General features: G+C 64.7%; 53 protein-coding genes and 1 pseudogene (1 of these 54 running past the window's edge). 28 read left to right on the top strand and 26 right to left on the bottom strand.

What is annotated here, in order from left to right:
* Positions 1-719, top strand: partial view of a class II fumarate hydratase gene (gene fumC / locus FNA46_RS17140; RefSeq protein WP_143126429.1) — the 3' portion only. It extends 670 nt beyond the left edge of the window; the window shows 719 of its 1389 coding nt (coding positions 671-1389); its start codon lies off the left edge, out of view; its stop codon occupies positions 717-719.
* Positions 720-960: 241 nt separating this feature from the next.
* On the top strand, positions 961-2034 hold the full coding sequence (locus tag FNA46_RS17135; protein ID WP_143126428.1) for a GGDEF domain-containing protein: 1074 nt from the start codon (positions 961-963) through the stop codon (positions 2032-2034).
* A gap of 4 nt (positions 2035-2038) precedes the next feature.
* Here the strand turns inward: FNA46_RS17135 and FNA46_RS17130 are convergent, their stop codons facing one another.
* From FNA46_RS17130 to FNA46_RS26110, 4 genes are all read right to left on the bottom strand, one after another.
* Positions 2039-2647, bottom strand: coding sequence for a pyridoxamine 5'-phosphate oxidase family protein (locus tag FNA46_RS17130; protein WP_143126427.1), 609 nt, complete (start codon positions 2645-2647; stop codon positions 2039-2041).
* Between the two features lie 112 nt (positions 2648-2759).
* On the bottom strand, positions 2760-4040 hold the full coding sequence (locus FNA46_RS17125; RefSeq protein WP_143126426.1) for a low temperature requirement protein A: 1281 nt from the start codon (positions 4038-4040) through the stop codon (positions 2760-2762).
* Positions 4041-4045: 5 nt separating this feature from the next.
* On the bottom strand, positions 4046-4432 hold the full coding sequence (locus FNA46_RS17120; protein ID WP_143126425.1) for a gamma-butyrobetaine hydroxylase family protein: 387 nt from the start codon (positions 4430-4432) through the stop codon (positions 4046-4048).
* Positions 4433-4531: 99 nt separating this feature from the next.
* A complete protein-coding gene (locus tag FNA46_RS26110; protein WP_185969892.1) occupies positions 4532-4675 on the bottom strand; it encodes a hypothetical protein in 144 nt (47 codons plus the stop codon).
* 246 nt (positions 4676-4921) lie between these two features.
* Here FNA46_RS26110 and moaA point away from each other — a divergent pair, with 246 nt between their 5' ends.
* The 3 genes from moaA to FNA46_RS17105 all read left to right on the top strand — a co-directional run bounded on the left by moaA (position 4922) and on the right by FNA46_RS17105 (position 8052).
* Complete coding sequence (gene moaA, locus FNA46_RS17115) at positions 4922-5908, top strand: GTP 3',8-cyclase MoaA (RefSeq protein ID WP_143126435.1); 987 nt, start codon at positions 4922-4924, stop codon at positions 5906-5908.
* Between the two features lie 272 nt (positions 5909-6180).
* Positions 6181-7476 carry an MFS transporter gene (gene tcuC, locus FNA46_RS17110; protein ID WP_246103152.1) on the top strand — a complete coding sequence of 432 codons (1296 nt, stop codon included), beginning with the start codon at positions 6181-6183 and terminating at the stop codon, positions 7474-7476.
* A 174-nt stretch (positions 7477-7650) separates the two neighbouring features.
* Positions 7651-8052: a hypothetical protein gene (locus FNA46_RS17105; protein WP_143126423.1), complete on the top strand. Its 402-nt coding sequence runs from the start codon at positions 7651-7653 to the stop codon at positions 8050-8052.
* Positions 8053-8063: 11 nt separating this feature from the next.
* Here the strand turns inward: FNA46_RS17105 and FNA46_RS17100 are convergent, their stop codons facing one another.
* Positions 8064-8720 (bottom strand): hypothetical protein, encoded by a 657-nt coding sequence (locus FNA46_RS17100; protein ID WP_143126422.1) that lies wholly within the window; start codon positions 8718-8720, stop codon positions 8064-8066.
* Positions 8717-11251 (bottom strand): methyl-accepting chemotaxis protein, encoded by a 2535-nt coding sequence (locus FNA46_RS17095; protein WP_143126421.1) that lies wholly within the window; start codon positions 11249-11251, stop codon positions 8717-8719. The genes FNA46_RS17100 and FNA46_RS17095 overlap by 4 nt, the downstream gene beginning before the upstream one ends.
* A 239-nt stretch (positions 11252-11490) precedes the next feature.
* On the opposite strand from FNA46_RS17095, the gene FNA46_RS17090 reads away from it, so the two are divergent.
* From FNA46_RS17090 to FNA46_RS17075, 4 genes are all read left to right on the top strand, one after another.
* Positions 11491-12396 (top strand): DMT family transporter, encoded by a 906-nt coding sequence (locus tag FNA46_RS17090; RefSeq protein WP_143126420.1) that lies wholly within the window; start codon positions 11491-11493, stop codon positions 12394-12396.
* A gap of 48 nt (positions 12397-12444) precedes the next feature.
* Positions 12445-13098, top strand: coding sequence for a molybdenum cofactor guanylyltransferase MobA (gene mobA / locus FNA46_RS17085; RefSeq protein WP_246103151.1), 654 nt, complete (start codon positions 12445-12447; stop codon positions 13096-13098).
* Positions 13095-13619: a molybdopterin-guanine dinucleotide biosynthesis protein B gene (gene mobB / locus FNA46_RS17080; RefSeq protein WP_143126419.1), complete on the top strand. Its 525-nt coding sequence runs from the start codon at positions 13095-13097 to the stop codon at positions 13617-13619. Before mobA ends, mobB begins: the two co-directional genes overlap by 4 nt.
* Positions 13620-13689: 70 nt before the next feature.
* Complete coding sequence (locus tag FNA46_RS17075) at positions 13690-14451, top strand: hypothetical protein (RefSeq protein WP_143126418.1); 762 nt, start codon at positions 13690-13692, stop codon at positions 14449-14451.
* Positions 14452-14553: 102 nt separating this feature from the next.
* Here FNA46_RS17075 and FNA46_RS26565 read toward each other — a convergent pair whose 3' ends face one another.
* Entirely contained in the window at positions 14554-16935 is a 2382-nt protein-coding gene (locus tag FNA46_RS26565) for an OmpA family protein (protein ID WP_143126417.1), read from the bottom strand.
* Between the two features lie 298 nt (positions 16936-17233).
* Between FNA46_RS26565 and FNA46_RS17065 the strand changes: the two genes are divergently transcribed.
* Positions 17234-17500 carry an usg protein gene (locus FNA46_RS17065; protein ID WP_143126433.1) on the top strand — a complete coding sequence of 89 codons (267 nt, stop codon included), beginning with the start codon at positions 17234-17236 and terminating at the stop codon, positions 17498-17500.
* Positions 17501-17601: 101 nt separating this feature from the next.
* Entirely contained in the window at positions 17602-18417 is an 816-nt protein-coding gene (locus FNA46_RS17060) for a class I SAM-dependent methyltransferase (RefSeq protein ID WP_143126416.1), read from the top strand.
* A gap of 51 nt (positions 18418-18468) precedes the next feature.
* Here FNA46_RS17060 and FNA46_RS17055 read toward each other — a convergent pair whose 3' ends face one another.
* Positions 18469-18663, bottom strand: a complete 195-nt coding sequence (locus FNA46_RS17055; RefSeq protein ID WP_143126415.1) for a hypothetical protein — start codon at positions 18661-18663, stop codon at positions 18469-18471.
* Positions 18664-18842: 179 nt separating this feature from the next.
* Between FNA46_RS17055 and FNA46_RS17050 the strand changes: the two genes are divergently transcribed.
* The 4 genes from FNA46_RS17050 (at position 18843) to FNA46_RS17035 (ending at position 22909) form a co-directional block, all read left to right on the top strand.
* Positions 18843-19397 (top strand): DinB family protein, encoded by a 555-nt coding sequence (locus FNA46_RS17050; protein ID WP_143126414.1) that lies wholly within the window; start codon positions 18843-18845, stop codon positions 19395-19397.
* A gap of 3 nt (positions 19398-19400) precedes the next feature.
* The gene (locus FNA46_RS17045; protein WP_143126413.1) at positions 19401-19811 is read left to right on the top strand and encodes a CopD family protein; all 411 of its coding nucleotides are present in this window, start codon (positions 19401-19403) and stop codon (positions 19809-19811) included.
* 98 nt (positions 19812-19909) lie between these two features.
* Positions 19910-20779 carry an NAD(P)-dependent oxidoreductase gene (locus tag FNA46_RS17040; protein ID WP_143126412.1) on the top strand — a complete coding sequence of 290 codons (870 nt, stop codon included), beginning with the start codon at positions 19910-19912 and terminating at the stop codon, positions 20777-20779.
* Positions 20780-21016: 237 nt separating this feature from the next.
* Complete coding sequence (locus FNA46_RS17035) at positions 21017-22909, top strand: methyl-accepting chemotaxis protein (protein WP_246103150.1); 1893 nt, start codon at positions 21017-21019, stop codon at positions 22907-22909.
* A 131-nt stretch (positions 22910-23040) separates the two neighbouring features.
* On the opposite strand, the gene FNA46_RS17030 is transcribed toward FNA46_RS17035, so the two are convergent.
* From FNA46_RS17030 to FNA46_RS17020, 3 genes are all read right to left on the bottom strand, one after another.
* Positions 23041-23529, bottom strand: a complete 489-nt coding sequence (locus FNA46_RS17030; RefSeq protein ID WP_143126410.1) for an Lrp/AsnC family transcriptional regulator — start codon at positions 23527-23529, stop codon at positions 23041-23043.
* Positions 23530-23595: 66 nt separating this feature from the next.
* On the bottom strand, positions 23596-24249 hold the full coding sequence (locus FNA46_RS17025) for a uracil-DNA glycosylase family protein (RefSeq protein ID WP_425468774.1): 654 nt from the start codon (positions 24247-24249) through the stop codon (positions 23596-23598).
* Complete coding sequence (locus tag FNA46_RS17020) at positions 24234-24836, bottom strand: thermonuclease family protein (protein WP_143126409.1); 603 nt, start codon at positions 24834-24836, stop codon at positions 24234-24236. The genes FNA46_RS17025 and FNA46_RS17020 overlap by 16 nt, the downstream gene beginning before the upstream one ends.
* Positions 24837-24953: 117 nt before the next feature.
* On the opposite strand from FNA46_RS17020, the gene FNA46_RS17015 reads away from it, so the two are divergent.
* Together FNA46_RS17015 and FNA46_RS17010 are read left to right on the top strand one after the other, a co-directional pair.
* Positions 24954-26489, top strand: a complete 1536-nt coding sequence (locus tag FNA46_RS17015) for a sensor histidine kinase (protein WP_143126408.1) — start codon at positions 24954-24956, stop codon at positions 26487-26489.
* Positions 26490-26531: 42 nt separating this feature from the next.
* Complete coding sequence (locus FNA46_RS17010; protein ID WP_143126407.1) at positions 26532-26741, top strand: hypothetical protein; 210 nt, start codon at positions 26532-26534, stop codon at positions 26739-26741.
* Between the two features lie 257 nt (positions 26742-26998).
* Here the strand turns inward: FNA46_RS17010 and cobT are convergent, their stop codons facing one another.
* Positions 26999-28036, bottom strand: a complete 1038-nt coding sequence (gene cobT / locus FNA46_RS17005; RefSeq protein ID WP_143126406.1) for a nicotinate-nucleotide--dimethylbenzimidazole phosphoribosyltransferase — start codon at positions 28034-28036, stop codon at positions 26999-27001.
* 99 nt (positions 28037-28135) lie between these two features.
* On the opposite strand from cobT, the gene cobS reads away from it, so the two are divergent.
* Genes cobS through FNA46_RS16990 form a run of 3 tightly spaced genes read left to right on the top strand, consistent with a single transcriptional unit; the run spans position 28136 to position 29862 of the window.
* Positions 28136-28921, top strand: coding sequence for an adenosylcobinamide-GDP ribazoletransferase (gene cobS / locus FNA46_RS17000; protein WP_143126431.1), 786 nt, complete (start codon positions 28136-28138; stop codon positions 28919-28921).
* An 18-nt stretch (positions 28922-28939) separates the two neighbouring features.
* Positions 28940-29170, top strand: coding sequence for a DUF1289 domain-containing protein (locus tag FNA46_RS16995; RefSeq protein WP_143126405.1), 231 nt, complete (start codon positions 28940-28942; stop codon positions 29168-29170).
* Positions 29164-29862, top strand: a complete 699-nt coding sequence (locus FNA46_RS16990; protein ID WP_143126404.1) for a retropepsin-like aspartic protease family protein — start codon at positions 29164-29166, stop codon at positions 29860-29862. Before FNA46_RS16995 ends, FNA46_RS16990 begins: the two co-directional genes overlap by 7 nt.
* Before the next feature lie 23 nt (positions 29863-29885).
* Here FNA46_RS16990 and FNA46_RS16985 read toward each other — a convergent pair whose 3' ends face one another.
* The 5 genes from FNA46_RS16985 to FNA46_RS16965 form a co-directional block, all read right to left on the bottom strand.
* Positions 29886-30647, bottom strand: coding sequence for an ABC transporter permease (locus FNA46_RS16985; protein ID WP_143126403.1), 762 nt, complete (start codon positions 30645-30647; stop codon positions 29886-29888).
* A complete protein-coding gene (locus tag FNA46_RS16980) occupies positions 30644-31570 on the bottom strand; it encodes an ABC transporter ATP-binding protein (protein WP_143126402.1) in 927 nt (308 codons plus the stop codon). Before FNA46_RS16980 ends, FNA46_RS16985 begins: the two co-directional genes overlap by 4 nt.
* 120 nt (positions 31571-31690) lie before the next feature.
* A complete protein-coding gene (locus FNA46_RS16975; RefSeq protein WP_143126401.1) occupies positions 31691-32743 on the bottom strand; it encodes a D-alanine--D-alanine ligase family protein in 1053 nt (350 codons plus the stop codon).
* Between the two features lie 128 nt (positions 32744-32871).
* A complete protein-coding gene (locus FNA46_RS16970; RefSeq protein WP_143126400.1) occupies positions 32872-34215 on the bottom strand; it encodes an extensin-like domain-containing protein in 1344 nt (447 codons plus the stop codon).
* 482 nt (positions 34216-34697) lie between these two features.
* The gene (locus FNA46_RS16965; RefSeq protein ID WP_143126399.1) at positions 34698-36542 is read right to left on the bottom strand and encodes a methyl-accepting chemotaxis protein; all 1845 of its coding nucleotides are present in this window, start codon (positions 36540-36542) and stop codon (positions 34698-34700) included.
* A gap of 182 nt (positions 36543-36724) precedes the next feature.
* Here FNA46_RS16965 and FNA46_RS16960 point away from each other — a divergent pair, with 182 nt between their 5' ends.
* The 3 genes from FNA46_RS16960 to FNA46_RS26560 all read left to right on the top strand — a co-directional run bounded on the left by FNA46_RS16960 (position 36725) and on the right by FNA46_RS26560 (position 40056).
* Positions 36725-37111 (top strand): acyl-CoA thioesterase, encoded by a 387-nt coding sequence (locus FNA46_RS16960; protein ID WP_143126398.1) that lies wholly within the window; start codon positions 36725-36727, stop codon positions 37109-37111.
* A gap of 185 nt (positions 37112-37296) precedes the next feature.
* Positions 37297-39927 (top strand): heavy metal translocating P-type ATPase, encoded by a 2631-nt coding sequence (locus tag FNA46_RS16955; RefSeq protein WP_143126397.1) that lies wholly within the window; start codon positions 37297-37299, stop codon positions 39925-39927.
* Positions 39928-39933: 6 nt separating this feature from the next.
* Positions 39934-40056, top strand: a complete 123-nt coding sequence (locus tag FNA46_RS26560; protein ID WP_280177854.1) for a hypothetical protein — start codon at positions 39934-39936, stop codon at positions 40054-40056.
* Between the two features lie 45 nt (positions 40057-40101).
* On the opposite strand, the gene FNA46_RS16950 is transcribed toward FNA46_RS26560, so the two are convergent.
* The 3 genes from FNA46_RS16950 to FNA46_RS16940 all read right to left on the bottom strand — a co-directional run bounded on the left by FNA46_RS16950 (position 40102) and on the right by FNA46_RS16940 (position 43662).
* Entirely contained in the window at positions 40102-41292 is a 1191-nt protein-coding gene (locus FNA46_RS16950) for a DUF1501 domain-containing protein (RefSeq protein ID WP_425468773.1), read from the bottom strand.
* A gap of 2 nt (positions 41293-41294) precedes the next feature.
* Positions 41295-42731, bottom strand: a complete 1437-nt coding sequence (locus tag FNA46_RS16945; RefSeq protein ID WP_185969890.1) for a DUF1800 domain-containing protein — start codon at positions 42729-42731, stop codon at positions 41295-41297.
* Positions 42732-42972: 241 nt separating this feature from the next.
* Positions 42973-43662 carry a sulfotransferase family protein gene (locus FNA46_RS16940; RefSeq protein WP_143126394.1) on the bottom strand — a complete coding sequence of 230 codons (690 nt, stop codon included), beginning with the start codon at positions 43660-43662 and terminating at the stop codon, positions 42973-42975.
* Here FNA46_RS16940 and FNA46_RS16935 point away from each other — a divergent pair.
* Positions 43661-44080: a hypothetical protein gene (locus FNA46_RS16935; RefSeq protein WP_143126393.1), complete on the top strand. Its 420-nt coding sequence runs from the start codon at positions 43661-43663 to the stop codon at positions 44078-44080. The two genes, FNA46_RS16940 and FNA46_RS16935, sit on opposite strands and share 2 nt — an antisense overlap.
* A 12-nt stretch (positions 44081-44092) precedes the next feature.
* On the opposite strand, the gene FNA46_RS16930 is transcribed toward FNA46_RS16935, so the two are convergent.
* Together FNA46_RS16930 and FNA46_RS16925 are read right to left on the bottom strand one after the other, a co-directional pair.
* Positions 44093-44698: a class I SAM-dependent methyltransferase gene (locus tag FNA46_RS16930; protein ID WP_143126392.1), complete on the bottom strand. Its 606-nt coding sequence runs from the start codon at positions 44696-44698 to the stop codon at positions 44093-44095.
* Between the two features lie 161 nt (positions 44699-44859).
* Complete coding sequence (locus FNA46_RS16925) at positions 44860-45465, bottom strand: class I SAM-dependent methyltransferase (RefSeq protein WP_143126391.1); 606 nt, start codon at positions 45463-45465, stop codon at positions 44860-44862.
* 160 nt (positions 45466-45625) lie between these two features.
* On the opposite strand from FNA46_RS16925, the gene uvrB reads away from it, so the two are divergent.
* From uvrB to FNA46_RS16905, 4 genes and pseudogenes are all read left to right on the top strand, one after another.
* On the top strand, positions 45626-48733 hold the full coding sequence (uvrB, locus tag FNA46_RS16920) for an excinuclease ABC subunit UvrB (protein ID WP_143126390.1): 3108 nt from the start codon (positions 45626-45628) through the stop codon (positions 48731-48733).
* A 514-nt stretch (positions 48734-49247) separates the two neighbouring features.
* Positions 49248-49307 (top strand): annotated as a pseudogene (locus tag FNA46_RS26650) (hypothetical protein); the annotation flags it as partial.
* 2 nt (positions 49308-49309) lie between these two features.
* Positions 49310-50185, top strand: coding sequence for a GmrSD restriction endonuclease domain-containing protein (locus FNA46_RS16910; RefSeq protein ID WP_143126388.1), 876 nt, complete (start codon positions 49310-49312; stop codon positions 50183-50185).
* Positions 50182-50679, top strand: coding sequence for a hypothetical protein (locus FNA46_RS16905; RefSeq protein WP_143126387.1), 498 nt, complete (start codon positions 50182-50184; stop codon positions 50677-50679). Before FNA46_RS16910 ends, FNA46_RS16905 begins: the two co-directional genes overlap by 4 nt.
* 1796 nt (positions 50680-52475) lie before the next feature.
* Here FNA46_RS16905 and dusA read toward each other — a convergent pair.
* The 4 genes from dusA to FNA46_RS16880 form a co-directional block, all read right to left on the bottom strand.
* Positions 52476-53504, bottom strand: coding sequence for a tRNA dihydrouridine(20/20a) synthase DusA (gene dusA, locus FNA46_RS16895; RefSeq protein WP_246103153.1), 1029 nt, complete (start codon positions 53502-53504; stop codon positions 52476-52478).
* Between the two features lie 487 nt (positions 53505-53991).
* Positions 53992-55248, bottom strand: a complete 1257-nt coding sequence (locus FNA46_RS16890) for a Zn-dependent hydrolase (protein WP_143126385.1) — start codon at positions 55246-55248, stop codon at positions 53992-53994.
* Positions 55245-56078 (bottom strand): BtpA/SgcQ family protein, encoded by an 834-nt coding sequence (locus tag FNA46_RS16885; RefSeq protein ID WP_143126384.1) that lies wholly within the window; start codon positions 56076-56078, stop codon positions 55245-55247. Before FNA46_RS16885 ends, FNA46_RS16890 begins: the two co-directional genes overlap by 4 nt.
* 5 nt (positions 56079-56083) lie before the next feature.
* Positions 56084-56882: PfkB family carbohydrate kinase (locus FNA46_RS16880; RefSeq protein WP_143126383.1), on the bottom strand; the 799-nt coding region annotated here is incomplete at its 5' end.

Here is a 56882-nt window from a genome sequence, read left to right as displayed (position 1 = left end):
TGGCCCAGGGCGGCACCGCCGTCGGGACCGGCCTTAACGCTCCGGTCGGCTTTGCCGAAAAGGTCGCCGAAGAGATCGCCAAGATCACCGGCCTGCCCTTCGTCACCGCGCCGAACAAGTTCGAGGCGCTCGCCGCCCATGACGCGATGGTCTTTGCCCATGGCGCGATCAATGCCGCCGCGGCAGCCCTCTTCAAGATCGCCAACGACATCCGCTTCCTCGGTTCCGGCCCGCGCGCCGGTCTTGGCGAACTGGCGCTCCCGGAAAACGAGCCCGGTTCCTCGATCATGCCGGGCAAGGTCAACCCGACCCAGTCGGAAGCCATGACCCAGGTCTGCGCCCACATCTTCGGCAACCATGCCGCCATCACCTTTGCCGGCAGCCAGGGCCATTTCGAGCTCAACGTCTACAATCCGATGATGGCCTACAACTTCCTGCAGTCGGTGCAGCTGCTCGGCGATGCCGCCGTCTCGTTCACCGACAATTGCGTGGTCGGCATCGAGGCCCGCGAGGACAATATCAAGCGCGGCGTGGAAAACTCGCTGATGCTGGTGACGGCGCTGAACTCCAGGCTCGGCTATGACGCCTGCGCCAAGATCGCCAAGACCGCGCACAAGAACGGCACGACGCTGCGCGAAGAGGCCGTCGGCGGCGGCTACCTGACGAACGAAGAGTTCGACCAGTATGTCCGCCCGGAAAACATGATCGGCCCGAAGTAAGCCGCAGCACGCCATCTTCTGCCGGGCGGCCCTGTCCTGCCCGGCAGAACCCTGTCGCGCCCACCGCCGCGATATTGCTGAGCAAGAACCTCAACCCCTGCTGGCAACACCCTGATACCAAAAAGCTTTGAGATCGCGTGCGGCATGGGTCGCAGCGCGGTTATATTCAGTTTTAATGGTTTTCACATCAATTGCCGCTAATCATCGTGCCGGAACCAGCCAGCAGCTCCGGAGTGGCAGAATGACGTCGGCCGTGGCGCACAAGGCGCAAGCCTCCGATATCGCGACGCAGATCATGCACGCCATGCGCAGCATGGGCGTGGCCGCCATTCCGCGCAATTACCAGCTGTTCTATGAGGCCTACATCGGCACCAATCCGGCGCTCACCCGCGAGCTTTCGCTGTTCGCCCTGCGTGCGCCGCGGCAGGAGGAACTGGATGCGCTGGCAGCAAGCCATCTCGGTCACAATGGGGCAGCGCTGGTGGAGCGCGCCCAAAGCCGGCTTCAAGGCGAGCTTGATGCGCTGCTGACCCTGCTTCGGCAGGAGCATGCCTCTCTCGAAACCTACAACCGGCTGCTCGGCGAAACCGCGAGCCGCATCAGCGCCAAGAGCACGCTGTCGGTCGATCTCCTGCGCAACGTCATCGACATTCTGGCCGCCGCCACCGACGAAACGCTGGCGAACGGCGAGAAGACGGCCGAGGGCGTTGCCCACCATTCCCAGGAAATGGAGGAGGTCCGCCGGGAACTCGACGAATACAAGCGCATCGCCAACACGGATTCGCTGACGCGGCTTGCAAACCGTCGCGCTTTCGATGAGCGGCTGGCTGCCATCTATGACGAGCCCATGCAACTGCCCGTCACGGCGCTGGTGCTCGCCGACATCGACAACTTCAAGCGCATCAACGATACGCATGGCCATCCGGTCGGCGACAAGATCCTCGCATCCGTCGGCGCGATCATCCGCTCCAGCCTTGCCAGGGATATGTTCGTCGCACGCACCGGTGGCGAGGAATTCGCCGTCATCCTCGAGCACAAGACGCCCGAGGAGGTGATGGCGATCTGCGAACGCATCCGCCGCGCACTGGAAAGCCGTCCATTCCGCAACTCACGCACCGGTGTCGATTACGGACCGGTTACCGCCTCGATCGGCTTTGCCATGGGCTCGCAGGCCGCCGATCCCGGCGAACTTTACGTGCGTTCGGACATCGCCCTTTACTGCGCCAAGCACGGTGGCAAGAACCGCACGGTGCTGTTCGAGGACGGCATGCGCAAGGAATATTCCGGCAAGGGCTGGCTGATCTACCAGCAGTGAAGGCTCACCACATCGTTGCCGCGGCGCGGGCGGCCCATTCGCGGTCGTAGGTTTCCTGGTCGAAATCCGCCTTGGCGGCCTTCAGCATGGCGCCGGGCGTCGGCAGGCTCTGCGGATCGAGGAAGCGCTCGGGGTTCCAGAGTTCCGCCCGCATCACCGCACGCGCGCACTGGAAATAGACCTCGTCGATCGTGGTCACGATCACCGTGCGGGGATGCTTGCCATCCATCTCGAAACTGGCAAGCAGCGCCGGCTCGATCGAGACGACAGCACGACCGTTGATGCGCATCACGCTGCTCGAACCCGGAATGAGGAACATCAGCGCCACGCGCGGATCACGCACGATGTTCATCAGCGAATCGACGCGGTTGTTGCCGCGCCAGTCCGGCAGAAGCACCGTGCGTTCGTCCGCGATGCGCACCACACCGCCGAGATCGCCACGCGGCGAGCAGTCCAGCCCTTCCGGACCGACGGTTGCCAGCGCCACGAAGGGCGAGGCCTCGATCATCTGCCGGTATTCCTCCGTCAGCCGCGGCGTGACCTTGGCAAGGGAGGCTTCCGAGCAGCCGCTGTAGATCTCGCGCAACTGTTCCGGGCTGGTGATGATCGACATGAGGTCCTCCTGCTGGCCGATGGATGCACTGACGGGCGGCACACTACGCCATTGCGCGCCCGCATCAAGCGGCGCAGGCCCGATTAGTCACCCCCGGGGCCCGCCAGCAAAGTCACTCGCCGCGGACGTCGCCCGGATCGTCGGAAACCGCAGGAATGCGCTCGAGCTGCCGGTATTCGCGCACGGCCACACCCAGCAGCACCAGCAGCGCGCCGAGCGCCGTCCAATGCGTTTTCAGCAGCGGCGCAATCGCCATCAGCACCGCCGCCGCGGCGATCCCCGCCACATGCGAGGCCGGAAAGCGGCCCGTGGTCATGCGCTTGACCCAGAGATTGCCCGCGAGAAAGACGAAAGGGCCGCCGAGGATGACCGCAGCACGGCCGAGATCGCCCGCCTCGCCCGGATGGGCCAGCAGATGCTCGGCCGCCACCGCCGAAAGAATGATGCCCGCCACAACGGGCATGTGGCCATAGGTAAACACATGCAGCGCCACCTCGCCCGGCTGGTCTGCCTCCTCGATTTCGCGACTCGCCTTTGCCTGCCCGAAGTGAAAGTAGATCCACCACATCAGCACCGTCACCGAGAAGGCCCCGATGAAGGTGGCCACCAGCATCGGGGAAAGGTCCTCGTCGGCGAAGCTGCGGCCGATCGCCAGAATGCTCTCGCCAAGACAGATCATCACGAAGAGCGCACAGCGCTCGGCCATGTGTTCGCCGGAAATATCCCAGTCACCGGCATGCGAGCGACCAAGACCGGGCACGAAGAAGCGCAGTTCAGGCGCCGCATATTCGAGGACGAGCGCCAGCGCCCACAGCAACAGGCGCATCTCCTCGCCGCACATCGCTCCTCCGATCCAGAAGAGAGCGGAGAGACAAAACCACAGGAAGACGCGCAGGAAATTCCGGCGCAGGGCCGGGCGCACCTGACGGAACGCATAGATCGCAAACAGGGAGCGCCCGACCTGCATGGCGGCATAGGCGCCGGCAAACATCAGCCCCTTTTCCGCAAAGGCTTCCGGGATGGCAGACGCCATCAACAGACCGAAGAACATCAGGGCGAACAGCAGCACCCGCACGGGTGTGCGCTGCGGATCCAGCGTGTTCATCACCCAGGCGGTATGGTTCCAAACCCACCAGAGGGCGAGTGCCACAAGGCCGCCCTCGAAAAGCCCGACAGGGGTCAGGTCACTGACGATGGCATGCGACAGCTGGATCAGGGCAAAGACGAAGACAAGGTCGAAAAAGAGTTCAGGGAAGCCAACCTCGCGATCACCCTGCGGCTCGTCCCGCAGCCAGTCGTCACCGGTATCGGGCGGAGCATCGTCACGTCCTCTCCCACGCCCTCTCCTATGTATGCCAGCGCCGTGACCTGTCGCTGCGGGGCGCTCTGTCATGCGGGCTAACGCGCCATGGCGGGCGTGTCGCGATTCAGCCCCTTGGCTGCAAGCTCCGCCTCATAGGCGGCAAACAGCGTGGCGCCGTCCTCGCCGAGTTCGCGCAGATAGCGCCAGGTGTAGATGCCGCTGTCATGTCCGTCGTCGAAGGCGATGCGCACCGCATAATTACCGGCCGCCACCACGTTGCGGATCGCCACCTGCCGCTTGCCGGGCACGGTCACCTTCTGGCCGGGGCCATGGCCCTGCACCTCGGCCGAAGGGGAGAGAACGCGCAGCATTTCGGCGGGCAGCGCAAAGCGCGCGCCGTCATCGAAGGCAACCGTCAGGGTGCGCCTGTCCTGCGAGACGCGCAGTTCCGTGGGCCAGGCATGATCGGGTGTGCTGTTCATGGTCGTCATCCGTTTCCTGCAAGATGGATTGTCGCGCTGTCTTGGCAAGGGGCGCCAGGCGGCGTCTTGTCCTGCCATAGCAGCCGGGCGTCCCGCTTGCTATCGCTGAAGCCCCCAGCGCGCGTAAAGCGCATGCAGGGCCGCAGGCGACTCCACCCGCATCTTCGGCACCGTGATCTGCTGGAACAGCTCTACATAGCGCGCCCGGTTCTTCGGCGTCGCCACCAGGATGTGGCGGATCATGTCCCATTTGACGCTGTCGCGGCCGCCCTCCAGTCCGCCCTTGCGGTCACGCTCGAACAGGCAGCGGCAGAAATAGTGAGCCGGTGGTCCTATCCCTCTTTTGTGACAGGACCATTCACCCGGACCAGAGTTTGGACTTGACGCCGCGCGCCTGCCAACCCAGATTCCGCGGATGGAGGACATCGCTTGAACAGTCTGGTCAATCCACCTGCCGCTTCCCACCCGCTGACGGCCGACAGCCGTGCGATGATCGATCCCTTCGGTCGCGCGGTCACCTATCTGCGTGTCTCCGTGACCGACCGCTGCGATTTCCGCTGCACCTACTGCATGGCGGAAAACATGACCTTCCTGCCGAAGAAGGACTTGCTGACGCTCGAAGAGCTGGACCGGCTCTGTTCGACCTTCATCGCCAAGGGGGTGCGCAAGCTCCGGCTGACGGGCGGCGAACCGCTGGTGCGCAAGAACATCATGTTCCTCGTGCGCGCGCTCGGGCGCCACATCGAGGCGGGCCGGCTGGACGAATTGACGCTGACCACAAACGGCTCGCAACTCGCCCGCCATGCGGCCGAGCTTTACGAATGCGGCGTGCGCCGCATCAACGTCTCGCTCGACACGCTCGATGCCGAAAAATTCCGCGCCATTACCCGCTGGGGCGATCTTTCCAAGGTGATGGAGGGCATCGAGGCCGCGCAGAAGGCGGGGCTGAAGATCAAGCTCAACGCGGTTGCGCTGAAGGGCTTCAACGATCACGAAATCCCGGAAATGCTGCGCTTCGCCCACGGGCGCGGCATGGACCTCACCGTGATCGAGACCATGCCGATGGGCGAGATCGACGAGGACCGCACCGATCAGTACATGCCGCTTTCCGAACTGCGTGGGCGTCTGGAGGAAACGTTTTCGCTGGAGGACATCGCCTACAAGACAGGCGGTCCGGCCCGGTACGTGACGGTGAAGGAAACCGGCGGCCGCCTCGGCTTCATCACGCCGATGACCCACAATTTCTGCGAAAGCTGCAACCGCGTGCGCCTCACCTGCACCGGCACGCTCTATATGTGCCTTGGCCAGAACGATGCGGCGGATCTGCGCACGGCACTGCGTGCATCGCAGGATGACGCCTATCTCTCGGCCGCCATCGACGAGGCGATTACCCGCAAGCCGAAGGGCCACGACTTCATCATCGACCGCAACAACCGCCCCGCGGTTGCCCGCCACATGAGCGTCACCGGAGGCTGATCTTGGATCAGTCGCCCCCCTTCGCCATGCTTTCCCAATCATCACACTTTTTGACCGATTTTCGCCGCCTTTCGGTCGCAGTCCTGTTCTTCTGACGATTCCATTGCAGCCGTTGCACGGACCTTAGCCCTGCGGTCCATCGGGCGCCGCTGTTTCGGCATCGCCAGCACATCTGTTATCGCGAAGGTATGTCCACCTGCCCCGTGCGGCGCTCCAGCCGGTTTCCCAAACCGGCAGCCCCATCGGCATTCCTCACTGCAAGGAGAACGGTCGTGAAGGAAACACGCACCGAAACCATCAAGACCGTGCTGCGCGTCACAAGCGGCAACTTCCTCGAAATGTTCGATTTCTTCCTGTTCGGCATCTATGCCTCGCATATTGCCGCGACATTTTTCCCCAACGACAATCCCTTCGTCTCGCTGATGGCGACCTTTCTCAGCTTTGCGGCGGGCTTCGTCATGCGCCCGATCGGCGCCCTGACGCTCGGCCCCTATATCGACCGCATCGGCCGCCGCAAGGGCCTGATCGTCACGCTGGCGATCATGGCGATGGGCACGGTGCTGATCGCCTTCGTGCCGGGCTATGCGACGATCGGCATCGCCGCCCCGCTGCTGGTGCTGATCGGCCGGCTGCTGCAGGGCTTTTCCGCCGGCGTGGAACTCGGCGGCGTCTCGGTCTATCTCTCTGAAATGGCGACACCCGGCAACAAGGGCTTCTATGTCAGCTGGCAATCGGCCAGCCAGCAGGTGGCGATCGTGGTGGCCGCGCTTCTCGGCTTCATCATCAACAACACGCTGATGCCGGCGCAGATTTCGAACTGGGGATGGCGCATTCCCTTCTTCATCGGCTGCATGATCATTCCCTTCATCTTCATCATCCGCCGCTCGCTGCAGGAAACCAAAGAGTTTTCCGAGCGCAAGCACCAGCCGTCGACGGCGGAAATCTTCCGCACGCTGTTCGGCAACTGGCAGGTCGTGCTCGGCGGTGTCGGCATGGTGATGATGACCACCGTCTCCTTCTACCTGATCACCGTCTACACGCCCTCGTTCGGCAAGACGGTGCTGCATTTGACCGAATCACAGGCGCTGCTCGCCACCATGGCGGTCGGCATTTCCAACTTCATCTGGCTGCCGATCGCCGGTGCCGCCTCAGACCGGATCGGCCGCAAGGCGATCCTCATCACCTTCACGCTGCTCGCCGTGCTGACCGCCTATCCGGCACTCGCCTGGCTCGCCTCCGACATCACCTTTGCGCATATGGTCATCGTCGAGCTGTGGCTCTCCTTCATCTATGCCTGGTACAATGGCGCGATGGTGGTCGGCCTTACCGAGGTGGTGCCGGTGACGGTGCGCACGGCAGGCTTCTCGCTCGCCTACAGCCTCGCCACCACGCTCGGCGGTTCGTCGCTGGCCATTTCCACCTGGGCGATCGAAGTCACGGGCGACAAGGCCGCCCCCGGCTACTGGATGAGCTTTGCCGCCGTCTGCGGTCTCGCCGCGACGCTCTTCCTCTATCGCCGCAACGGCGCCGGCACGGCCGCGAGTGCTGCCGCCGCCGCGCGCCGGTAAACACCCGAAGAGCGGGCGCAGCCCCATGCTTGCGTCCCGTCCTGCAACAACGGCCCGCCCTCTTCAGCGAGAGCGGGCCGTTTGCGTTCCGGCTGGCGGTTGGCCGGTTCATCCGCTACACCGTCTCGCATGACGCAAACCACGCTCACGGAAAGAAGGTCCGAGACGGCCCAAATGCCGCTTGCCGGGCGCAGCTGTGGCACCTGCACGCTCTGCTGCGATCTGCCGGAGATCGCGGCGCTGGACAAGCCGGCGAACCGGCTCTGTCGCCACGGCATCGCGGAAAAGGGCTGCAGCATCTATGAACGCCGTCCGGCGCTCTGCCGCGATTTCCTCTGTCTCTGGCGCACCGACCCGTCACTCGGTCCCGAATGGAAGCCGGACAAGGCCGGGCTGATGATCTACCGGCAGGGACCGCAGACAACCGTTCTCGTCCGTCCGGACCAGCCGGACGCCGCCGCCCGCGAACCCTATGCCAGCGGGTTGCGGCTGCTTGCCGGGCAGGCGGAGGCCGCTGGCGGCTATCTCATCATCTATGTCGGTGAAAAGGTCAGGCGACTGCGCCCGATCGATTGACGCGGCGGGCGTCACGCCGGCGGCGATGCATCCGCATACTCGTCTCCCGGCGAAAGCTGGTAGAGGCGAACCAGCGCTGCCCAGAACGCATCGTCCACAGCCGGCGCACCTTGAGGCTTGCCGAAGCCCGGAAAATGATCGCCGAGCCCCAGCGCATGGCCGAACTCGTGAACCACCTGGTCGAAGGTCGCCCGGTGACCGGCAGGCGAATCGATGCGAACGCATAGCGGTCTCCGGAAGCGCCCCTGCTCGTCGACCGTGTCATCATCCCAACCGGTTTCATCCCCGAGACCGCTGACATTGCCAATACAGATTTCATGAGGTTCCGCAGGATTTCCAGCCGCGGTTCCGAGGCTGACAACGAGGCCGGCCCGTGGGATAACAGCCCGGCCCGGACCTCGGACGAGGTTAAACACGGGTCGTTCAAGAACCTTATCTATAAGTGCAACAGCCGCCTCGGCTCGCCGATCATTGGTGAGAAAGACGGGGATCGGTCCTGCGTCAAGCGCCCAGCGCTTCACCCTGCCCGGCAGAAACGATTTCAGATTCGAGTGCTGGGGAGAACCATTGCTTCGCGACAGGATGGCGTCGATTCCTTCTGGAAAGCGCTTGTCGCGCAGCCACCGTTCTGCCGACCGGAATGCGACCGTGGCGGAAAATTCGCTCATGCCGCCCATCCCTTGCGCATCGAGGCAGCTCCCGGCTCATTGGTCCGGAAATGCTCGATCTTCTCCGCCAGTGCCTCGACGCGACCGCGCAGGCCGTGGATTTCGGCAGTGTTTTCTTCCACCATCGCGGCATTGCGCTGGGTGATCATCTCCACCTCGCCGAGCGCCTGCGACACCTCGCCGATGCCGATCGACTGCTCGCCGGTGGCGGCCGAAATGTCGGCCACCAGTGTCTGGACGGTCGCGATATGGGCGATGATCTCGGTCAGCGCCCGGCCTGTCTGTTCCACCAGATGCACGCCGTTACCCACCTGCTCGGCACTGACGGAAATCAGCCCCTTGATCTCCCGGGCAGCGTTGGCGCAGCGCTGTGCAAGTTCGCGCACCTCCTGCGCCACCACCGCAAAGCCACGGCCCGCCTCGCCGGCACGCGCCGCTTCCACCCCGGCATTCAGCGCCAGAAGGTTGGTCTGGAAGGCGATTTCATCGATCACGCCGATGATGGTGGAAATCTTTTCCGAGGAGCGGCTGATCTCGTCCATCGCCGCGATCGCGCTCGTCACCACCTGACCGGATTGCGTGGCGAAGGCTTCCGTCTGGTTGACGGACTGGGCGGTACGCTGCGCGCTGCCGGCGGTGGACTTGACGAGATCGCTGAGTTGCCGCAGCGCCCGCGTCGACTGCTCCAGAGCAGACGCCTGCTGCTCGGTGCGGCGCGCCAGATCATCGGCCGATGCCGACAGATTGCCGGTTCCGCTGTTGATGTCGTCGGCCACGGCCCGCACATCGGCGAGCGTGGCACGCAAGGTCCGCACCGCCTGGTTATAGGTGCGCGCCATGTCCACGAAGTCTTCCGGCAGGGCCTCGCTCATCTCCTGTTCGAGATCGCCCCCCGCCAGGCGGTGCAGGACCTCGGAGAGCGCCGAGAGCGCCTGGCGCTGCTCGTTGCTGATGCGCGCCCGCTCGGCAGCACGCCGCTCGGCCTCCAGCCCGGAGGCTTCGCGCGCGGCCGATGCCTCCTGCTCGAGCCGGATGTTTTCAAGCGCTGCATCGCGGAACACGCTGACCGAGCGGACCATGTCGCCGATCTCGTCACCGCGCTCGCGCCCCTCGATCTTCACCTCCAGATCGCCATTGGCGAGCCGGGTCATGATCTCCGTCACCCGGCGCAGCGGACCGCGCAACGTTTCCACCAGCATCAGCGCACCGATGATCGCCAGCACCGTGCCGATCACGGTCGCCGCCAGCGACAGGTTGGCCGAGAGGGCGCTGTCCTGCTTGCCCGCTTCCTGCGCCTCCGCCACGAAGCTCTTCAGCCCCTGCATGCCGGCGGCGAGCGTCTGCTCGGTGGCCGTCCGGGCAGCCTTCCACTGGCCGGCAAGGTCGAGCAATTGCTGGGCATGGCCGGTCAGCCTGTCGAGGATTGGCAGAAGCTGCGGTGCAAAATTCTTCATCGCCTCCTTCTTCTGGCCGAGATCGGAGACACGGCCGCCTGCCGCCTTTAGCGCGGCGATATCGGACAGCACGTCCTTGCGTGCCGCCTCGGTCAGCGTCACGCGAAGGCGCTCCACATGCAGTTGCAAGAGATCGTTGAGCCGAAGGGCCTCGGCAATCTCCGTCACCAGCGCACGGTTGACCTGCAGATCGCCCTCAAGGTTGGCGAAGCGGTCTGCGGCATTGGAGGTGCTCTTCTCCATCTCGGTGCGGTAGACATCGCGCACCGGCAGGAGTGCCGCCACCGCCTGGCGAATGGCCTCCGCCTTGTCGGCGGGGGCAAGATCGCCCTTCACAAGCCGGTCGAGGTCGAGCGCCTGTGCCTTCAGCGCTTCCAGCATGCGCTCCACCTTGGAGGTGCCGCGACCCGCCACCTTGTCGAATTCCTTGATCAGCGCGGAGAGATAGGTGCCAGCGGCACGGGCAAGGGTGGCATCATTGTCGGCATTGCGGATCGAATCGGCCAGGTTGTCGATGCGGTTGGCCATGCTTTTCAACACAAAGGCATCAAAAAGTGCGCCCTTGGCGAACTTCTCCTTGCTCTCACCCTCCTTGCGCACGCCTTCGAACTGGGCGCTGACGCCGCCGGCCAGTGCACGGATTTCATCGATGCTCGCCTGCATGGCCTGTTCGGTGCCGGTGATGCGCTGCTCCAGCGCCCAGAGCGCGGCGGTGCGCTCGGCAAGCGCCGGCGCCGTCTGCTGCACGACGGCAAGCCGCGTGCGATCGTCCGCGTCGGCCACGAGTTTCTCGAGGCGGTTGACGCCTCCATCCTGCCGGGCGATTGCCTCCTGCAGCGCCTTCAGCGTGCTGGCTTCGGGCGCTGCGAGAAAACCAAGGAGGGCTGCCTGCAATCGTTCGAAATCATCGATGTTTTCAATGGTCGCGCGGGTCACGGTCATGTGGCCGTTCAGCATGCGCGCAGTGTAGAAGCCCGCGAGCCCCACGCCGGCAATCAGCAGCACCAGCGGCACGACGAAGAGCAGAACCTTGGTGACAATCCGGCGGCTCTGGAGAAGACGATCCAGGAACGACATTGCACCTCTCCGTGCACGGCGAAGCGACAGCCGGTCATCGGCGTGCAGCGCTGGTCATCCCTCCTCATGCGGGCCTGTCGGAAATTGGCCCCGAAAGCTTGCACATCCGTTAACGTTTCCGCACCCTGTGCCGGATTCGACAAAAAGACGAGTTGCGGTCGCATTTGTGCACACGGCAAGGGTGGCAGGCTGCCCCCGTGTGCTTTAAGCCTTGGGAAAAGCAGTCTAGGGAATCGGAAATGCCATTGTCGCAGAATGCGCGCGGCGCCGTGATGATGACGCTCGCCATGGGTGTCTTCACCACCAATGATGCCTTCGTGAAGCTCGTCACGCCGGAGATGAATGTCGGGCAGATCATGTTCTTGCGCGGACTGATGACGACGGCCATGCTGCTGCTGCTCGCCCGTCAGGCCGGCCTGCTCCGCGACATCAGGCAGATGCTGCATCGGAAGGTCATCCTGCGCTCCACCTTCGAGATCGGCGCGGCGATCACCTATATCTCGGCGCTTGCCCATATCGACCTCGCGGTCGCCGCGACCATTCTTCTGTCGCTGCCGCTTGCCGTCACCTTCGGCGCCTGGCTGATCTTCAAGGAGCCGGTCGGCTGGCGGCGCTGGTCGGCGATCATGGTCGGCTTTGTCGGTGTGCTGGTGGTGCTGAGGCCGAGCCCGGAGGATTTTGTGCCCGCTTCCCTGCTCGCCGTCGTCGCGGTGTTCTTCACGGCCGGGCGCGACCTCACCACCCGCCGTCTGCCACCGGCGCTGCCGACGCTCCTCGTCTCGCTGTTTGCCGCCCTCACCAACACCGTGTTCGGCGCGGCCCTCATCCTGCCGTTCGGTGGCTGGAGCCCGGTCAGCGGCACGGCGCTGATGCATCTGACGGCAGCGGCTGTGCTGCTGATGGCAGGCTACCAGACCATCGTCATCGCCATGCGCTCCGGCGAGATCTCGGTGGTTGCGCCCTTCCGCTATACGAGCCTGATCTTTTCGCTGAGCCTCGGCTTCTATTTCTTCGGCGAGCAGCCGGATGCCTATATGGCGATCGGCGCCAGCCTGATCGTCGCCTCCGGCCTCTATGCCTTCTATCGTGAAAAGCGACGGGCCAGCCCGCTGGCCTGCGCAACCGAACCGCGCGTGCCGCATTGACGTCAACGCGGCCGCCAGAGGTGCCGCCCAACGGAAGGATGTGCGACTTTGAACGGTGACGACCCCCTCAATCCTCCGGGCGTGATCCTGGCCGGCGGCCGTTCGCGCCGCATGGGGCAAAACAAGGCAGATGTCCTCCTCGGCCCAAAGACCCTGCTGGCGCATGTGGTGGACCGCATCCGTCCGCAGGTCTCCACGCTTGCGCTCAATGTGGCAGAAGATGCCTTCGGGGACATCAAGGACGACGGCCGGGGCACTGCCCTGCCCCGCGTGCCCGATACGCTGCCCGGCCGGCGCGGGCCGCTCGCCGGCATTCTCGCCGCCATGCGCCACACCGCGGCCAGCCATCCGCATGTGACGCATGTGCTGACGGTGCCGGTCGACAGCCCCTTCCTCCCAGGCGATCTGATGGCGCGCTTCGCGGAGGTCGCGACCACCAGCGAGGCGATCGCCATCGCCTCCTCGGACGGCAACCTTCATCCGGTCTGCGGCCTGTGGCCCGTCTCGCTCGCCGACACGCTGCAAACATTTCTCGAAGGTCCCGACGAACCGCGGGTCAAGGGCTTTCTCGAGGGCCAGAAGACGTCCGTCGTCGACTTCGAGCTCAGTGTTACCGCACTTGGTCCGCTCGATCCCTTCCTCAACGTCAACACGCCGGACGATCTCGAGACCGCCCGGCGGTTTCTGGAAACACATCCATGACGAACAGCAGACCCAAGGTCTTCGGCATTGCCGGCTGGAAGAATTCCGGCAAGACCGGGCTTGCCGTGCGACTGGTGAGCGAACTCACCGCCCGCGGCTTCACCGTCTCCACCATCAAGCATGCCCACCACGATTTCGACATCGACAAGGTCGGCGCCGACAGCTATCGCCACCGGCAGGCAGGCGCGCATGAGGTCGCGCTCGTCTCCGGCACCCGCTTTGCCATCATGCACGAACTGCGCGGCGCGCCCGAACCGAGCTTCGAGGAGATCCTGTCCCGCCTTGCCCCCTGCGATCTCGTGCTGATCGAGGGCTACAAGCGCGAGCCGGTGCCGAAGATCGAGGCCCGCCGGCTGGAGGCGGCCAAACGCGAGCCGCTGGCCCCGACCGACCCGCACATCGCCGCGATTGCCGCCGACCATCCCGTGGAGGAGACCCACCTTCCGGTCTTCGACCTCGACGACACCGGCGCGATCGCCGATTTCGTTCTGACGGTGACGGGACTGCAGCAGGGACAATAACCTTGCTGAAAGTGCCCTGAACGAGAAGGCAAGGATTGCCGTCCGTCGCGCCTGATGGCATGACGGAGACATGTCGCTCGCCAACCGTCTTTCGTCATGTCTTTCCGCTACCCGGCAGTTCTGCTGGCGGCTATACCAGCGTGCAACAGGCGCTCAGCAGAAGACATTCTTCCTGCACGTCGGCACCCACAAGACAGGCACGACGTCAATCCAGCATTTTCTTTACGACCACAGGGAAGACCTTGACCGGCAAGGCATCTATATTCCCAAAGCTGGCCGCCCGCCCGAATACGCCGGCCATCACCTGTTGCCCTGGCAGATGCTGCGGGACAAGCGCATCGATCCGAGCCTGGACCCGATCAGCGACCTGGTCGCGGAACTGCGCGACGTCCTGCATCCCGTTGTCGTCGTGTCCTCCGAAGACCTCGAATTTGTGGCGACGAGACCCGACCAGCTGCGAGAGTTCTGCAACAGGGTCCGGGCGCTCGGCTACCGCATCGAAATCATCCTCTACCTGCGTGAACGGACGAGTTACATCCAGGCCATCTATCGCGAGCAGACCCGTCAGGGCGCCCGATATCCGCTGGACTGGTACACGCAGCAGGCCGAGGAGACGAATGTCATCAGGATGTCGGAGATCAAGTGCTTCGACCTCGACTATCCCCGCCTGATCCGCAACCTCTCCCGGGCCGCCAAATGTCGCGTGCGCGTCATGCACTACGAGGCAGAGGCGAACGGCATGGGCCTGCTTCCCTCGTTCCTGACCATTCTGGGGGCCGACGAGGCATTCATCGACAAAGGCAGGACGGCACTGCGCTATAATGTCAGCTGATCCCGCGGGTTCGGTCCAATCATGGCATCGGCGCCCATGCCATGGAAAACGGCCGCCGGATCGCTCCGGCGGCCGCCTTGTTCGCTGTCTATATGGAACCGCTTAGCGGTTCTGCGCCACCGGCTTCACCAGCGGGGTGATGCGGCGGATGGTCACGCGGCGGTTTTCCTGCGAGGGACCGTCGGTCAGCACCTTCAGATAGCGCTCGCCATAGCCCTGGGTCGCGAGGTTTTCCGGCGGAATGCCGTAAACATCCGTCAGCACGTTGGCGACTGATTCCGCGCGGCGGTCGGAGAGGACGAGATTGCTCTCGTCCGAGCCGACGGCGTCGGTGTGACCTTCGATCAGGAAGGTCTCGCTCGGATTGCGCTTCAGGATTTCCAGGATGGCATCGGCCACCCGCCTGAGGGTTTTCGCCTGGCTCATGGGCACTTCGGCGCTGCCGGTGGCAAAGGTGATCGTATCGAGGTCGATGCGCGGCACCTTGTCACGGATACGGGCCGAATAGCGCACTTCATCGAGCGAATAGACGCGCTCGACGCGTTCCACCGGCGGCTGTTCCAGGAAGCGGTAGTAGTCGCGATCCGGCTGCGTCGAGGTGTCGATGATGTACTGGTCGACGGGCACCGTCAGCCGCATCGGCGGCAGGTCGCGGCCCGGATCGTACCAGCCACCATTGCCGGGACGGTCCTCCGGCAGGTCCGGGGCATAGTAGAGCACGTCTTCGCGGCCGTCACGGTCGATGCGCGAGCGCTGCAGGATGTTGCCGTACCGGTCGCGGATCGTCACGATCTGCACGCCGCCGTCCCGCTCGATGATCTGGCGCACGCGGCCACCGCGCAACTGCTCATAGCGGGGTTCATAACCCTGCTCGTAGAAGCGCTCGCTGTCGTCGTGGCGCACGAAGGTGCGGTTGTCGATCTGGAAGATGACGCGATTGTCCTCCACCGGGCGCCGGTCCTCGAAGCCGCGCGGGATGTCGTAGCGCGGCGGCGCCTGCATCACCTGACCGCGCTCGGCCGTAACAGGCTCGATGCGAATCGGCGGCATGGGCCGGCCGGGGGCACCGGCCTGGGCGTCCGCGTCGGATTTCGGCGGCGGCGGGGGCGGTGCATCCGGCGCAGCAACCGGACGCGGGCCGGCGCCCGGACCACGCGCATCGGGACGCGGCGGCGCACCGGGCGGAAGCGGTGCCGGTGCCTCCTTGGCACTGTCCAGCACCGCCGCACCGTTCTGCACCGGCAGGACGATCGGCTGGTTGCTGGAGGCCGGATTTTCGGCAATGCGACGGGCGCGCTCGATTTCTTCCGGCGTCATTGGCGGCGCAACGCCCGGCGCCGGACGCGCCTGTTCGTTGCCAGGCGCGACTGGGCGACCGGCCTGCCCGGGCGGCAGCGGCACGGGTTCGGCGCCCGGTGCCTGCGGTGCGCCGGGGGCTCCCGGCGGAACCGGCGGCTTGCCGGGAGTGCCCGGTTGCGGCGGCGCGGACGGATTGACACCCGGCTGCTGTGCGGGCACGGGCTTGCCACCCGGCAGCGGCGCCGGGCTCGGCACGGCTGCCCCACCCTGCGGCTTCGGCGGCGCCTCACCCGCCGGTGGAACCGGCGGCTTTACCGGCACACCGGGTTCGGTCGGCTGCGGGCGTGCGGCATCCTTCGGTGGCTCGACCGGACGCGGTGCGGCAGGCGCCGGCGCTTCGGGCGACGGACGCGGCTTGCCGTCTGCCGGCGCGTCCGCGCCGGGTTGCGGACGGCGGTTCGGTTTCTGGCCGTCCGGGGCAGCGGCGGAGGATTCGGCCGGCGCGGCAGGCCGCTCGGCACCCGCAGGCTCCTGCGGACGCGGACGCGGTGCCTCTCCCGCAGCGGGCTGTGGCTCGCGCTGCGGCTTCAGAGATTCGGCGGGCGCCGCCGGCACGCGGGCCGGACGTTCTGCGGCCGGCGGCTCGGCGGCCGGAGGTTTCGGGGCGACGGGCTTGGGCGCGGGCGCCGGCTCGCGCTGCGGTGCCGGTTCGCGGGTGGGCGGGGCCTCGCGCGGCGGGGCGGCTTCGCGGGCAGGCGCGGGTTCGCGCTGCGGTGCCGGTTCGCGCTGTGGTGCGGGTTCACGGGCCGGAGGCGGGCGCACGGGCTCCGGTTCGCGCTGCGGCGCGGGCTCGCGCGCCGGGGCCGGTTCACGGGCGGGCGGCGCCTCGCGTGGCGGTGCAGCTTCGCGTGGCGGTGCGGCTTCATGTGCGGGGGGATGCTGTCCTTCGTGAGCAGGCGGCTCCTGCCCGCCACCGGCTTGCGGCTTGTGTGGCGGCTTGATGAGCGGCGCGCTGCCATCCTGCGGTGCGGCGCCATTGTCCTGCACGCGGATCACATCCTGCGCGATGCCGGCCGGTGCCATCGGCGCCATGCTGATCGGCATGGCGTGCGCCTGCGGCACCAGGAGGCTCATCGACATCAACGGCATTGCCACGCTGGCAAGGTATCCGGTTCGCTTGGCCATGTTTTCTCCCTGGCGTTTGCTTCGCCCAGATCCGGCGGCCCGTCGGGCACCGTCAAGGGCGCGCGATAACGGAGCTGGGGCCGTTCTGGTTCCACGGCAAAAGAAGCAGAGCCAGATGAACCGAAGCTGAATTCCTCTGGCAGCAGAAGTTCATATTGAGTGCTAAGACTTTGAAAACAAGAGATAAAAACTCTTCGTGAAGACGTGCCGTTAAGCCTCGGTTAAGCCGGCAGTGCTGCAATTGGCAGTCCCGGCGCAACGACGCCGGCGGGGTCAACTCCGAGGGAAACGAACGATGATGACACCTGACATGGACATGATGCTGAAAGGCTATGGCCTCACCACCGCGCAGATCCTCTATCGCTTGCCCGATCATCCGGCGCTGCTTCAGACCTATATCTGGCAGCATTACGATCTCGCACCGGATTTTCCGGAAATGCGCGGTTTTCTGAAATTCTGGCAGGAAAAGCTCGACGGCCCGCTGCATTCGGTACGCTACGTGCACCGCAAGATGATCGCCGCCAGCGAATGGCGGGCGCTGAAGGGCGAATTCATCCTGCATTGACGTGGGCCATCGCCCGCCGACATCGGCTTCTCCTTGCCAAGCCCTCCCCGTGGCCTTAAAGCCGCGGGGAGACCCACCGGCACGGATGAAACGAGGCGGCCATGACGAAGATCGATGAAGAAGCCCTGGCAGAAGCCTACAACCGGGCGCTCGCCCATGAGAAGGCCGGCGAGATCGACGCCGCCGTCGCCGCCTATCACGAGGTGCTGGCCATCGATCCCGAGGATCACGGCGGCGCATCGGTTCGCATTGCTGCCCTTGGTCGCGGGGAAGCCCCGACGCGCGCACCGGATGCCTATGTGGAAACCCTGTTCGACCAGCATGCGGAGGATTTCGAGGAAATCCTTGTCGAGCAGCTCGGCTATGCCGTGCCGCTGATGGTGCTGCAGCGCCTGCAGGAACTCGATCTCGGACCGTTCAAGCGCATGCTCGATCTCGGCTGCGGCACGGGCCTGACAGGCGGCGCCATGCGCGACATCGTGGAAGACATCACCGGCATCGACATCTCCGAAAACATGGTCGAGATCGCCCATGAGAAGGATCTCTACGACACGCTCTACGTCGCCGAGATCGAGGACTTTCTCGAGGACAATGACGACGATGCTTTCGACATCGTGACCGCGACGGATGTGCTGCCCTATCTCGGTGCTCTCGAACCGCTGTTCTTCGGGGCAGCCGAAAACATGGTGCCCGGCGGCATTCTCGTCTTTTCCTCCGAAACCCTGCCGGACGCGGTGATGGCCGGCCGCCCCTACATGGTCGGCCCGCACCAGCGCTTTGCCCATTCGGAAGCCTATGTGCGCGAGCGGTTGAATGCCACGGGCTTTGATCTCGTCGATATCACCGAGATCAACGTGCGCATGCAGGATGGCGAACCGACGCCAGGCCATCTGGTCGTTGCCCGCCTGCGCGGCTGAACGAGAGCCTGCTGGCAGCCGGCGGCGTCAGAGATGACCGCCGGCCGTGCCTCAGCCGGAAAGAAGCGCCAGCAGCGCGTCTACCACCGTGGCGCCACCGATCGGCGCGACCAGCAGAAAAAACAGGTTGAAGCAGATCAGCCAGACCAGCAGCTTCTGCTGGCTGGCGGAGAGCGAGGGCCGCGGCGGATTTTCCGGCGGCGGGTCCGGCTCGCGCCGGTAATAGCCTTGCAGGTCGAGGAACATCGTCGTCCCGATCCTTTCGCGCAGTGACACATGCACGATGCTACGTCAGGCCGCCCGACTGGACCAGATGAAATCGCGCCGTATCAACGCCCTGCCCGGCAATTCCCGCAAGACCGGACGCATGGCTGGTCAGATGCCGACCCTTACACTAGATTTCGTCCGACCGGACGGGAGTCGCCATGTCGCCGCAACGCTATTTCCTCGCCCAGGCCTACAACAATGCCTGGGCCAATCACCGCCTGCTGACCGCATGCCGCAAGCTTTCGGCCGACGATCTCGCCGCCAGCCGCACGAGCTTCTTTCCCTCGATCATTCATACGCTGAACCACATTCTGACGGTGGACTGGTTCTATGTGAGCGCGCTGGAAGGCCGGCCGATGGGATATGCGGCTTTCGACACGGAAATTCCCTTTCAGGATTTTTCCGATCTGGAGCGCGAACAGCGCGCCATCGATCGTCGGCTGATCGATCACTGTCGCCAGATCCAGACGGACGAGTTGTCACGCATCGTCGTCATTCCGCGCGCCCATAGCGAGCAGCGGGAAAGGACTGACCGCCTGCTGCTGCATCTTTTCCAGCACCAGATCCACCATCGCGGCCAGGTGCATGCCATGCTGTCGGGCACGCCCGTCGCGCCGCCGCAACTCGATGAATTTTTCTCCGTCGGCGAAGAGGCGCTGCGGCGTGCCGATTTTGCCGAACTTGGCTTTTCCGAAACACAGATCTGGGGCTGATCAATGCTGTATTTCATCATCAAGGGGCTGCACGTCGCCTCCGACATCATCTGGGTGGGCGGCATGCTCATCAATGCCTTCGTGATCGCCATGGTGCCGCCGCCGATCCGTGGTGGCGTAATCACCGCGCTGCGCCGCTACGACCGGCTGGTGACGACGACGGCGCTGGCCGGCGTCTGGCTGTTCGGCCTCATCCTCGCCTTTGGCTATATCGGCTTTTCCGGCGGCTGGCTGCACCTGAAGCTTTTGATCGTCGGGATGCTCTCGGCGCTGCACGGCATGCAGAGCGCCTGGCTGCGCCGCATGGAGGCCAATCCCCTGCTCGATCCGCCGGCCTTCGTGTCGAAGGGCATGCCGATCGTGCTCGTCTCCACCGTCGTCGTGGTACTGCTTGCCGAAGTCAAGCCGTTCTGACCGTCGGCATGAACGGCATCGGGACGAAACGGACGGTTCCCAAGCGGGCCAAAAGGCAATAGACCGTCCGTCAGAAATCGCTGGAGGTTGTTTGCGAAATGGCGAAGGTTGCGTTTATCGGTCTCGGGGTCATGGGTTTTCCGATGGCCGGGCATCTGAAGACGAAGGGCGGTCACGAGGTCACGGTCTACAACCGCACGGTCGCGAAGGCCGAAAGCTGGGTGCAGAAATTTGGCGGCACCCATGGCACGACGCCGGCGGAAGCGGCCCGCGATGCGGACTTCGTCTTCACCTGCGTTGGCAACGACGATGACCTGCGCTCCGTGACGATCGGCGCCGATGGCGTGTTTGCCGGCATGAAGCCCGGCGCGATCCTCATCGACAACACCACCGCCTCTGCCGAAGTGGCCCGCGAGCTTGATGCCGCCGCACGGGAAAAATCCTGCGCCTTCATCGATGCTCCCGTCTCGGGCGGGCAGGCCGGCGCCGAAAACGGCGTGCTGACCGTGATGTGCGGCGGCGACGAGGAGACTTTTGCAAAGGCGCGGCCGGTGATCGATGCCTATGCCCGCATGGTCGGGCTGATGGGGCCTGTCGGATCCGGCCAGCTCACCAAGATGATGAACCAGATCTGCATCGCCGGCGTCGTGCAGGGCCTGGCGGAAGCGATTCATTTTGGCAAGAAAGCCGGCCTCGACATTGAAAAGGTTGTCGATGTCATTTCCAAGGGTGCCGCCGGCTCCTGGCAGATGGAGAACCGCCACAAGACCATGAACGAGGGGCGCTACGAGTTCGGCTTCGCCGTCGACTGGATGCGCAAGGACCTCGACATCGTGCTGACCGAGGCCAAGCGCAACGGCTCCACGCTGCCGCTGACCGCCCTCGTCGACCAGTTCTACGCCGAGGTGCAAAAGCTCGGCGGCCATCGCTGGGACACGTCCTCGCTGCTTGCGCGGCTGGAGAAGTAGCAGGGCACCCATGCGCCGGAGGACCGTCCTCCGGCGCCCCTTCCTCTGCCGCACCTTCCATCCGCGGGATGCGCTGATCGCCCGAGCTGCGCGCGTTCAGAGCAGCGATACAGGCCAAATATTATAACATCCTGAAATTCAAATTTAATGCTTTGGGCCTAGCTTCTGGCTGTTTAACCAGGTCCCTGAGCGCATCGCGTATGCCCAATGCTTCAAGGCCCGAACGTGGAGGCACCCTTGAAGTTGCTCGAAAATGCCCGGATCATCTCAAAGATTGCAGTGGTCATTGCTGCACTCATCGTCGTCAGTCTTATCATTTCGGTGGTGAGCTACCGTTCCAGTTCCATCCAGTCCGCAAATGCGTACATGACCGACCACACCTATGAGGTAATGTCGAAGGTCAATGGCGCGCTCGCCGCGATGATCGACCAGGAAACCGGCATGCGCGGCTTCCTGCTCGCAGGCGACAGGAAGTTTCTCGAACCCCAGATCGCCGGCGCTGCCGCATTTTCTGAAAACCTCGCAGCCGCCCAGAAGCTGACTGCCGACAATCCGGCCCAGCAGACGCGCCTCAAGGAGATGGCTGCCCTCGCGGAAACCTGGACGTCAAAGGTCGTTACCGCCGAAACCAAACTCATGAGCGACCCGGCCACCCATGATCAGGCACGCCAGATCGAAATTTCCGGGGCCGGCAAGGCGTCGATGGATGCGATCCGCGGCAAGGTCAAGGAATTGCTGGATGCGGAGACGAGTCTGTTGGCCGTGCGCAAGACGGCTGCCATCGAGGCCGGCGAACTGGCACGCACCACGGCGACCATGGGCGGCATCGGCATGATTGCCATCTCCGGTTTCGGCCTGTTGATGCTGAATGGTGCCCTGGTCAGGCCGCTGACCCGTATCAACGCCTCCATGCTCACACTGGCGCGCGGCCAGAACGACATCACCATTCCGGGCCGTGGCCGCAAGGATGAAATCGGCGAGATGGCCGAGGCGGTCGAAACCTTCCGGCAGACTGCCGTCAACAAGCTGGAAAGCGACCGCCAGGCGGCCGAAGCGCGGACAACCTCCGAGGCCGATCGGGCGCGCAACGCGGAAATGACGCGTCAGCGGGCAAGCGAGATGGAACAGGCCACGCAGGGCCTCGCCGAGGGGCTGCGCCAGCTCTCCGACGGCAATCTGGCCTTCCAGCTGGCAACCCCGTTTGCCTCAGACTTCGAAGGTCTCCGCCGCGACTTCAACGCCGCCGTGGCACGGCTCGGCGACACGCTCAGTCAGGTTGCCGTTTCGGCCGGCGCCATCGATTCCGGATCTCGCGAGATGAGCGACAGCGCCAACGACCTGTCGCGCCGCACCGAACAGCAGGCCGCGTCGCTGGAGGAGACCGCTGCAGCGCTCGACCAGATCACGGCCAACGTCTCCAGTTCCTCGAAGCGCACCGAAGAAGCGCGTTCGGTTGCCATCGAAGCCAACCGTTCGGCGCACCAGTCGGGCCAGGTCGTGGCGAATGCCGTGGATGCCATGCAGCGCATCGAGCAGTCGTCCAACCAGATCTCCAACATCATCGGCGTGATCGACGAGATCGCCTTCCAGACGAATCTTCTGGCGCTGAACGCCGGCGTGGAAGCCGCACGCGCCGGGGAAGCCGGCAAGGGCTTTGCGGTCGTCGCGCAGGAAGTACGTGAACTCGCCCAGCGCTCGGCCCAGGCAGCCAAGGAGATCAAGGATCTCATCCGCACCTCCGCCACCGAGGTCGACAACGGCGTGCGCCTCGTCACCGAAACGGGCACGGCGCTGAAGGTGATCGAAGGGCATGTCGTGGCCATCAACACACAGCTGGATGCAATCGCCACGTCGGCCAGGGAACAGTCCGTCGGCCTCTCCGAGGTCAACACGGCGGTCAACCAGATGGACCAGGTGACCCAGCAGAACGCGGCCATGGTGGAAGAGGCAACAGCCGCCAGCTCGCATCTTGCCGGCGAGGCAGACAAGCTGCGCGTTCTCATCGCAAGCTTCCAGCTGCCCGGCCGAGGCCAGACCATGCCGGCCGCCGGCCAGTATTCCCACGCCTCGCCTGCCCGCCAGATGGTCAATTCGCTCGCACGCGCCGTCGGCCAGCGGGCGCGGGCCTGATCACGCCATAGACAGATGCGAACAGAAAAAGGGCCGGAGGCGCAGCTAGCGCCTCCGGCCCTTTTTCATCGGATCCAGTTGCGATTGGCCTGGCGATTTTACCCGGCAGAGCGCCGCCGGATTGTCGTCGCTCAGTCCTCGCCGCTCTTCTGGTTGTCCAGCACCATGTAATCGAGTGGCAGCTCGGTCGTGTACTTGATCTGCTCCATGGCAAAGGCCGAGGACACGTCACGGATCTCGATGCGGGCGATCAGGCGCTTGTAGAAGGCGTCATAGGCGGCGATATCCGGCACCACAACGCGCAGCAGATAGTCCACGTCGCCGCTCATGCGATAGAATTCCACCACTTCCGGGAAATCCACCACGACTTCGGAAAACCGCTTCAGCCATTCGATGGAGTGGCTGGCGGTGCGGATCGACACGAAAACCGTGACCTTGGTGTTGACCTTGACCGGATCGAGCAGCGCCACGCGCCGCTTGATCACGCCGTCCTCTTCCATCTTCTGGATGCGCCGCCAGCAGGGCGTGGTCGACAGGCCCACCTTCTTGGCGAGATCGGCGACGGCGAGCGTCGAATCTTCCTGCAATATGCGCAGAATCTTGCGGTCGAGGCGGTCCATTTTCACTCCCTCTTGGATTATTTTTCTTCATACAGGGAAAAACGGCGCCTGTAACCGAAAACTCTTTCAGCGGATCAGGCTGTCCACATGCTGTCGCAGAACGGGCAGCACCTCGGCTTCAAACCAGGCATTGCGCTTCAGCCAGCCGCTGTTGCGCCAGCTCGGATGCGGCAGCGGCAGCACGCGCGGCCCGTCATTGACGAAATAGCTTTGGCGCCAGTTCCAGACCGTTTCCGTCATGCCCTTCTGGTGTGGGCCCGGCAAGTGCCAGCCTTGTGCGTGCGCGCCGATCGCCAGCACCAGTTCCACCTGCGGCATGGCCCGCACCGCAGCCTCGCGCCAGAGCGGCGCGCATTCCCGGCGTGGCGGCAGGTCGCTGCCCTTGGTGTCATAGCCCGGAAAGCAGAAGCCCATCGGCAGGATCGCGAAACGGTCGGGATCGTAGAATTCCTCGCGCGTCACGCCGAGCCAGTCGCGCAGCCGGTCGCCGGAGGCATCGTTGAAGGGCAATCCGCTCTCGTGCACGCGAAGCCCCGGCGCCTGCCCGGCAATCAGGATGCGGGCGCGCGCCGACAAGACCACAACCGGGCGCGGCTCATGCGGCAGCCGGTCCGCGATGCCGCGTGCCGGCACATCGCGACAGAGGCGGCAACCGGCAATCGCCTGCCGCAGGTCCGAAAGCCTCGCCTCGCGCTCCGTCTCCCCTACCCCCAGATCCACGCAAACCTCTCCGCAAGCCACTGCCACAGCCGCCTTGCCTCCGCCGCCTCGTCGTCGCCGAGCCCTGCACGCCGGCGAAAGTCGCGTGGCGTCTCGAAGGAACCGCTCCACAGCCCGCGCCGGGCTGTTTCCGCCGCCGCCTGTTCGGCCCGATAACGCACCGATCCGCTCGCCAGTGCAAGCCCTTCCCGCACCAGTCGACCGTTCAGATCCTCGCCGTCGGCCTCGCAGGTGACGAGCGGTCGCCCGTAGCGATCAACCGCCGCGCCGCGGCATTGCGGCTCAGCCTGAGCGATCAGCGCCGAGAGCCTTGCGCGCGCCACCCGGCCACAGGGCCAGGCAGTGCCGTCAGCCCGCGCGCAGGTCTGGTCGATTTCCGGGGCGTCGATGCCTGTCAGGCGCAGGCGCTGTCCGTGCTCAGCCAGCGTATCGCCATCCAGGACGGCAAAAGGTCCATTGAAGACCTGATCCGTTCCCTCGTTGCCCCACCGTGCGGCGAGCAGCGCCAGCAGCAGCAGAAAGGCGGCCGTCAGCGCGAGGTCGCGGACAAGCCTCCTTCCCGGCACGTCATGGAAGCGTCTGGACATGGTTAGGCCCCAATTGCAAACGGAAGCTTGGCGAAGATGGCAAACGCTTTCTTGCCCGGCAGGATCTTATTAAGATTTTCGCCCTAGGATTGCCATATCCGGAAGAGTACCCAGGCCATGAGTAGCGGCGTCAGCAGCTCCACAGACAAGATCATCGTGGACAAATCGCGCAGCCATCGCAACAAGGCGGTGTCTAAGGCCGTGCGCGCGACTCGTGAACGGCTGCAGAGCAGCGGCAAGGGCGTGCAGGTTTTCGAGCGCGACATGCTCGGGCTGCACATCAAGACCATGCTGCAAGGCGCTCTGATCCTTCCGCTTTTCGTTGCCCTCGTTGCCGGCGCCGGCCTCTATCTCAGCGGCGATGCGCGCCTGCTTCCCTGGGCGCTGCTGACGCTCGCCGCCCATTCCATCAACCTGCTTCTGGCGCGCCGCGCCGCCCGCAGCGAGTGGGGGGCGGAAAAGAGCAAGACCTGGCACCGCCGCCTGCTGACCGGCCAGCTTCTCCTCGGCTTCTGCTGGGCCGTCTTTGCCTTCGGCGATTGCCGCGCCTGTGGCGGCGAGGGTTTTTATTTCTACAAGGGCGGCGTGCTGCTGGTCGCGATTTCCATCTCGGCCATGGGCAATGTGCTGCTGCGCCGCGCGCTGCTGATGTCCTTCCTGCCGGTGATCGCCGTCCTGTGCCTCAACGCCGTCCTGTCGCGCACCATGCTGGATATCGGGCTCACCGGCATGTGCGTCACGGCACTGGCGCTCTTCCACTATATTTCCGACCGGCTCTACCGCTCCAGCGTCACGCTGATGTCCTATCAGTCGGAAAAGGACGACCTGATTGCCGAGCTGGAAGTGGCGAAATCCGTTTCTGACGAAGCCCGGCGCCGCGCGGAAGAAGCCAATCTCGCCAAGTCGCGCTTCCTCGCCTCGATGTCGCATGAACTGCGCACGCCGCTGAATGCCATTCTGGGCTTTTCCGAGGTCATGGCACATGAAGTGCTCGGGCCGATGCCGAACGCCACCTACAAGGATTATGCGGGCGACATCCATCGATCCGGCCAGCACCTCCTCAACCTCATCAACGAGATCCTCGACCTGTCGCGCATCGAGGCGGGACGCTACGAGCTTTCCGAGGAGGCACTCTCGCTGCTCGACGTGGCGGAAGACTGCATCGGCATGGTGCAGCTGCGTGCCCGCGCCAAGAATATCACCATCCACCAGCAGTTCGAACCGAAGCTGCCGCAGGTCTGGGCCGACGAGAAGTCGATCCGCCAGGTGCTGCTGAACCTGCTCTCCAATGCGGTGAAATTCACCAGCCAGGGCGGCGAGGTGGTGGTCAAGGTCGGCTGGACAGCCGGCGGCGGACAGTATGTGGCGATCAAGGACAACGGCCCCGGCATTGCGGAAGAAGAGATCCCGGTCGTGCTCTCGGCCTTCGGTCAGGGCGCGATCGCCATCAAGAGCGCCGAGCAGGGCACCGGGCTCGGCCTTCCCATCGTACAGGCCATCCTTGCCAAGCATGACGGCCAGTTCATTCTGAAATCGAAGCTGCGCGAAGGCACCGAAGCCATCGCCATCCTGCCCGCTACCCGCGTGCTGCAGAGCCTGCCAGCCGTGGAGGATACCCCAGCGGTCGAACCGCGCCGCAGAAGTTTCGCGTAATCCGCGCTGTCACTTTCAGGTTTTCTAACACATACTGTGACAATGACGCGTCTTTTCGAACAGGCCATCGGCATTGCACGCCGTCTGCCGCCCGAACGGCAGGACGAGATCGCGCGCCTCGTGCTGATGCTGGCGTCTGATGACGATCAGGATTGCGCTAACACGACGGACGGCACCCTGCCCTTTGCCAGCTCATCTCTGCCGCTGGACGGCACGGACGACGAGACGGCCGCACGGCATCTTTCCATCTGAACGCTGACGACCTGCACGGCTAGCGGCGCACGGTCGTCCGAAGAGTCGGATGCGACATCCTGCATCAGCGCGAAGCGGCACCACCGGCATTGACTGCGGCAGAGCACCGCCGCCGATCTCTTCTCCCCGTGGGGAGACGATGCCCGCAGACAGATGAGGTGGCCGTGACCGCAACGCACATCACCTTCAGGCGGGGCGATCCACCGACGGGGCCTCTCCGGCAAAGAAGCCGTCGGAGCCCCGCCCGGTCTTGTTCTTCAATGCTGGTGCGGCACCGGCTGGCCGGCGGTCGTGACCCCCGCCTGCGCAAAGGTCGCCATGCCGGAATGGCAGGCGGCGGCCGCCTTCACGATGCCGGCCGCGAGCGCTGCACCCGTCCCTTCGCCAAGCCGCATGCCGAGCGCCAGAAGCGGCGTCTTGCCGAGCTTCTCGATGGCGCGCAGATGGCCGGGCTCGGCCGAGACATGGCCGATCAGGCAGTGATCGAGGGCGGCCGGATTGGCAGCCTTCAGGATCGAGGCGGCGGCAGTCGCCACGTAGCCATCGATCAGCACCGGAATCTTTTCGACGCGGCAGGCGAGGATCGCGCCGGCCATGGCCGCCACCTCGCGCCCGCCAAGGCGCCGCAGCACTTCCAGCGGGTCGGACAGATGGTCCTTGTGGAAGGCCACCGCCTGCTTCACCGCCGCGATCTTGCGCTCCAGCATTTCGCCATGCGAGCCGGTGCCGGGGCCGACCCAGTCTTCCGCCTCGCCGCCATAGAGGGCAAGATTGATGGCCGCCGCCACCGTGGTGTTGCCGATGCCCATTTCGCCGATGCACAGAAGATCGGTGCCGCCGGCAATCGCTTCCATGCCGAAGGCCATGGTCGCGGCGCAATCGCGCTCCGACAGTGCCGCCTCGCTGGTGATGTCACCGGTCGGGTAGTCCAGCGCCAGATCGAAGATCTTGAGACCGAGGTCATAGGCCGCACAGATCTGGTTGATCGCAGCGCCGCCGGCCGCAAAATTTTCCACCATCTGCTGCGTGACACTCGGCGGATAGGGGGTGATGCCATGGCGCGCCACGCCGTGATTGCCGGCAAAGATCGCCACCAGCGGCCGGTTGACGGCCGGCTGACGGCCGCTCCAGGCAGCCAGCCAGAAGGCGATTTCTTCCAGCCGTCCGAGCGAACCCGCAGGCTTGGTCAGTTGCTTGTCGCGCTCGCGGGCCGCCACCAGCGCGCGGGTATCCGGGCCGGGAAGCTCGCGCAGCAAAGCCCTGAAATCGTCGAAAGGCAGGCCGCTCATGCTCATCGGATCAATCTTCCTTTGCTCTTGTTCCCCTGCCCTAGGTTTCGGCAGCGGAATCTGATTTGCTGGTCCCCTGTTTATCAGGCATCGACGGAGGAACAACTGCCAAACGCCGCGGAATTTTTCACCGACCTCGCCCGCTCCATCGCCTTTCTCTCGCGCCTGCCAGTGCCGGCCCGCGTCTTCGAGGGGCATGACGGCTCGAGCGCGCGCGCCTGCCGGGCCTTTCCGCTGGCCGGCTGGCTGGTGGCGCTCGCGCCGGCGCTGGTGCTGGCAACCTTTGCCACCAGCCCGGCCGTCGATCCGCTGGCCGCCCTCCTGGCGCTCGGCCTGATGACGCTTCTCACGGGCGGACTGCACGAAGACGGGCTGGCGGATGCCTGCGACGGGCTGCTCGGCGGCCGCGACCGCGATCAGGCGCTCCTCATCATGAAGGACAGCCGCATCGGCAGCTTTGGCGTGATAGCACTCATTCTCTCCTTCGGCCTGCGTGCCTCGGCGCTCGTCGCGCTGTCGCTGCTCGTCTCGCCGGGGCTTGGCGCCGGCGCCCTGCTGGCGGCCGCGGCCGTGTCGCGGGCGCTGATGGTCTGGCACTGGCGCGCCCTGCCGCCGGCGCGCGCCAACGGAACGGCGGTTGCCGTCGGCCAGCCGCTGCCGGAGGCGCGCACTCTGGCGCTCGTCACAGGTTTCGGGCTCAGCCTGCTGCTGGTGCCCGCCGGCCTGCCGCTGCTGACCCTGTTCCTGGCGCTCGCGCTGTCCACCCTCGGCGCGACGCTCTTCACCCGCTTCGTGCGGCAGCGCATCGGCGGGCATACCGGCGACACGATCGGCGCCACCCAGCAGATCACGGAAACGATACTGCTGTGCACCCTTGCGGTTGCAGTCTGAAGGGATGATATAGTCTTCATGCTCACGCCCTGCATTCTCGTCTGTTCTCTGGATGACAAGACCGGCCTGTGTTTCGGATGCGGTCGCACGCGCGACGAGATCGGCCTCTGGACCACCTATACGGATGGCGAACGGCAGGCGATCATGGCGGCGCTGCCGGCCCGTCTGGAGGGCATCGAACGGCGCCCGCGCCGCGAGACAAGGCGTCGGCAGCTGGCGAGCCGCAGCAGGGAGGACGATCCATGCTGAGCGTGCTTCTGGCGATCCTCGCGGCGGGCCTCGCCTTCCTCGTCTTCAATCACGAGTCCGGCCTCACCTTCGGCATTGCCAATGACGATTTTGCCCGGCTGGTGCAGCTTTCGGCCATCGGCGCGCTGCTGGCTGCCGGCGTGATGGCCGGACGGCGCGGGCCGATCGGCGAGGTGTTGCGCAACATCGCGCTCTGGCTCGTCATCGTGCTGGCGCTGGTCGCCGGCTATCTCTACCGCATGGACCTGCACCAGTTCGCCGCCCGCATGAGCGCCGGCCTCATTCCCGGCAGTCCGCTGGTGATGACGACGAGCGAGGGTGGCCAGGAGGTGGTGCTTTACCGCGCCCGCGACGGCCACTTCAAGGCACATGTCGAGATCGATGACCGGACGATCCCGACGCTGGTCGATACCGGCGCCAGCACCATCGTGCTGTCCTATGCGGATGCCGAACGGCTGGGGCTCGACCCCGCGCGTCTTGCCTATTCGGTGCGGGTGATGACGGCAAACGGGGCTGCCCGCGCAGCACCCGTCACGCTCGACAGCGTCGCCGTCGGCCCGATCGACCGCACCGGCATCCGCGCGCTGGTCGCCGAACGCGGACGGCTGGAGGAAAGCCTGCTCGGCATGAGTTTTCTCTCCACCCTCGGTTCCCTGCAGATGCAGACCGACCAACTGCGCCTGCGCGACTGAGCGACTGAGCGACTGAGCGGGCGCTACTTGCGCAGCCGGTAACCGGTGCGGAAGATCCATTGCAGCAGGCAAAATCCGATGGTCAGGAAGACCGCGATCATGCCGAGGCTGATCAGCGGATTGACGTCGGAAATCTCGTAGAAACTCCAGCGGAAGCCGGAGACGAGATAGAGCACCGGATTGAGATGGCTGACGGCCGCCCAGAACGGCGGCAGCATATCGATGGAATAGAAGCTTCCGCCGAGAAAGGTCAGCGGCGGCACCACCAGCATCGGCACCAGGTTCAGCTGCTCGAAATTGTCGGCCCAGATGCCGATGATGAAGCCGAACATCGAAAAGGTGATCGCCGTCAGCACCATGAAGAGCAGCATCAGGAACGGATGCTCGATCCTCAAATCCACGAAGAAGGCGGCGGTGGCGAGAATGATCAGGCCGATGATCAGCCCCTTGCTGGCGGCCGCCCCCACATAGCCGATGACGATCTCCACCATCGAGACGGGCGCCGAAAGGATCTCGTAGACCGTTCCGGTGAATTTCGGAAAATAGATGCCGATCGCGCCATTGCTGATGCATTGCGACAGAAGCGTCAGCATGATGAGGCCGGGCGTGATGAAGGCGCCGTAGGAAACGCCGCCCACCTCGTTGATGCGCGAGCCGATCGCCGTGCCGAACACGATGAAATAGAGCGAGGTGGTGATGACAGGCGAGATGACGCTCTGCAGCAGCGTGCGCTTCATGCGCATCATCTCGAACAGGTAGATGGCCTTGATCGCCTCCCAGTTCATGCGCGTGCTCCCACCAGCGAAACGAAAATGTCTTCCAGCGAACTCTGCCGGGTCGAAAGGTCGGTGAAAGCGATACCCTCCGCCTCGACCGTCGCCAGCACCTGGCCGATGCGGCCATCGCCCGCACCGTTGCCATACTCGTGCACCAGCTGGCGGCCATCGGGCGTCAGCGACACGCCGAGCGCACCAAGCGACTGGGGAAGCACGGCAAGCGGCGCCTTCAGCTCAAGCCGAAGCTGCTTGCGGCCGAGCTTGTCCATCAGCGCTTTCTTCTCCTCAACGAGCAACAGTTCGCCGGCGCGGATCACACCGATGCGGTCGGCCATTTCCTCCGCCTCCTCGATGTAATGCGTGGTGAGGATGACGGTGACGCCCGTCTCGCGCAGCCGGTCGATCGCCGTCCACATGCCGCGCCGAAGCTCCACATCGACACCCGCCGTCGGCTCGTCGAGGAAGAGCACGCGCGGTTCATGCGCCAGGGCCTTGGCAATCAGCACGCGCCGCTTCATGCCACCGGAGAGTTCGCGCAGCTTGTTGTCGCGCTTCTCCCAGAGCGAGAGATCCTTCAGGATGCGCTCGATGAGCGCCGGATTGCTCTTTTCCCCGTGCAGGCCGCGCGAAAAGCTGACCGTGTTCCACACGGTCTCGAACTGGTCGGTGGTGAGTTCCTGCGGCACCAGCCCGATCAGCCGGCGCGTCTTGCGAAACTGGCTGACCACGTCATGGCCACCCACCAGCACTTGGCCGGAGGACGGCATGGAGAGGCCGCAGATGATCGAGATCAGCGTCGTCTTGCCAGCACCATTCGGCCCGAGCAGTGCCAGGATCTCGCCCTGCCGGATCTCGAGATCGACGCCCTTCAGCGCCTGAAACCCGTTGGCATAGGTCTTCGTCAGGGAGTGTACGGAAACGATGGAGGACATGTTCGGGGAACGCACGCATGAAATATGGGCAGGATGCTGCGTCTTATATAGGCACGAAACCGGAATGGCGAGGGCGAACGGCGGCGCACTCTGTATGAGCCGCCGCCGGTGCGGAACGCCTCAGCCCCGTTTCAGGCCGAAGGCGATCGCCACGTCGATCCAGCCGGAATAGCTCACGCCGCATTCGGCCAGCGCCAGCGGATACATGCTGCGATTGGTGCAGCCGGGCATGGTGTTGACCTCGTTCAGGAACAGGCGTCCGTCCTCCAGCAGGAAGAAATCGACGCGCGCAATCCCCTCGCAGGACAGTGCCCGGAAGGCGCGGGCAGAGAGCGCCATCGCCTCCTCCACCACCGCCTCCGGCACCTCGGCCGGAATGACGACCTTCGCGCCGTCCGGATCGAAATACTTGGCCTCGTAGTTGTAGAAGTCATGATGCGCGGCGGTGACGATCTCGCCGGGCGGCGAAATGGTCAGCCGGCCATCGGCATGCTGCAGCACCGCGCATTCGATCTCGCGGCCGTGCAGGAATTCCTCGACGAGGATCTTGTCGTCGAACTCGAAGGCCTTGGTCAGCGCCGGCTTCACCGCCTGGGCGCCATCGACGCGTGACACGCCGAAGGAAGACCCCTGCCGCGCCGGCTTGACGAAGAAGGGATAGCCGAACCGGTCAGCCAGCTGGTCCGCATCGACACCCTCGCCGGCCGCAAGCGTCACCGAACGGGCAACGGGCACCCCGGCCTCGCGCAGCAGACGCTTGGCGACATCCTTGTCCATGGCCGCCGCCGATCCGAGAATGCCGCAGCCCGCATAGGGCAGCCCCGCCATTTCGGCATAGCCCTGCACCGTGCCGTCCTCGCCGAAACGGCCATGCAGCACAGGAAACAGCAGGTCGAGCGTCGGCAAAAGCTCGGCGGGCGCACCATCGACCGCCACCAGACGACCGCGGCCGCCCGGCACCAGCGCAACGCTGACCCCGCTGCCCGGCTGCGGCACGGGGCCCTCGCCCGCATCGGCGTTCAGCCACCAGATCCCGTCGCGGCCAATTGCGATCGGCACCACCCGGTAGCGGGCGCGGTCCATCGCCTTCATCACATTGGCGGCCGACATCAGGGAGACATCGTGCTCGGCCGACTGGCCACCATAGAGGACGCCGACGGTGAGAAGGCTCATGCAGGTTTTCCTTTTTTGTGAAGAGGCGGCACGGAGGATGAAAGCGACCGCTGGTGGAACACGGCCGCCATGCATCAACCCGTCTGTGTCGAAAGTTGGACCGCTCTCACAATCCGGTGAAAAGCCTCTCAGTCGCAGATCCGGTTGCCGGACGCGCGGTTCCTGAGGTCGAAGTGGAAGTGGTTCCAATGCTCGGGATTGCTGCCCGGCCCCAGCACCGTATTGAAGTAGCGGCAGCTGTCGGAGCGCACGGCATTCAGCAGCCCGCGTTCGCGGAACGCAAAGAAACCCTTCTGGCGTACGTCGATCTCGTGACCATTCTTCAGCACGAACTTGCCGACATCGATGGCATTGCCGCGGGCATGTTCCGACATCGGGTTATAGGCCTGGCGGCTGTTGTTCATGCGCCTGCAGGAATAGCCGCCGAGCGGCTCGATGGTGCGCACGCCGGTGAGGTATCGCGCCCGTGCGGCGGGCGCCAGTTCGTTCCTGACCCACTGGGCAAAGGCGAGCGTCGTCTGGCAATTGAGCGTCACGCCCGGCCGCACACCGATATTGCCGGCAAGACCGGTCAACTCCACGGGATGCTCGATCCCGCAGCTCGGACCGCCATAGATGCGCGGCTTGTCGCGGAACTGCACGCCAAGCCGCACCAGTTCACGACGGCAGGCGATCTCGGATGCGGGCATCGGCTCGGGAATGGGGCTCATGCCCCAGTCGCTCTGGCGGGGCGGATAGGCGGGATTCTGCGGCATCACCATGGCCACCTGCCGCGGCGCAGCAAGCGGTGGTGCTGCCATCGGTGCATCCATGGGAGCATCGAACGGACCATCGAAAGGTTCATCGACCGGTACCCGGCTCGGCGCGACCACGGGCCGGTTGTCGCTCCAGCGCGGCGCTGCCGCCACCCTGTCGCGGCGCTCGGGCGGCGCGCGACGCGTGACCGGCCCGAGCAGCTCGTCGCCCGCTCCCGGCTGGCGACGGACCTCCAGACGACGCGGCTCGCTGCGACGCGGTTCCACAGGCATCGCGGAGGGGCGCTGGACAGGCGTATCGGTGCCGATGCCATCAACCACAGGATGCACGGCATTGCCCTCGGCAATATCGAACTGCTGCTCCTCGGCAAGCCCCAACACCCGACCGTTCCCCGCCATCGCCGGGTCGGGCGGCGTAACCCCAAGCTCGGCATCCATGTTGACGCCGCCCTCGGGAATGACGAGATGGCCCGGCGTGCCGGTCTGCACGCCCGTTGCCTCGCCACCCTGCAGGTATGTCACCGGCTGCGGTGGAACAGGATAGCCGTCACGAACGCTTTGCACGGGGGATGTCATGCCGGAAGGCTGGATGGCGGAAACGCGCGTGCCACGGTCGATCGGCGCCGGCGGCACGATATCGGTAAAGGAGCACCCCGCCACAAGCGCTGTTGCCATCAGGAAGGCCAGTGCCCGCCGGTAGGTAGTCGCCTGTGCCATTCCGACTGCTCACCTGTCTCGTTTCGGGAAGAGTCCCAGCGACGAAACGGTAACCAGATAAGGTAAATGAAAACTTTCCCAAAAAGAGTCATTTTGCACCCCTGCAAATTCAGGGCACAATCCGAGGATGAGTTATTTTGAGACGGAGCACGCGCAGGCCGCAAGAAGGCCTATCGCGCAGATCGTTTCGTCGGAAACACCGGTAACGCCGGAGAACGGTGCGTCAGCGGTAACGGGATAGGAAAGCGCCTGGCGACGCTTCGCGACCGCCGCGACAGCGCGTGAACGGCCGGCACAACTCCGATATGAGGATGGAGTTCGGCAAGGAGCGCGCCATGCGCCCTTGTGCCGTTTGTCCTGACAATGGCCGGCTGCAGCAGCGGTGCCCGGACCCGCGAGGCCCTCCGCCGGGTCAGGCTCCGAACAGAAAGGCCTGCTCCCCGGGGAAGCAGGCCAGTCCCGGCCGTCAAGCCCGAGCAGCGTCAGGCGGCGTGTCTTGGCAGGGCAATCCCGATTCCGGTGCCGGTGCCGGTGCCGGTGCCGGTGCCGGAAAGGCGAAAGCCTTCCAGCAGGTCGCGCAACTGCTGGCTCTGGGCGGCCAGCGTCTGCCCGGCTGCGGCCGACTCGTGCACCATCGCCTTGTTCTGCTGGGTCATCTGGTCCATGTGGTTGACGGAGGTGTTGATCTCCTGCAAACCGGAGGCCTGCTCGCGTGCTGCGGTGGCAATGCCCTCCACCTGGGCATTCACCTTCTCGACCAGACGAACGATATCCACCAGCGCCTCGCCGGTGGTGCGCACCAGCGACACTCCGGCCTCCACCTCGCGAGCCGAACTGTTGATCAGCGCCTTGATCTCCTTTGCCGCATTGGCGGAACGCTGCGCGAGTTCGCGCACTTCCTGCGCCACCACCGCAAAGCCGCGTCCGGCCTCGCCGGCACGTGCCGCCTCGACGCCGGCATTCAGGGCCAGAAGGTTGGTCTGGAAGGCGATCTCGTCGATGACGGAGATGATCTGGCCGATGCGGCTCGAGGAGTCCTCGATGCGCCCCATGGCATCCACGGCATCGCGAACAATCTCGCCGGAACGGCCGGCGCTGGTCTTGGTATCGGCTACCATCGCGCGTGCTTCCGCAGCCCGCTCAGAGGCGGTCTTCACCGTCGCCGTGATTTCCTCCAGCGCGGACGCCGCCTGTTCCAGGGCTGCGGCCTGCTGCTCGGTGCGCTGCTGCAGCGTGCCGGTGGCGCGGCTGATCTCGAGCGCGCTTTCGCCCACCACGTGGCCCGTGCGGGAAATCTCCTCGATGGTCCGCCGCAACGAACCGACGGCCGAATTGAAATCATCGCGCACCTTGGCGAAATCGGCTCCGAGATCCCCAAGCGAGACGGACAGATCACCGCGCGACAGAGCCTCCAGCGCCGCGCCAAGGGCCTGCATGGCCTCCGACTGCCGCTCGGCCGCCTGCCGGACCACGCCGGCCGCCCGCTCGCGGTCCTCCGCCAGGGCCCGCTGCTGGTCGGCATCGCGCTTCTGGAGCAGTGCACGCTCATCCACCGCATCGCGCAGCACGACAAGGGAACGGGCGATGTCGCCAAGCTCGTCCCGCGCCTCCACACCGTCGATGGCGATCGATGGCTCGCCGGCAGCCATGCGCTGCAGTGCCGCACGGATGCGCCCGACCGGCTGCGTCACGCTCTTGACGATCATCAGCGCGCTGCCGGCCAGCAGCAACATGCCGATGCCGGACATGGCGGCAAAGCGCAGGGCCATCTGCCAGTAAAGCGCCTTCAGGTCATCCACATAGACGCCGGTGCCAACGACCCAGCCCCACGGGGCAAATCCCGCCACGTGCGAATATTTTTCCACCGGCTTTTCGGCGCCGGGCTTCGGCCAGTCGTAATTGACGAAACCCTGGCCGGTGGCCTTCACGGTGTTGACGAATTCCACAAACAGGAATTTGCCGTTGGGATCCTTGTTCTGCGTCAGGTCGGACCCGTTCAGTTCCGGCTTGATGGGATGCATGACCATGCGCGGATACATGTCATTGATCCAGAAATAGCCGCTGCCATTGTCATAGCGCATGGTGCCGATCAGCCGCTTCGCTTCCCCTTGCGCCTGTTCCCGCGTCAGCTTGCCGGCCACTTCCTGGTCGTAATAGGTCTTGATCAGGCTCAGCGCATTGGCATTCATCGCCGCCAGCGAGGCCTTGCGCTCCTTTTCGAGCGCGCCGAAATTGTGGGACAGACTGAGGACCATGGTGGCAACGAGAATGATGACGGCCAGCGCCACCAGCAGGTAAAGCCGCGTCGAAAGACGGAATTTCGTCATGCTGCACCTCTTCGCACACAGAATGCCGCAAAAGCGTATGATGCGCGTGCTTTCCGCTCCGTAAACGCAGGACTTGCAATTCTACGGGTGCACCCTTGCGGGAAAGCCGTTGTCAGCCGTGCGGGCCGGATCTAAGGTTTGGGAAGTGTGCACTGCACAAGACGGCAACAGGAGATCGCCCCATGCCCGAACAGACCCTGCCCGAGGGAGAACTGACGCTCCGCACGCTGGCCATGCCGGGGGATGCCAATCCCGCCGGCGACATCTTCGGGGGGTGGGTCATGGCGCAGATGGACCTCGCGGCCGGCATCCGCGCCGGCGAACGGGCGCGAACCCGCGTCGTCACCGCCGCAGTGAAGGAAATGGCCTTCCAGCGCCCGGTCAAGATCGGCGACACGCTCAGCATCTACACCGAAGTCACCCGCATCGGCCGCACCTCGATCACGCTGCAGGTGGAAGCCTGGGTCAACCGCTCGCGCATCGGCATGCTGGAGAAGGTCACCGAAGGCACATTCATCATGGTGGCGCTCGACGAGACAGGCCAGCCGCGCCCGGTGCCGGCAGACTGAGCGCCGGGGGACCAGCAGACCGGTCTTACCCGAGGGAGGCTGCCGGCTGCGACGGCAACCGGCGCATCCCCGGATTTCGCCACACGCAGCGCCTGCATCTTTTTCCGTTTCTCTCTTCATTTTCCGCTTGAACCTCTAGTCACTGGAGGTCGTACACCTCCTCGCGTCAATTGAGGACAGGTGTGATGACCGACGCGGTGAAGACGAGATTTCGGATCGAGGACATGGATTGCGCCTCCTGTGCTGGCAAGATCGACACGGCGGTGCGGCGGATGCCGGGCGTGACGGATGTCGCCGTCTCGGTCACCTCAGGCACGATGACCGTCACCCATGCGGCCGCGCAGGATCCGCAGGCGATCGGCCGCATCGTGACCGGGCTCGGCTATCCGGCTGCGCCGATCGGACGGGTGCCGGCGGAAAAGGCGGCGCACCGCCATCATGACCACGGCGATCACGCGCCTCCCGCAGCGCATCCTCATGAGCACGGCCCCGGCTGCACGCACCACCATCACGCCCACGATCATGACCATGACCATGACGGCCACGCACATCGCGAACCGCATGACCATGCACCTCTTTCACCCTCATCGCCTGAAACGGCCGAGCACGCGCAACCAGCCACCGGCAACGCCGCGTCGGCAGAATCCCGGTTCCACATCGGCGGCATGGATTGTGCCTCCTGCGCCGCCAAGATCGAGACCGCCATGCGCCGCCAGGCCGGCGTCGAGGATGTGCGGGTCTCCGTCACCTCAGGCACGATGACGCTCAGGCATCGTCCGCAGACGGACCTTTTGGCCGTCGCAACGCAGGTGACGCGCCTCGGCTACAGCATCGCGCCGATGGAGCGACCGGCGAACAGGCCGCAAGCGCCGGAGAGCGGCCGGCACGACCACGCGCACGAGGCGGCGGCATCCCGGCCGGAAGGCTTGCACGGCCACGACGATGGCCCGAGCGATGGCCCCTGGTGGAAGAGTCGCAAAGGGCGCGCCACACTTCTCGCCGGCCTGTCGCTGCTTGCGGCCTATGCGCTCGGCCATCTGGTACCCGCGATCGGCACCTATGCCTTCATCGCCGCCATGCTGGTCGGCCTGGTGCCGATCGCGCGCCGCGCGGTGATGGCAGCGCGGGCCGGCACGCCGTTTTCCATCGAAATGCTGATGACCATTGCCGCCCTTGGCGCGCTGGTGATCGATGCCACCGAAGAGGCGGCCGCCGTCGTCTTCCTGTTTCTGGTCGGCGAACTGCTGGAAGGCGTTGCTGCCGGCAAGGCGCGCGCCAGCATCCAGTCGCTGGCGGCGCTGGTGCCGAAGACCGCGCTTTTGGAGGAAGGCGGCAAGACGCGCGAGGTCGCGGCCGAAACGCTTGCCGTCGGCAGCGTCATCCTCGTGCGGCCGGGCGACCGAATGTCCGCCGATGGCGTGATCCTTTCCGGCGACAGCGCCATCGACGAGGCACCGGTGACGGGCGAAAGCGTGCCGGTGCGCAAGACCGTCGATGACACGGTCTTTGCCGGCACGGTCAATGGCAATGCAGCACTGCGCGTGCGCGTGACCGCCGCCGCCGAGGACAACACGATTGCCCGCGTCGTGAAACTGGTCGAGGAAGCACAGGAGAGCAAGGCGCCGACCGAACGCTTCATCGATCGCTTCTCGCGCTACTATACGCCGGGCGTCGTGGCGGTCGCGGCCCTCGTCGCGATCCTGCCCCCGCTGGTCGCCGGCGGCGCCTGGGGCGAATGGATCTACAAGGGGCTTGCCATCCTGCTGATCGGTTGCCCCTGCGCACTCGTCATCTCGACGCCGGCCGCCATTGCCGCAGCCCTTGCCGCCGGTGCGCGCCGCGGCCTGCTGATGAAAGGCGGCGCCGTGCTGGAAGACCTTGGCAAGCTTACGGCAATCGCCTTCGACAAGACCGGCACGCTGACCGAGGGACGCCCCAAGGTCACCGACATCATCCCCTTCGGTCTCGACAGCGCAGAGGTGCTGCGCCAGGCTGCGGCGCTCGAGGCCGGCTCCAGCCACCCGCTGGCGCTCGCCATTCTCGACAGGGCGCGGGAAGAGGACATTGAACCGCCGCACGCCTCGGATGCCAGGGCGCTCGGCGGCAAGGGCGTTATGGCCCGCGTACAAGGGGTCGAGGTGTTCCTGGGCTCGCCCGTCGCCGCCGGCGAGCGTGTGACGCTGCCGATGGCGCATGCCCGGCGCATAGCGGCGCTGAACGACGAGGGCAAGACGGTCTCCGTGCTGATCGTCGGCAACCGGCTGGCAGGCGCCATCGCCATGCGCGACGAACCGCGCGCCGATGCCGCCGAAGGGCTGAAGCGCCTGACCGATGCCGGCATCCGAACCGTCATGCTGACCGGCGACAACCGCCGTACGGCACAGGCCATCGGCGCCACGCTCGGCATCGAGGTGCGCGCCGAACTGCTGCCGGAAGACAAGCAGCGCATCGTCGGCGACTTGAAGCGGGAGGGCCATGTGGTCGGCAAGATCGGCGACGGCATCAACGATGCCCCGGCGCTCGCCGCCGCCGATGTCGGCATCGCCATGGGCAAGGCGACCGATGTCGCGCTGGAAACGGCCGATGCCGCCGTTCTGCACGGCCGGGTCGGCGATGTGGCGCTGATGATCGACCTGTCGCGCCGCACCATGCGCAATATCTGGCAGAACATCGGGCTTGCGCTCGGCCTCAAGGCCGTGTTTCTGGTCACCACGATCATCGGCATCACCGGCCTCTGGCCGGCGATTCTCGCCGATACCGGCGCAACCGTGCTCGTCACGATGAATGCGCTGCGTCTTCTCAAACCGATCCGGTGACAGACCATGATGCGAAAACTTGTGTTCGGCGCGATCCTCGCCCTCGTCGCCCTCTCGGTGGTGTTCAGCCTGATCGGGGTTCTGGCGATCTGGAGTCCGATGGAACTGTTTGCACCGGCAAAGCCCTGACTGTTGCCTCGGCGGCGCGGTTTCACCGCGGCACCGCCGCCTCGCTCAGCCTGCCTGCAGCAGCGATGCCGCGCCATCAAAGGCAAGGCCGGGAAACACCTTGGAGGTGATATTGGCCGGCGTGATGTCGAACTGGCGGTGCAGCACGGCCGCTGCCACGTCGCGCACATCGCCGGTCGGCATCAGGGCGCGTCCTTCGTAGAGTGCCTCCGGCGCAAGGCCAGGCCAGCGGCCCATCACCGTCTTGCGCGACAGACCGGAACCGGAAAGACCGCCGCCGGCCAGCACCGCGCAACTTGCCCCGCCATGATCGGTGCCGCCCCGGTCGTTCAGCCGGAGGCTGCGCCCGAATTCGGTCAGCGCCAGCACGATCGTGCCGCTCCAGGCGGCAGGGCCCATGCCCTCGCGCAAGGCGAGGATCGCGGCGGAAAGATCGCCGGCCGCCTGCGGAAACTGGCCGCGCTGGTCCACATGCGTATCCCAGCCCTCCAGCGAAAAGCTCGCCACCCTGTAATCGCCGTTCAGCATCGCACCAACCTGCCGGGCCATTTCGATGAGGCCGGCACGCCGCGCCGCGGCATCGAACAACCCGCCCGGTCCCGCATTCGCCACATCCTGGAATGAGGCGGCGAAGGCCGCATCGCCGGCGAAAAGATCGCCAAAACCATGCATCTCGTCATTGGCAAGCGGGCGGTCGGGTCGCGCCGCCCAGACATCAACGAGATTGGGACCCGAAAGAATCGGCTCCACCGCAGCGGTAATATCCACCGCCCGTCGCTGGCCGATGCGCGGCATCAGCGACAGTGCCCGGTTCAGCCAGCCGGTACGCCCGGCCTTGCCCTCCGCCTCGGCGGTTTCCAGCACGTCCTGCGCCTCGAAATGCTTCTGGCCGCGATAGGAACTTGCGACCGCGTGCACGAAGCCCAGTTCGCCCGCCTGCCACAGGCCCATCAGGTCGCCCGCCGCCGGATGCAGGCCGAAGAAGCCGTCGAGATCGAGCAGATCTGCGTCCGGCGACAGCGCCATGCCGGGGCGCAGCGCGACAAGGCCCGGATCGCCGTGCGGCTGCACCAGATCGACGCCATCCATGCCGCCGCGCAGGATCAGCACCACCAGACGATTATCGCCAGAGCCGGCGGCCAGCGTTGCCGTCGGCAGGACGGCAAGGCTGGCCGCACCCGCCGCGCCACACAGGAAGCCGCGCCTGGACAGCCTGAAGAGAGAAGCATCGGCCATCGTCATCTCCTGTTGAACTCGGGCGAGGCAAGCACGAGCGTCAGCCCCTGAACCCGGCTCGGGGCGTCAGCCACCAGCTGCCGCGTGGCATCCCGCGCCGCCCCGCCAAGTGCCATCTCGACATAATCGGAAGGCGCAATGCCCTGCCCCAGCGTGCGCGCCACCAGCCGCGCCCAGGCCAGCCGCTCGCGCAACTGCCCGGCATAGAGCCAGACGGCCTCGCCGTCCGGAAAGCCCGCCGCACTCGGCGGCTGCCAGATCGGCTGGCCCATGCGGGCCAGCGCCTCCAGCGTCAGCGCATAGGCGACATCCGGCTGTTCGACGGCCGCGCCGCGCCTTGCCACCGGCGCCGCCTGCCGCCAGTCGGCATTGCCCTCCTCGGCGGCGCGGGCCACGGCGGAAAACTCGCCCCCCTGCCGCTCGAAACTGCGAAAGCCGGAAATCACGAAATCGAAGGGCGCGATCACCTTGCCGGGCGCGGGGTCCCAGGCGCGCGGATGCTCCAGCATCGCCCGGTAGACGGCATCCAGCCGCCCGTCGGTATCCTGCCAGGCGGCCACCATGGCGGCGACCAGATCCTCCGGCGGATGATCGGCGATGAAATGCATGGCAAGCTTCGTGCAGATGTGGCGGGCGGTATCGGCGCGCGCTGCGAGATCGTCCAGCATGGCAAGATGCGCAGAGGCGGCGCGATCGGCATAGTTGCGCCCGAGGAGAGCAAGATCGCCCGCGCTGCCGGCTGCCGCCCGGAATGACACATCGAGCGAGCGCGAATCGACGGCAAGTCCGCCCAGAATGCGCGCCGCAGCCTGCAGGTCGCCCGGACCATAGGCGACATCCTCGCCCAGTGTATGCAATTCCAGCAATTCGCGCGCCAGCCGCTCGTTCTGCGCAGCGAGCGGCGAGGCCGCGCCGGCCGATACCGGCTCGGCATCGAGATAGATCAGCATGGCCGGATGCAGCACGGCCGCCCGCAGCAGGGTGCGGAACGGGCCCGCCAGATTGGGCCGCAGCGCTTCCGCCTCGAACAGCGGCACCACCATACGCATCTGGTAGGCCTTGCGGGCGCTGACGGAAAAATGGTCGAGCCAGAAGCTCGCCAGACGCTCGAAGAAACCGTTTTCGGAGGAAACGGCCTGGGCCATCCGTGCCAGCGCATCGCGACGGAAGATGCGGCGCACCTCCGCCTGCATTTCCTGCCGCAGACCCGGATTGGGCCGCCCCTCGACGGCAGCCTTGGCCTCCACGGCCCTCACCGTCAGCATCTTGCCGATCGTTTCGCGGCGTCCGGCCACGCCCTCGCGGGGGAAACGCGGCTTGGCGGCCACCCCGCGTCGCAGCTGCAGCATCAGCCCGTCCACATCGGCCGGCGGTGTTTCACCCGGCCTCAGGCCATAGCCGAAGCGCCGCGCGGCAAGGATCGAAGTGGGAACGGCCATGAAATCACCCTTTGCAACTTGCGGAAACATGGCGTGTGATTGTGACGGAAGCAGTCTGAGATTGCGGCCATTTTCGGACCCGCCAACGCGAGAACCGCAGCCTGGTTCCCTCGCCCGCCTGCACAACCCTTGCAAGCACAGGCTTAAAGGAGAAGGCGCGGCGGCTCAACAGTCGCGTGTTGTACCGCCACCTCGGCAACGCTTGCCCGGGTCATGCCTGCCGACGGGCGTTGCGGCGCCGTCAGATCCCGGCAATGAGCGCTGCATTGCGCGCACGTGCCTTTTCGTAAATATCGTATTCATCGGGGAACCACCGCTCATAGATCCGCCGCCACGCGTTGAAATCGCTGTCGCGTTCCGTGGTGTTGACATGCGGCAGATCGATCAATGGCCTGCCAAGCAACCTTGCGAGTGCCGTCACCGACTCCTCGTAGCGTTCCATGATGCCCACAAACACGAAACGTTCGTCCAGGAGCCTGTCCAGATCCTCGGTTCCGGGCGCAACGGGCATCTGCCAGACGAAGGAGTGACTGTTGTGCCCCTCGGCCTGATCGGCGGCCCGGCGCAGCAGCCAGACCTCGAAGCTCGGATCGTCCTCGAGATCCTTCACGGGATGGCCAAGAGCCTGTTGTTTGCGGATGAAGAACCAATAGGAGAGAAACAGGTCGAAGGGCTCACGGAAAAAGGCAATGCACTGGCGCGCTTCCGGATCGTAGTGCCAGACTCCAAAGCCGCGCGCGCCATTGAAGTGACCATGCACGCAGTCGCCGGCCTTGAGATCGTGTCGTTCCGGCCGCTGGCCATTCAGACTATAGTGCAGGTGCAGTGTCCCTTCTGGAAACCAGGTTTGAAGAACCTGCCGGAAACTGGTGCCCCCGGTCTTCGGCAGGTGCAGCGAGACCAGGGGTCGGGTGGGATCATAGACCAGCATGTCAATCGCGCCCTCGCGCTTGTTGCTCCGCGCGCAGACGGGCGATTCGCGGCAGCATATGGAATTGCATTTCCCCTGTACCGCACGGGCCACCGATAGCAATCATGGAAACGGAACCGGTGACGCGACGCTCCGGCGTTTCGCGCCTTGCCATGCACGCGGCTGCGCCACCATCTTCAGCCCCGCCGGATCGGCCATGGCTGAGGATGGCGACTTGTGCCTGCTGAACTTTCAGCACCTTCAACGAACGGTTCCGCAGCGACCTCTCGCAGAAGACAACAGCACGTTCGGCCGCCATGCCCTCGTCAAGCTCGCCCATGTCAGCGACGTTCACGAACTCGTCTGCAATGCCGAGCCCGATGCGGTTCTGCGCGCCAGGCTCGATCAGGCGGGCGTGCGGCTCACGGTCGCGCCCTGAGCGGTCGCCCTCTCAAAGCCGCTTCAGACAGTAGGAGAAATGGGCATCCGGCTCCACCGTCAGGTATTCGAACTGCCAGCCATACGCGACGCAGAATTTGTTGACCGCCTGCACCACGCCATAGACCACCGGCTTGATCACATTGCCGGTGCAGAAATCATGGCCACAGATGCGCCCGTCGCGCTTCACCTTGGCGTCGCACAGCACCAGTTCGTTCCAGGTATTGGCATAGGAATGGTCGGTGTCGATATAGACCCAGTCGAAGGTGGCATCGGCGAAGGTCGGCAGCATGTCGGTGGAGCCGCCCACATGCAGTTGCACCTTGCCCTCTTCGATCTCCCCGGCAAAGGCGGAGCGCACCGTCTCATAACCCTCGTTGTAGCGGGTCAGGTCCCAGGCATCGATCAGGTGCAGACGGGCGGGGCGGTTATGCGCCATGATCTCGCGCGTGTAATCACCGAAAGCGACGCCGATTTCGGCCGCTACGCCGCCATGCGGCAGACGGTGCAGCAGTTCGGTGCGGTTCGGCAGCAGCCGGCAGTTTTCCGTGTGGTGCAGCGAGAGCATGGTGCGCGGCGTGCTGTTCTTCAGCGCCTGCCGCTTTTCGAGGGACAGCATTTTCGGGTGAGGCCTCCAGACCGGCGATCGGCCCGCCGGCGGGAATGCGGCGGACGGCAGATGATCTCCGTGTCTAGAACAAGCGGCGGCGAAAGGCCAATGCCTTTGCCGCACGACGGCGTGATCCCCGCCCTGCCCGCCGTCCGCCGACGCGGCCCCCCTCAGAGGCGGCGCAGGCAGAAGGAGAAATGGCCGTGCGATTCCATGGTGAGGTATTCGAACTGCCAGCCGGCATCGTTGCAGAACTTCGTCACCGCCTCGACCACGCCGTAGACGACGGGCGTGATGATGTTGCCGGTGCAGAAATCATGGCCGCAGATACGCCCGTCCTTCTTCACCTTGCGATGGCTCAGCACCAGTTCCTCCCAGGTGGTGTGGAAGGTGTGGTTGGTGTCGATATAGACCCAGTCGAAGAACTGGTCGGGAAACTCCTGCAGCTTCACGGTGGAGAGCCCCTGGTGGATCTGCAGCTGCCCCTGTTCGATGCGCGGCGCGAACTTGTCGCGGATCTGCTCCAGGCCGATGCGATAGCGGTCGGTGTCCCAGGCGTCGATCAGGTGCAGCTGGGCGGGATGGTTCATCGACAGGATGTCGGCGGTGAAATCGCCATAGGCGGCGCCGATCTCGGCGCAGACCCCGCCGCGCGGCAGCCGCAGCAGAAGCTCGCTGCGATTGGGCAGCAGCCGGCAGTGTTCCGTATGATGCAGCCCGAGCGTGGTCTGCGGCATGCTTTCCTTGAGGCGCTGGCGCTGCTCGACCGTTTGCATGATGTCCTTTCCGGCGCATGGAAGCGCCCGCATGATTCCGAATAGTCGGATATAGACAGCCGCATCTTGCGCCAGGATGACCGCGCGCGGGCGTGCCGCGTTCCCAATTTGTTTCGCCGGCACCCTTCCCTTTCGGCCGGACTCCCTCCATATTCGCGGCATGTCCAGATCGCCGAAAAAATCCCCGCCCCAGACCTCCGGCAACGGTTTCGAGGAAGCGCCGCAGGCCGCCTTCGAAGGAGCGCCCCTGGAGGGCTCGGTGGCCGACTGGGTGCGCCAGCTGGAGGCCGAGGCCGAAGCAGGCGCGATGGAAACCCAGCGCGAGATCGCCTCCAAGGCCGGCAAGCACCGCAAGAAGATCGAGATCGCCGCCCGCGAGCAGGCGATCCGCGAGGCTGCGGACGAGCACGCCGCGCGCGCGAAGGAAGAGGCCGCCAGAACGAAGCGCAGCACCCCGGCCGGAAAATCCACAACCGCGAAGAACACCACCTCGCAAAAAACCTCCCGCGGCGTCTCCATCGGCGCCTCCTCCGATCCGAAGACGCGCGCCGCCGCCGGCCTTAATCCGGTCGCCGGCATGGATGTGTCGCTGGAAGAGGCCCAGTCGCTTGCGCCGGGCGCGGTCACCGCCACCGTCGATGCGCTGGCGAAACTGATCGAAAGCGGCAATCCGCTGTTCAAGGACGGCAAGCTGTGGACGCCGCACCGCCCCGCCCGGCCGGAGAAATCCGAGGGCGGCATCCCGATCCGCATGGTGTCCGACTACCAGCCGGCCGGTGACCAGCCGACGGCGATTGCCGATCTCGTCGACGGGCTGAACTCCGGCGAGCGCTCCCAGGTGCTGCTCGGCGTCACCGGTTCGGGCAAAACCTTCACCATGGCCAAGGTGATCGAGGCGACGCAGCGCCCCGCCGTGATCCTCGCGCCGAACAAGACGCTCGCGGCCCAGCTCTATTCGGAGTTCAAGAATTTCTTCCCCGACAATGCGGTGGAATATTTCGTCTCCTACTACGACTATTACCAGCCGGAGGCCTATGTGCCCCGCTCGGACACCTATATCGAGAAGGAAAGCTCGATCAACGAGCAGATCGACCGCATGCGCCACGCCGCGACGCGGGCGATCCTGGAGCGCGACGACTGCATCATCATCGCCTCGGTCTCGTGCATCTACGGTATCGGCTCGGTGGAAACCTATACCGCGATGACCTTCCAGATGTCGGTCGGCGACCGCATCGACCAGCGCCAGCTTCTCGCCGATCTCGTCGCCCAGCAATACAAGCGCCAGGACATCAACTTCGTCCGCGGCTCCTTCCGCGTGCGCGGCGATACCATCGAGCTTTTCCCGGCCCACCTGGAGGATGCCGCCTGGCGCATCTCGCTGTTCGGCGACGAGATCGATGCGATCACCGAATTCGACCCGCTGACCGGTCAGAAGACCGGCGACCTGAAATCGGTGAAAATCTACGCCAATTCGCACTATGTCACGCCGCGGCCGACGCTGAACGGCGCGATCAAGGCGATCAAGGACGAGCTGAAGCACCGGCTTGCCGAGCTGGAAAAGGCCGGCCGCCTGCTGGAGGCGCAGCGGCTGGAGCAGCGCACGCGCTATGACATCGAGATGATGGAAGCGACCGGCTCCTGCAACGGCATCGAGAACTATTCGCGCTATCTCACCGGCCGCCGCCCCGGCGAGCCGCCGCCGACGCTGTTCGAATACATTCCGGACGATGCGCTGATCTTCATCGACGAAAGCCACGTCACCATTCCGCAGATCGGCGGCATGTATCGCGGCGACTTCCGCCGCAAGGCGACGCTGGCCGAATACGGGTTCCGCCTGCCGTCCTGCATGGACAACCGCCCCTTGCGCTTCGAGGAATGGGATGCGATGCGGCCGCAGACGGTCGCCGTCTCCGCGACCCCCGGCGGCTGGGAGATGGAGCAGTCCGGCGGCGTGTTTGCCGAGCAGGTCATCCGCCCCACCGGCCTCATCGATCCGCCGGTGGAAGTGCGCTCGGCCCGCAGCCAGGTGGACGACGTGCTGGGCGAGATCAAGGAGACCTCGCTCAAGGGTTACCGCACGCTGGTCACCGTGCTCACCAAGCGCATGGCGGAAGACCTCACCGAATACCTGCACGAACAGGGCGTTCGCGTGCGCTACATGCATTCGGACATCGACACGCTGGAGCGCATCGAGATCATCCGCGATCTGCGCCTCGGCGCCTTCGACGTGCTTGTGGGCATCAACCTGCTCCGCGAGGGCCTCGACATTCCCGAATGCGGCTTCGTCGCCATTTTGGACGCCGACAAGGAAGGGTTCTTGCGTTCCGAAACCTCGCTCATCCAGACCATCGGGCGTGCGGCGCGCAACGTGGATGGCAAGGTCATCCTTTATGCGGACAACATCACCGGCTCGATGAAGCGGGCGATGGAGGAAACCGCCCGCCGCCGCGAAAAGCAGATGGCCTACAACACCGAACACGGCATCACGCCGGAATCGGTGAAGGCCCGCATTTCCGACATTCTCGACAGCGTCTACGAACGCGACCACGTCCGCGCCGACATTTCCGGCGCCAATGTACAGGGCGGCGCCAAGGGCTTTGCCGATGGCGGGCATCTGGTGGGCAACAACCTGCAGAGCCACCTCAACGCGCTGGAAAAGCAGATGCGCGACGCCGCCGCCGATCTCGACTTCGAAAAGGCCGCCCGCCTGCGCGACGAGATCAAGCGCCTCAAGGCCGTCGAACTGGCGAGCATGGACGATCCGATTGCCCGCGAGGAAACCCGGGCGCAGGAAGGCGTGCGCCGCAATGCCGAAGCCACCCGCCAGTCGCTGGCGCCGGAGGGCGGGCGGCCCGCCGCAAGCGCGACCTCCCGTCTCCCCCGCGGGGAGACGGTGCCCGACAGGGACAATGAGGGGGCTTCGTCCTACTTCGCCAAACCCTCGCTGGACGACATGGGGCCCGGCACCGACACGGCCATCCCGTCATCCTCGGGCGCGACCCGGGGACCGCTGTTCCGCAAGAACACGCTGGACGAAATGACCGTCGGCCGCACCGAAAAACCCCTGCCCGGCAAGCTGCCGGAGAAACCGGTTCTCCCGTCTCCCCCACGGGGAGACGGTGCCCGAAGGGCGGATGGGGGGGCAGCCCCCACGGACGATCCCCGCCCCCTCGTGCGCGGCAAGGTCGGCGTCGGCTCCTACGAGGACCCGGCGGAGGTCAAGCGCAAGGGCCGCACCAAGGGCAAGACGGGGAGGCCCGGGCGGTGAGGTGATCCCTTCTCCCCTCGGGGAGAAGGTGCCCGAAGGGCGGATGAGGGGGCGGCCCAACCGCCATCCATGATACCGCAGAATCCACATCTAAGACCTCGCAAACCCTGCTCTCATGTATCCTCCGCTATATGGTCGCCAGAAAACGGGGCAAATCCCGCCCCCAGCCCGGCTGGCGCGTGATGTTATCGTGGCGCTGACATTGGCGTTGAGGTGGGCGTAGTGGTCTTAAATAGATAAAATCACCTCGGAGTTTGAGCGCGACCCAAGGACTCGACCAACGCGAGAGCGGCACATAGCTTCACACGCCAATACAACGGTGATAGATCAATCACCTAACGTGTGAACATTAGCATTGGGGAGATTGTGTTTGGAAAGCGTAAGAGAGCTCAAGGAAAACCTCGAAGATCTTGAAAACGTGGAAGATGCAGAGGAAGATGTCTCAACAACTGGCGAACTATTTTCGATATCTTCGTTTGGCGTTGATTACCCCGTTGAAACGCTTGTATCCAGGATGGAGAAGAAGCTTTTCTACATACCACCGTTCCAGCGCGCTTTTGTTTGGTCCCAGAACCAATGCTCAAGATTTATAGAATCATTGCTTTTAGGTTTGCCAGTTCCCGGCATTTTTCTTTTCAAGGAAGCGGAAAGCATCTTGTCATAGACGGGCAACAAAGACTGAAATCTTTGCATTATTTCGCAACCGGATTGATAAATGGAAAGGAATTTTTTCTCTCTGGATTGGAGACCAAATTTAACGGAAAAACTTACAAGACACTGGATGATGCTGATCGCGCCAGGTTGGATGATGCAGTCATTCACGCGACGGTGTTTAAGCAAGACTTACCAGAGGGAGAGATAAACAGCGTTTATGAGGTATTCGAAAGAATCAACACCGGAGGAATAAAACTTTCTCCACAAGAGATACGCTCATGCATATGCCACGGAGACTTCAACAACTACATCCACAAACTCAACGATAACGAAAAATGGCGAGCGCTTTATGGGCCGAGAAGCAAACGACTAAAAGATATAGAGCTAATATTAAGATTCATGGCATTCTATGAGAAAGGTGATGAATACTCAAGCCCAATGAAACATTTCCTAAACAATTACATGAAGGAAAAAAGAAATTTCACGGAGGAAAAAACAAAAGAGCTAGCGGAAGTTTTCACAAGCACCATTGATTATATCATCGAATGCCTTGGAAACCGAGCCTTCCGTCCGGATAGATCGCTAAATACAGCCGTATTCGACTCAGTCGCCGTATCAATCGCTAAAAAAATAATCGCACCAAAGCGCCAGAAACCTGACCGCGAATTAGTAAAGTCAGCATACTCTGAACTGCTTAAAAATACACGATTCATCGAAGGTTACATTCGGTCAACAGCAGACGACGAAAACGTCAAAAAACGAATGGAAGAGGCCGAAAAGGCTTTCGCAAATCTATGAAACGTCAAGAACTTCAGGCGGATTTTGATAGAATCAAATATCAGATATCCTCCGTTAAAATTGGAACGGGAAAAGACAAGGACGAATTAATTTCATTGTCGAGCCAGCAGATATGCGTTTCAATGTGCGGAAGCCTTGAGCAAAACCTGAAGCGCATCTTCATGGAGTATGCCAAACGCAGGTCTAATAGTCGAATTTACCGCCCTATAGAAAAGGTCTGCGAAAGCTATCAAAACCCGAAGTCAACGAAGATTTTGGAACTTATAGGACTATTTGACTCTGAATTCGAAGAAATTCTGAGGATGGAGTGGTCTACAGGTAGAGAGTTAGAAAGGCAACACATTGACAACATGGTCGATGACCGCATCACAATAGCTCACAGAAAGAAAAATCATGTGAATGTTTCCTCAACAAAACTCGACGCTTATTTCAAGGCTTATACTGACCTGTTGAACAGAGTTTACGACCATTTCCTTGATGATAAGGCTCAATAGAGCTACTTGGTGCATGTACAGCGGCGGGAGATGGCCCCTCAGCTCCCCTAGTACGCACCAACCAAGTCCCCAGCAAAATCCCCCCCACGAAGATAATCCCCCTTTTCCGCGCCGCCATTCCCTTGTTTCCGTCCCGCCCTCGGATACGCGAGAGTATGCGATGTCTTGCGAGGGGGGCGGCGGCGGAGCAGAGCCTTGTCGGAGGCATAGCCACCCAGCTTACAACACCCTGTGCCGCCCCTCCTCCCCCACAAAAACGCCCGACGCCCGCCACCTCCGCATGTGCACGGAAAATCGAATGCTTTAGGTCCGGCAAGCCGCCGACACTTCAGTTTTTCCTAAGGAGGGGCACGGCCCCGTGGGCAAGAACTTGACCGAGCCCCCTCTTGAGAAATCTGAATTGCGGCCCTTCGAGCTTGCCTCTGGATCCTCGGGTCAAGCCCGAGGATGACGACCGAGAGGGTGATGCCAGCGTCCCGTCCGAGCACGAACGTGGCACCCGCAGTTCCACAGACTCCGTCATCCTTGAGCCTGACCCGAGGATCCATGGCCCCGCGCCCCGTCAGCCCCCTCTGCCCTGCCGGGCATCTCCCCCACAGGTGGGGAGATCGCGGCGCGGCGCCGCTTTCCCGCCCCATGACTGTCGCCATTGAAGAAACCGCTCTGGCCCCTTGGTGGAGCGACCGGTGATCCGTTCTGCCGATCTCCCCCCCTTGAGGGGGAGATGTCCGGCAGGACAGAGGGGGGTAGCCCCATCCGCGAACGTCCAACGACAGCTCCCTAACCCATTGACCGAACACGCTTTCCGACAGGTCTCCGGACAAAGCCTCCAAGCCTCCGGCAAAAAAATCACCCTCGCAATTTCCCCACCCCCGAAATCCATGCCTACAATCGCCTCGTCCCGCAGCGGATACACCGGCAGGCGTGCCGGCGATGCGGGGCCGGTTCGGGGCAGGCGGGTGAGACGCAAAACCGCCTGAGCCGGGTCCGTCAACAGGGTCCCCCTCCGGCGACCGGGTGGAGGAGAAGGCGCGTCGGACGTCTGCGCCTTGTCCTTCAACGCTCCCAGCTGCGCGTCGGGCGTGCCTTATGTGGCACACATGGGGAAGGCCGGCAGGGGCCGCATCGCCCGTTGTCCGCCCGCATCCGTCCCGCACGGGAAGGATGACGGGAACGGCGATGGCAAACGGTGCCCATGGCCTTTCAGACAGAGGGACCGACCGGCGGGCACAAACAACCGAACGGGGCGCTGAGAGGTGTCACATATAAACTACCCTACGAGGCAGCTTTCAGCGCCCCGGCCGAATGCAGCGTCACAGCACGGGTCGAAACCGGCCGCGTGAAGAATGGCGGCTGCGCGCGGCGCGGCAGGCAAGACGGGCTCGGCGCAAGGAGGTGAAGATGCCGGCGAATGACACGATGATCGCGATCGATGAGGCCCGGGTGCGGCGCGGCCTGATGGCGGCGGCGGGCAAGGCGCTGTTCGACTGCCGTGTGCGGGCCTGCCGCCGGGCGGGCAACTGCCCGGGATGGGACGGCAACGCGACGCGGCTGGAAGAGCTGCCGCCCTGCCATCGCGGCCATGTGGAACCGGAGGTCGATGCGGGCACCGCCGAGATGCTGGTGCTCGGCATCACCATTTTCGGCGATTTCCGCAGGCAGGGACTTGATGGCCCGATGGTGCGGGAGGCCGATCCGGACCTGCGCGAGGCGGCGCTGGAGGCGGTGCGCCTCTGCCTGCCGAAAAGACTCTGGCCCGCCTATGGGCGCTGGCAGCGGGCGCTGCGGGCCCGGCTTCAGGAGGCCGCGCGCTGCCCCTCGCCGGCGGCCGGGCCGCTCGATCCCAGGCGCGGGCCACCGGCAATGTCCACCGCCGCAAAGGCCTCGGCGATCAGCCCCGGCCCGACGCCGGGCTTCGTCGCCTCCGAGGAAAGCAGCTGGCGATAGCGCCGGGCGCCGGCAAAGCCCTGGAACAGGCCGACCATATGGCGCGTGACATGGTTCAGCCGCCCGCCGCCGGCAATCACCGTGTCCGCATAGGCCGTCATGGTGTCGCGCAGCGCCATCCAGTCGAAGGCGGCGGACGCATCGGCGGCGCGGGCGAGCGCATCCGGCCCGGTCCCTGCAAGGGCTGCATCCACCCCGGTCAGCAGGCCGGCATTCTGGTAGGCGGCGCGGCCGAGCATCACGCCATCGACATGATTCAGATGATGAAGAGCCTGGGAGATATCCTGAATGCCGCCGTTGATGCCGATGAAAACATTTGGGTTTTCCCGCTTCATCGCCCGCACGAGATCGTAATCGAGCGGCGGGATTTCCCGGTTTTCCCTGGGCGACAGCCCCTGCAGCCAGGCCTTTCGCGCATGGATCCACACCGCATCGGCGCCAGCCGCGATCACCCGGGCGAGGAAATCCGGCAGCACCACCTCCGGCGCCTGGTCATCCACCCCGATGCGGCACTTGACCGTGACCGGCACCGTCGCGACCCGCTTCATCGCCGAAACGCACGCCGCCACCAGTTCCGGCGTCTTCATCAGGCAGGCGCCAAACGTGCCGCTCTGCACCCGGTCCGAGGGGCAGCCGACATTGAGGTTGATCTCGTCATAGGCAAAATCCGCCGCGATGCGCACCGCTTCGGCAAGCTTTGCCGGATCGGAACCACCGAGCTGCAGCGCCACCGGATGCTCCGCCGGATGATGCGCCAGCAGCCGCTCCCGCGGCCCATGAATGATCGCATCCGCCACCACCATCTCGGTAAACAGAAGCGCGCGTGCCGAAAGCTGCCGGTGAAAGAACCGGCAATGCCTGTCCGTCCAGTCGATCATCGGCGCAACGGCAAAGACGGGTGCCTTGAAATAATTGCTATTCTGTTTTTCTACGGACACTTACGTCTCTTTCTTCATCGTCTCGTTTGCGCTCGTTCTGCGTTGTTTCCGCCGATTTTGGCACCGGATTGGGCAAAGGATACCAGATCGCGGGCCGGTCATGGACGCGATGAGCGCGCAGGTGCAAGAAGGCAGCCTCACCGACCGGCGCAAGTCCGGATCATGCCGGATGGCGTGACTTATCACGGGACCGAGACCTTTGACAGCCATCGACCGCATGCCAAGGGAGCAAGTCAGAGATCGTCCTGGTCAGGGACTGCGGCGCAAGGCAAGGTCATGCAAGACTGCTTTGCAGGTGATGCATCTCACGTTCAAATCTGGTGTGCGCGGGATCGCTTGACCATGGCAGGAGAGTTCGCCGTCGCCGCGGTTACGCAAGGACCGGGGATTACGTTTCCCGCCTGCGCCGGCCTCTGACACTCAGTGCTCACGCCGCCGCAAACCTGCCCGCGAGTTCCCTGACGACATCCAGAAGAACGCTTGCGCCGAGAATGACATGATCGTCGGTCACGAACTCCGCCTCGTTGTGGCTGATGCCATTGCGGCAGGGAACGAAGATCATGGCAGAGGGCGCGGCGCGGCTGACGAAGAGGGCATCGTGGAACGCGCCCGACGTCATTCTTCGGCTTGCAATCCCGCGCCTGCGGCAGGCTTTCTCGATGACGTCCACTATCGCGGGGTCGAATGTTCCGGGGGCCATGTCGAGACGGCGATCGATCGACAGGGTGCAGCCCCATGTTTCTGCCGCCCGCGCGCAGGCTGCCCTCACATCCGCCTCCAGGCCGGCAAGGGCCTGATGATCCGGATGGCGGACATCGACGGTGAAGGTTGCATGGCTCGGGATGACATTGATGGAACCGGGTTCGACGACAAGCCGGCCGACGGTGAGCCGGGCCTGCGCATCGCCCGGCATCACCGTTGCCTGCAGAAAGGCGATCGCATCGGCTGCAGCGGCCAGGGCATCCTTGCGGAACTCGCGCGGCGTCGTGCCCGCATGCGCCGCCTCGCCGGTGAAACTGACCTCCAGCCACCGCGTGCCCTGCACGCCCGTCACCACACCGATCGGCACAACCTCGCGCTCGAGGATGGGGCCTTGCTCGATGTGAAGCTCGACGAAGGCGAAAGGCGGCGGTCGCGCCGGCCGCATCGCGGCCTGCGGAAGTGCGGCAAGCGTCGCAGCAAGCTCATCCTCCAGGCGGGCGCCGTCGGGCGCCACGACCGATCGCCACGCGCCGATGGCAGAAGCACCGGCAAAGTCCATGGAGCCCATGCAGCCGGGCGCATAGCGGCTGCCTTCCTCGTTGGTGAAGGCGACGACCTCGATGGCACGCAGCGTCCCGGCGTCCGCCTCCGCCAAGGCCTCCAGAACCTCGAAGGCGCTGAGCGTGCCGAGCGCGCCGTCGAAACGTCCACCGGTCGGCTGGCTGTCCAGATGGCTGCCGATCAGCACCGGCGCCAGGCCGGGATCGCGGCCCTCGCGCCGGATGAACAGATTGGCGGCGTCATCCTGAAACACCGAAAAGCCGCGCGCCAGGGCCCGTTCCGTGAGCAGACGCCGTGCGGCCCGGTCTTCGACGCTGAGCGCCTGCCGGTTGACGCCACCGGCGGGCGTGGCACCGATCGCTGCAAAATCCGCCAGCGACTGCAGCAGACGCGCGCCATCGACCTCCACTCTCTTCATCATCGATCAAGGCCGGCGATAAAACGGGTCACCCGGTCCGGCTCGACGGCATTCCACCAGACGCCGTCATATTTGAGGGCGCTTGCGATGATGACGCCATCGGCGACGGAGAGAATGTCGTTGGCGTTCTCATGCGTCACACCGCTGCCGACCAGGGTGGGCAGCGAGGCGGCCTCTTTGATCATGCGGATATAACCGAGATCGGCGGCATGGCCGGTGCGCTGGCCGGTTGCAATCACGACATCGGCATCGAAGAAGACGAGGTCCCTCACCTGCTCCTCCACCGGCCGGTCACCGACGATGGCATGGGCGCCGTGCTTGACATGCGCATCGGCGAAGATGCGGATGCCGCGAGCCCTCAGATGGGCGCGGTAGCGCATGGCGCGCGCGGCTTCCCCCTCCACGATGCCTTCATTGGCGACATAGGCGTTCGCCCACTGATTGACGCGGATGAAGGAGGCCGAGGCAGCCGAGGCAATGGCAAGGGCGGGAATGGCCGCATTGGCCAACACATTGATGCCGATCGGCCGGCCGAATTCGCGGCGGATGCGGTCCGCGATGACGGCCATGTGGGCAGAGGTCTCGTGGCCGATGTCATCGGGCTTGGCGAAGGGCACGTCGCCGTGGTTCTCGATGATGACCGCATCGCAGCCGCCGGTAAGATAGGCCTTCGCGTCGGACAAACCACGCTCATAAATGGCCTCGACGCCCTCGTCGTCATAGCGGGGGGCGCCCGGCAGGGGCATGAGATGCACCACGCCGATGATCGGCTTGTCCCGGCCGAAGAGGGTTGTCAGTATCGTGGAATCCTGTCGTCCGATGGGTTTGGTCATGATGATCACGCAATATCCAGTGTCGGGGATGAGGCAAGGGCGGAAAGCTCCACCCTCGTGGGAAAGGCCGAGAGCGTGCCGGCACGGCCAACGGACAGTGCAGCAGCCTGCGTCGCAAGCCTTGCGGCAGCCACTATCGGCATGCCGCGATGAAGAAGGCCGGCCAGCGTGCCCGCAAAACAGTCGCCGGCGCCGCTGGTATCGACCACGTCGACTTTCGCCGCCGGTATGGCAAAACTCTCCCGGCCGTCATGCAGCACAGCGCCCTCCCCGCCAAGTGTAATCACCACCTGCCCGGCGCCCATGGCGCGCAGGCGGTTCACAGCCGCGGCCGGATCCCGCTCGCCGGTCAGGGCTTCCGCCTCCGGCCGGTTGGCGATGAGAAGCGAGACCGACGCCATGTCCAGCCCGCCCGGCGGCAGCGGGCTCGGGTTGAGGATGGTGAACAGCCCCGCCGCCTGCGCGTGCCGCAGGCAGGCGGCCGTCTCGTCGACAGAGAGATTGCCCTGCATCAGAAGGCTGTCACCGCTCTTCCACGTGCGGGGCAGGACGCCCTCGGCGAGAGGGCGGAACGAAGCGGCGCAGGCCGCTGCCGTGACGATGACGTTTTCGCCCGCGCCGTCCACCAGGATCACGGAACGGTCACTCGGCAGATCGAAGCGCGACAGCCTTGCGCCGGCAAGCTCGGCGGTGAGGAGCGCCTGCATCCGGTCGGCTGCGGTATCATGGCCGACGGCTGCCCAGAGCGTGACGGAAGCCCCCGCTCGCGCGGCGGCAATCGCCTGATTGGCGCCCTTGCCGCCG

The organism is Affinirhizobium straminoryzae, assembly GCF_007004135.1.
Taxonomy (GTDB): Bacteria; Pseudomonadota; Alphaproteobacteria; order Rhizobiales; family Rhizobiaceae; genus Neorhizobium; species Neorhizobium straminoryzae.
Note: the sequence above shows the minus strand (reverse complement) of the source record. Positions and strands in the feature narration are given on the sequence as shown.

Excerpts from the sequence above, each read along its gene's own strand:
- FNA46_RS17135 (WP_143126428.1), top strand. The coding sequence starts at position 961 with ATGACGTCGGCCGTGGCGCACAAGGCGCAAGCCTCCGATATCGCGACG.
- FNA46_RS17130 (WP_143126427.1), bottom strand. The coding sequence starts at position 2,647 with ATGTCGATCATCACCAGCCCGGAACAGTTGCGCGAGATCTACAGCGGC.
- FNA46_RS17125 (WP_143126426.1), bottom strand. The coding sequence starts at position 4,040 with ATGACAGAGCGCCCCGCAGCGACAGGTCACGGCGCTGGCATACATAGG.
- FNA46_RS17120 (WP_143126425.1), bottom strand. The coding sequence starts at position 4,432 with ATGAACAGCACACCCGATCATGCCTGGCCCACGGAACTGCGCGTCTCG.
- FNA46_RS26110 (WP_185969892.1), bottom strand. The coding sequence starts at position 4,675 with ATGATCCGCCACATCCTGGTGGCGACGCCGAAGAACCGGGCGCGCTAT.
- moaA (WP_143126435.1), top strand. The coding sequence starts at position 4,922 with ATGATCGATCCCTTCGGTCGCGCGGTCACCTATCTGCGTGTCTCCGTG.
- FNA46_RS17105 (WP_143126423.1), top strand. The coding sequence starts at position 7,651 with ATGCCGCTTGCCGGGCGCAGCTGTGGCACCTGCACGCTCTGCTGCGAT.
- FNA46_RS17100 (WP_143126422.1), bottom strand. The coding sequence starts at position 8,720 with ATGAGCGAATTTTCCGCCACGGTCGCATTCCGGTCGGCAGAACGGTGG.
- FNA46_RS17095 (WP_143126421.1), bottom strand. The coding sequence starts at position 11,251 with ATGTCGTTCCTGGATCGTCTTCTCCAGAGCCGCCGGATTGTCACCAAG.
- FNA46_RS17090 (WP_143126420.1), top strand. The coding sequence starts at position 11,491 with ATGCCATTGTCGCAGAATGCGCGCGGCGCCGTGATGATGACGCTCGCC.
- mobB (WP_143126419.1), top strand. The coding sequence starts at position 13,095 with ATGACGAACAGCAGACCCAAGGTCTTCGGCATTGCCGGCTGGAAGAAT.
- FNA46_RS17075 (WP_143126418.1), top strand. The coding sequence starts at position 13,690 with ATGTCGCTCGCCAACCGTCTTTCGTCATGTCTTTCCGCTACCCGGCAG.
- FNA46_RS26565 (WP_143126417.1), bottom strand. The coding sequence starts at position 16,935 with ATGGCCAAGCGAACCGGATACCTTGCCAGCGTGGCAATGCCGTTGATG.
- FNA46_RS17065 (WP_143126433.1), top strand. The coding sequence starts at position 17,234 with ATGACACCTGACATGGACATGATGCTGAAAGGCTATGGCCTCACCACC.
- FNA46_RS17060 (WP_143126416.1), top strand. The coding sequence starts at position 17,602 with ATGACGAAGATCGATGAAGAAGCCCTGGCAGAAGCCTACAACCGGGCG.
- FNA46_RS17055 (WP_143126415.1), bottom strand. The coding sequence starts at position 18,663 with ATGTTCCTCGACCTGCAAGGCTATTACCGGCGCGAGCCGGACCCGCCG.
- FNA46_RS17050 (WP_143126414.1), top strand. The coding sequence starts at position 18,843 with ATGTCGCCGCAACGCTATTTCCTCGCCCAGGCCTACAACAATGCCTGG.
- FNA46_RS17045 (WP_143126413.1), top strand. The coding sequence starts at position 19,401 with ATGCTGTATTTCATCATCAAGGGGCTGCACGTCGCCTCCGACATCATC.
- FNA46_RS17040 (WP_143126412.1), top strand. The coding sequence starts at position 19,910 with ATGGCGAAGGTTGCGTTTATCGGTCTCGGGGTCATGGGTTTTCCGATG.
- FNA46_RS17030 (WP_143126410.1), bottom strand. The coding sequence starts at position 23,529 with ATGGACCGCCTCGACCGCAAGATTCTGCGCATATTGCAGGAAGATTCG.
- FNA46_RS17020 (WP_143126409.1), bottom strand. The coding sequence starts at position 24,836 with ATGTCCAGACGCTTCCATGACGTGCCGGGAAGGAGGCTTGTCCGCGAC.
- FNA46_RS17015 (WP_143126408.1), top strand. The coding sequence starts at position 24,954 with ATGAGTAGCGGCGTCAGCAGCTCCACAGACAAGATCATCGTGGACAAA.
- FNA46_RS17010 (WP_143126407.1), top strand. The coding sequence starts at position 26,532 with ATGACGCGTCTTTTCGAACAGGCCATCGGCATTGCACGCCGTCTGCCG.
- cobT (WP_143126406.1), bottom strand. The coding sequence starts at position 28,036 with ATGAGCATGAGCGGCCTGCCTTTCGACGATTTCAGGGCTTTGCTGCGC.
- FNA46_RS16995 (WP_143126405.1), top strand. The coding sequence starts at position 28,940 with ATGCTCACGCCCTGCATTCTCGTCTGTTCTCTGGATGACAAGACCGGC.
- FNA46_RS16990 (WP_143126404.1), top strand. The coding sequence starts at position 29,164 with ATGCTGAGCGTGCTTCTGGCGATCCTCGCGGCGGGCCTCGCCTTCCTC.
- FNA46_RS16985 (WP_143126403.1), bottom strand. The coding sequence starts at position 30,647 with ATGAACTGGGAGGCGATCAAGGCCATCTACCTGTTCGAGATGATGCGC.
- FNA46_RS16980 (WP_143126402.1), bottom strand. The coding sequence starts at position 31,570 with ATGTCCTCCATCGTTTCCGTACACTCCCTGACGAAGACCTATGCCAAC.
- FNA46_RS16975 (WP_143126401.1), bottom strand. The coding sequence starts at position 32,743 with ATGAGCCTTCTCACCGTCGGCGTCCTCTATGGTGGCCAGTCGGCCGAG.
- FNA46_RS16970 (WP_143126400.1), bottom strand. The coding sequence starts at position 34,215 with ATGGCACAGGCGACTACCTACCGGCGGGCACTGGCCTTCCTGATGGCA.
- FNA46_RS16965 (WP_143126399.1), bottom strand. The coding sequence starts at position 36,542 with ATGACGAAATTCCGTCTTTCGACGCGGCTTTACCTGCTGGTGGCGCTG.
- FNA46_RS16960 (WP_143126398.1), top strand. The coding sequence starts at position 36,725 with ATGCCCGAACAGACCCTGCCCGAGGGAGAACTGACGCTCCGCACGCTG.
- FNA46_RS16955 (WP_143126397.1), top strand. The coding sequence starts at position 37,297 with ATGACCGACGCGGTGAAGACGAGATTTCGGATCGAGGACATGGATTGC.
- FNA46_RS26560 (WP_280177854.1), top strand. The coding sequence starts at position 39,934 with ATGATGCGAAAACTTGTGTTCGGCGCGATCCTCGCCCTCGTCGCCCTC.
- FNA46_RS16950 (WP_425468773.1), bottom strand. The coding sequence starts at position 41,292 with ATGGCCGATGCTTCTCTCTTCAGGCTGTCCAGGCGCGGCTTCCTGTGT.
- FNA46_RS16945 (WP_185969890.1), bottom strand. The coding sequence starts at position 42,731 with ATGGCCGTTCCCACTTCGATCCTTGCCGCGCGGCGCTTCGGCTATGGC.
- FNA46_RS16935 (WP_143126393.1), top strand. The coding sequence starts at position 43,661 with ATGTCAATCGCGCCCTCGCGCTTGTTGCTCCGCGCGCAGACGGGCGAT.
- FNA46_RS16940 (WP_143126394.1), bottom strand. The coding sequence starts at position 43,662 with ATGCTGGTCTATGATCCCACCCGACCCCTGGTCTCGCTGCACCTGCCG.
- FNA46_RS16930 (WP_143126392.1), bottom strand. The coding sequence starts at position 44,698 with ATGCTGTCCCTCGAAAAGCGGCAGGCGCTGAAGAACAGCACGCCGCGC.
- FNA46_RS16925 (WP_143126391.1), bottom strand. The coding sequence starts at position 45,465 with ATGCAAACGGTCGAGCAGCGCCAGCGCCTCAAGGAAAGCATGCCGCAG.
- uvrB (WP_143126390.1), top strand. The coding sequence starts at position 45,626 with ATGTCCAGATCGCCGAAAAAATCCCCGCCCCAGACCTCCGGCAACGGT.
- FNA46_RS16910 (WP_143126388.1), top strand. The coding sequence starts at position 49,310 with ATGCTCAAGATTTATAGAATCATTGCTTTTAGGTTTGCCAGTTCCCGG.
- FNA46_RS16905 (WP_143126387.1), top strand. The coding sequence starts at position 50,182 with ATGAAACGTCAAGAACTTCAGGCGGATTTTGATAGAATCAAATATCAG.
- dusA (WP_246103153.1), bottom strand. The coding sequence starts at position 53,504 with ATGATCGACTGGACGGACAGGCATTGCCGGTTCTTTCACCGGCAGCTT.
- FNA46_RS16890 (WP_143126385.1), bottom strand. The coding sequence starts at position 55,248 with ATGATGAAGAGAGTGGAGGTCGATGGCGCGCGTCTGCTGCAGTCGCTG.
- FNA46_RS16885 (WP_143126384.1), bottom strand. The coding sequence starts at position 56,078 with ATGACCAAACCCATCGGACGACAGGATTCCACGATACTGACAACCCTC.